The sequence below is a fragment of the Aurantimonas sp. NFXS3 genome, assembly GCF_049132005.1.
GTDB lineage: Bacteria > Pseudomonadota > Alphaproteobacteria > Rhizobiales > Rhizobiaceae > Aurantimonas > Aurantimonas coralicida.
The window spans coordinates 55,594-109,456 of the sequence record NZ_JAGDDZ010000008.1; the positions used below are offsets into that span (position 1 = coordinate 55,594).

General features: G+C 68.8%; 60 protein-coding genes (2 of these 60 running past the window's edge). 28 read left to right on the forward strand and 32 right to left on the reverse strand.

The window, feature by feature from the left end; all coding sequences use genetic code 11:
• Window positions 1–269 carry the 5' portion of an N-acetylmuramoyl-L-alanine amidase gene (locus J3367_RS19265; RefSeq protein ID WP_421462199.1) on the reverse strand. 520 nt of this gene lie to the left of the window's left edge, so only the first 269 of its 789 coding nucleotides appear in the window; its start codon is at window positions 267–269; its stop codon lies off the left edge, out of view.
• Window positions 266–979: a J domain-containing protein gene (locus J3367_RS19270; RefSeq protein WP_009210171.1), complete on the reverse strand. Its 714-nt coding sequence runs from the start codon at window positions 977–979 to the stop codon at window positions 266–268. Before J3367_RS19270 ends, J3367_RS19265 begins: the two co-directional genes overlap by 4 nt.
• A 314-nt stretch (window positions 980–1,293) precedes the next feature.
• Here J3367_RS19270 and J3367_RS19275 point away from each other — a divergent pair, with 314 nt between their 5' ends.
• The 3 genes from J3367_RS19275 (at window position 1,294) to J3367_RS19285 (ending at window position 4,720) form a co-directional block, all read left to right on the forward strand.
• The gene (locus J3367_RS19275; RefSeq protein WP_024352016.1) at window positions 1,294–2,097 is read left to right on the forward strand and encodes a GH25 family lysozyme; all 804 of its coding nucleotides are present in this window, start codon (window positions 1,294–1,296) and stop codon (window positions 2,095–2,097) included.
• Window positions 2,098–2,172: 75 nt separating this feature from the next.
• Window positions 2,173–3,360, forward strand: coding sequence for a lytic murein transglycosylase (locus tag J3367_RS19280; protein ID WP_421462201.1), 1,188 nt, complete (start codon window positions 2,173–2,175; stop codon window positions 3,358–3,360).
• A 256-nt stretch (window positions 3,361–3,616) separates the two neighbouring features.
• Window positions 3,617–4,720, forward strand: coding sequence for an AbrB family transcriptional regulator (locus tag J3367_RS19285; protein ID WP_421462203.1), 1,104 nt, complete (start codon window positions 3,617–3,619; stop codon window positions 4,718–4,720).
• A 21-nt stretch (window positions 4,721–4,741) separates the two neighbouring features.
• Here the strand turns inward: J3367_RS19285 and J3367_RS19290 are convergent, their stop codons facing one another.
• On the reverse strand, window positions 4,742–6,178 hold the full coding sequence (locus J3367_RS19290) for a cation:proton antiporter (RefSeq protein ID WP_421462205.1): 1,437 nt from the start codon (window positions 6,176–6,178) through the stop codon (window positions 4,742–4,744).
• Between the two features lie 214 nt (window positions 6,179–6,392).
• On the opposite strand from J3367_RS19290, the gene J3367_RS19295 reads away from it, so the two are divergent.
• The 3 genes from J3367_RS19295 (at window position 6,393) to J3367_RS19305 (ending at window position 9,444) form a co-directional block, all read left to right on the forward strand.
• Window positions 6,393–6,821 (forward strand): DUF4112 domain-containing protein, encoded by a 429-nt coding sequence (locus J3367_RS19295; RefSeq protein ID WP_024352020.1) that lies wholly within the window; start codon window positions 6,393–6,395, stop codon window positions 6,819–6,821.
• Between the two features lie 121 nt (window positions 6,822–6,942).
• On the forward strand, window positions 6,943–8,163 hold the full coding sequence (gene chrA / locus J3367_RS19300; RefSeq protein ID WP_421462246.1) for a chromate efflux transporter: 1,221 nt from the start codon (window positions 6,943–6,945) through the stop codon (window positions 8,161–8,163).
• Window positions 8,164–8,277: 114 nt separating this feature from the next.
• Window positions 8,278–9,444 (forward strand): GGDEF domain-containing protein, encoded by a 1,167-nt coding sequence (locus J3367_RS19305; protein WP_024352022.1) that lies wholly within the window; start codon window positions 8,278–8,280, stop codon window positions 9,442–9,444.
• 13 nt (window positions 9,445–9,457) lie between these two features.
• Here the strand turns inward: J3367_RS19305 and J3367_RS19310 are convergent, their stop codons facing one another.
• From J3367_RS19310 to J3367_RS19320, 3 genes are all read right to left on the reverse strand, one after another.
• Window positions 9,458–9,913 (reverse strand): methyltransferase family protein, encoded by a 456-nt coding sequence (locus tag J3367_RS19310; RefSeq protein WP_187390537.1) that lies wholly within the window; start codon window positions 9,911–9,913, stop codon window positions 9,458–9,460.
• A 162-nt stretch (window positions 9,914–10,075) separates the two neighbouring features.
• On the reverse strand, window positions 10,076–11,080 hold the full coding sequence (locus J3367_RS19315) for a diguanylate cyclase domain-containing protein (RefSeq protein WP_024352024.1): 1,005 nt from the start codon (window positions 11,078–11,080) through the stop codon (window positions 10,076–10,078).
• A gap of 204 nt (window positions 11,081–11,284) precedes the next feature.
• Window positions 11,285–12,505 (reverse strand): alanine racemase, encoded by a 1,221-nt coding sequence (locus tag J3367_RS19320; protein WP_024352025.1) that lies wholly within the window; start codon window positions 12,503–12,505, stop codon window positions 11,285–11,287.
• 270 nt (window positions 12,506–12,775) lie between these two features.
• Between J3367_RS19320 and J3367_RS19325 the strand changes: the two genes are divergently transcribed.
• Both J3367_RS19325 and J3367_RS19330 read left to right on the forward strand, forming a co-directional pair.
• Window positions 12,776–14,041 carry an amidase gene (locus J3367_RS19325; RefSeq protein ID WP_024352026.1) on the forward strand — a complete coding sequence of 422 codons (1,266 nt, stop codon included), beginning with the start codon at window positions 12,776–12,778 and terminating at the stop codon, window positions 14,039–14,041.
• Window positions 14,042–14,478: 437 nt separating this feature from the next.
• The gene (locus J3367_RS19330) at window positions 14,479–14,706 is read left to right on the forward strand and encodes a hypothetical protein (protein WP_024352027.1); all 228 of its coding nucleotides are present in this window, start codon (window positions 14,479–14,481) and stop codon (window positions 14,704–14,706) included.
• Window positions 14,707–14,809: 103 nt separating this feature from the next.
• Here J3367_RS19330 and metF read toward each other — a convergent pair whose 3' ends face one another.
• The gene (gene metF / locus J3367_RS19335) at window positions 14,810–15,721 is read right to left on the reverse strand and encodes a methylenetetrahydrofolate reductase [NAD(P)H] (protein ID WP_009210182.1); all 912 of its coding nucleotides are present in this window, start codon (window positions 15,719–15,721) and stop codon (window positions 14,810–14,812) included.
• Window positions 15,722–15,735: 14 nt separating this feature from the next.
• Window positions 15,736–16,749, reverse strand: coding sequence for an ArsR/SmtB family transcription factor (locus tag J3367_RS19340; RefSeq protein ID WP_024352028.1), 1,014 nt, complete (start codon window positions 16,747–16,749; stop codon window positions 15,736–15,738).
• A gap of 51 nt (window positions 16,750–16,800) precedes the next feature.
• Between J3367_RS19340 and tsaA the strand changes: the two genes are divergently transcribed.
• Window positions 16,801–17,385, forward strand: a complete 585-nt coding sequence (gene tsaA / locus J3367_RS19345; RefSeq protein WP_029703709.1) for a tRNA (N6-threonylcarbamoyladenosine(37)-N6)-methyltransferase TrmO — start codon at window positions 16,801–16,803, stop codon at window positions 17,383–17,385.
• Window positions 17,306–17,761 (forward strand): DUF2293 domain-containing protein, encoded by a 456-nt coding sequence (locus tag J3367_RS19350; RefSeq protein ID WP_081651993.1) that lies wholly within the window; start codon window positions 17,306–17,308, stop codon window positions 17,759–17,761. Before tsaA ends, J3367_RS19350 begins: the two co-directional genes overlap by 80 nt.
• 3 nt (window positions 17,762–17,764) lie before the next feature.
• On the opposite strand, the gene J3367_RS19355 is transcribed toward J3367_RS19350, so the two are convergent.
• Both J3367_RS19355 and J3367_RS19360 read right to left on the reverse strand, forming a co-directional pair.
• A complete protein-coding gene (locus tag J3367_RS19355) occupies window positions 17,765–18,346 on the reverse strand; it encodes an MOSC domain-containing protein (protein WP_024352031.1) in 582 nt (193 codons plus the stop codon).
• A gap of 42 nt (window positions 18,347–18,388) precedes the next feature.
• Complete coding sequence (locus tag J3367_RS19360; RefSeq protein ID WP_024352032.1) at window positions 18,389–19,021, reverse strand: DedA family protein; 633 nt, start codon at window positions 19,019–19,021, stop codon at window positions 18,389–18,391.
• Window positions 19,022–19,177: 156 nt separating this feature from the next.
• Here J3367_RS19360 and J3367_RS19365 point away from each other — a divergent pair, with 156 nt between their 5' ends.
• Window positions 19,178–19,579, forward strand: coding sequence for a hypothetical protein (locus J3367_RS19365; RefSeq protein WP_024352033.1), 402 nt, complete (start codon window positions 19,178–19,180; stop codon window positions 19,577–19,579).
• A 77-nt stretch (window positions 19,580–19,656) separates the two neighbouring features.
• Here the strand turns inward: J3367_RS19365 and J3367_RS19370 are convergent, their stop codons facing one another.
• Window positions 19,657–20,082 (reverse strand): MerR family transcriptional regulator, encoded by a 426-nt coding sequence (locus tag J3367_RS19370; RefSeq protein WP_024352034.1) that lies wholly within the window; start codon window positions 20,080–20,082, stop codon window positions 19,657–19,659.
• 73 nt (window positions 20,083–20,155) lie between these two features.
• Between J3367_RS19370 and J3367_RS19375 the strand changes: the two genes are divergently transcribed.
• Window positions 20,156–20,881 carry a cation transporter gene (locus tag J3367_RS19375; protein WP_024352035.1) on the forward strand — a complete coding sequence of 242 codons (726 nt, stop codon included), beginning with the start codon at window positions 20,156–20,158 and terminating at the stop codon, window positions 20,879–20,881.
• Window positions 20,882–20,953: 72 nt separating this feature from the next.
• On the opposite strand, the gene J3367_RS19380 is transcribed toward J3367_RS19375, so the two are convergent.
• The 4 genes from J3367_RS19380 to ettA form a co-directional block, all read right to left on the reverse strand.
• Window positions 20,954–21,340, reverse strand: coding sequence for a response regulator (locus J3367_RS19380; protein ID WP_024352036.1), 387 nt, complete (start codon window positions 21,338–21,340; stop codon window positions 20,954–20,956).
• Window positions 21,321–22,805: a sensor histidine kinase gene (locus J3367_RS19385; protein ID WP_024352037.1), complete on the reverse strand. Its 1,485-nt coding sequence runs from the start codon at window positions 22,803–22,805 to the stop codon at window positions 21,321–21,323. The genes J3367_RS19380 and J3367_RS19385 overlap by 20 nt, the downstream gene beginning before the upstream one ends.
• 338 nt (window positions 22,806–23,143) lie before the next feature.
• A complete protein-coding gene (locus tag J3367_RS19390; protein ID WP_228239829.1) occupies window positions 23,144–23,476 on the reverse strand; it encodes a hypothetical protein in 333 nt (110 codons plus the stop codon).
• Window positions 23,477–23,620: 144 nt separating this feature from the next.
• Entirely contained in the window at window positions 23,621–25,270 is a 1,650-nt protein-coding gene (gene ettA, locus J3367_RS19395; protein ID WP_024352039.1) for an energy-dependent translational throttle protein EttA, read from the reverse strand.
• Window positions 25,271–25,442: 172 nt separating this feature from the next.
• Between ettA and J3367_RS19400 the strand changes: the two genes are divergently transcribed.
• A complete protein-coding gene (locus J3367_RS19400) occupies window positions 25,443–26,129 on the forward strand; it encodes an SDR family NAD(P)-dependent oxidoreductase (protein WP_228239827.1) in 687 nt (228 codons plus the stop codon).
• A gap of 116 nt (window positions 26,130–26,245) precedes the next feature.
• Window positions 26,246–26,887: a glutathione S-transferase family protein gene (locus tag J3367_RS19405; RefSeq protein ID WP_187390526.1), complete on the forward strand. Its 642-nt coding sequence runs from the start codon at window positions 26,246–26,248 to the stop codon at window positions 26,885–26,887.
• Window positions 26,888–26,985: 98 nt separating this feature from the next.
• Here J3367_RS19405 and J3367_RS19410 read toward each other — a convergent pair whose 3' ends face one another.
• The 5 genes from J3367_RS19410 to J3367_RS19430 form a co-directional block, all read right to left on the reverse strand.
• Complete coding sequence (locus J3367_RS19410) at window positions 26,986–27,267, reverse strand: SH3 domain-containing protein (RefSeq protein WP_024352042.1); 282 nt, start codon at window positions 27,265–27,267, stop codon at window positions 26,986–26,988.
• 166 nt (window positions 27,268–27,433) lie between these two features.
• Window positions 27,434–30,637, reverse strand: coding sequence for a hybrid sensor histidine kinase/response regulator (locus tag J3367_RS19415; protein WP_024352043.1), 3,204 nt, complete (start codon window positions 30,635–30,637; stop codon window positions 27,434–27,436).
• A gap of 316 nt (window positions 30,638–30,953) precedes the next feature.
• Window positions 30,954–32,126 carry a GAF domain-containing sensor histidine kinase gene (locus J3367_RS19420; RefSeq protein ID WP_421462213.1) on the reverse strand — a complete coding sequence of 391 codons (1,173 nt, stop codon included), beginning with the start codon at window positions 32,124–32,126 and terminating at the stop codon, window positions 30,954–30,956.
• A gap of 112 nt (window positions 32,127–32,238) precedes the next feature.
• On the reverse strand, window positions 32,239–33,264 hold the full coding sequence (locus J3367_RS19425) for a ribonuclease T2 family protein (protein WP_024352045.1): 1,026 nt from the start codon (window positions 33,262–33,264) through the stop codon (window positions 32,239–32,241).
• Window positions 33,265–33,364: 100 nt separating this feature from the next.
• Entirely contained in the window at window positions 33,365–33,664 is a 300-nt protein-coding gene (locus J3367_RS19430; RefSeq protein WP_187390522.1) for a hypothetical protein, read from the reverse strand.
• A gap of 175 nt (window positions 33,665–33,839) precedes the next feature.
• Between J3367_RS19430 and J3367_RS19435 the strand changes: the two genes are divergently transcribed.
• On the forward strand, window positions 33,840–34,799 hold the full coding sequence (locus J3367_RS19435; protein ID WP_421462215.1) for an alpha/beta fold hydrolase: 960 nt from the start codon (window positions 33,840–33,842) through the stop codon (window positions 34,797–34,799).
• 130 nt (window positions 34,800–34,929) lie between these two features.
• Entirely contained in the window at window positions 34,930–35,373 is a 444-nt protein-coding gene (locus tag J3367_RS19440; protein ID WP_024352048.1) for an MgtC/SapB family protein, read from the forward strand.
• 18 nt (window positions 35,374–35,391) lie between these two features.
• On the opposite strand, the gene J3367_RS19445 is transcribed toward J3367_RS19440, so the two are convergent.
• The 4 genes from J3367_RS19445 to J3367_RS19460 all read right to left on the reverse strand — a co-directional run bounded on the left by J3367_RS19445 (window position 35,392) and on the right by J3367_RS19460 (window position 40,582).
• Complete coding sequence (locus J3367_RS19445; protein WP_024352049.1) at window positions 35,392–36,471, reverse strand: sensor histidine kinase; 1,080 nt, start codon at window positions 36,469–36,471, stop codon at window positions 35,392–35,394.
• Between the two features lie 145 nt (window positions 36,472–36,616).
• Window positions 36,617–37,558: a hypothetical protein gene (locus J3367_RS19450; RefSeq protein ID WP_421462217.1), complete on the reverse strand. Its 942-nt coding sequence runs from the start codon at window positions 37,556–37,558 to the stop codon at window positions 36,617–36,619.
• 6 nt (window positions 37,559–37,564) lie between these two features.
• On the reverse strand, window positions 37,565–38,887 hold the full coding sequence (locus J3367_RS19455) for a hypothetical protein (protein WP_024352051.1): 1,323 nt from the start codon (window positions 38,885–38,887) through the stop codon (window positions 37,565–37,567).
• A 489-nt stretch (window positions 38,888–39,376) separates the two neighbouring features.
• Complete coding sequence (locus tag J3367_RS19460; protein ID WP_024352052.1) at window positions 39,377–40,582, reverse strand: pyridoxal phosphate-dependent aminotransferase; 1,206 nt, start codon at window positions 40,580–40,582, stop codon at window positions 39,377–39,379.
• 307 nt (window positions 40,583–40,889) lie between these two features.
• Between J3367_RS19460 and J3367_RS19465 the strand changes: the two genes are divergently transcribed.
• From J3367_RS19465 to J3367_RS19480, 4 genes are all read left to right on the forward strand, one after another.
• On the forward strand, window positions 40,890–42,344 hold the full coding sequence (locus tag J3367_RS19465) for a pilus assembly protein TadG-related protein (protein WP_421462219.1): 1,455 nt from the start codon (window positions 40,890–40,892) through the stop codon (window positions 42,342–42,344).
• Window positions 42,341–42,871, forward strand: coding sequence for a TadE/TadG family type IV pilus assembly protein (locus J3367_RS19470; RefSeq protein WP_421462221.1), 531 nt, complete (start codon window positions 42,341–42,343; stop codon window positions 42,869–42,871). Before J3367_RS19465 ends, J3367_RS19470 begins: the two co-directional genes overlap by 4 nt.
• Window positions 42,871–43,434: a TadE/TadG family type IV pilus assembly protein gene (locus J3367_RS19475; RefSeq protein WP_421462223.1), complete on the forward strand. Its 564-nt coding sequence runs from the start codon at window positions 42,871–42,873 to the stop codon at window positions 43,432–43,434. The genes J3367_RS19470 and J3367_RS19475 overlap by 1 nt, the downstream gene beginning before the upstream one ends.
• A 122-nt stretch (window positions 43,435–43,556) precedes the next feature.
• Window positions 43,557–44,174 (forward strand): glutathione S-transferase family protein, encoded by a 618-nt coding sequence (locus J3367_RS19480; protein WP_228239820.1) that lies wholly within the window; start codon window positions 43,557–43,559, stop codon window positions 44,172–44,174.
• Window positions 44,175–44,238: 64 nt separating this feature from the next.
• Here J3367_RS19480 and J3367_RS19485 read toward each other — a convergent pair whose 3' ends face one another.
• Window positions 44,239–44,829: a superoxide dismutase family protein gene (locus tag J3367_RS19485; RefSeq protein WP_228239819.1), complete on the reverse strand. Its 591-nt coding sequence runs from the start codon at window positions 44,827–44,829 to the stop codon at window positions 44,239–44,241.
• Window positions 44,830–44,988: 159 nt separating this feature from the next.
• On the opposite strand from J3367_RS19485, the gene J3367_RS19490 reads away from it, so the two are divergent.
• Together J3367_RS19490 and J3367_RS19495 are read left to right on the forward strand one after the other, a co-directional pair.
• The gene (locus tag J3367_RS19490; protein ID WP_024352058.1) at window positions 44,989–45,432 is read left to right on the forward strand and encodes a DUF1499 domain-containing protein; all 444 of its coding nucleotides are present in this window, start codon (window positions 44,989–44,991) and stop codon (window positions 45,430–45,432) included.
• Between the two features lie 140 nt (window positions 45,433–45,572).
• Window positions 45,573–46,469, forward strand: a complete 897-nt coding sequence (locus J3367_RS19495; protein ID WP_421462225.1) for a DMT family transporter — start codon at window positions 45,573–45,575, stop codon at window positions 46,467–46,469.
• Window positions 46,470–46,551: 82 nt separating this feature from the next.
• Here the strand turns inward: J3367_RS19495 and J3367_RS19500 are convergent, their stop codons facing one another.
• Window positions 46,552–46,695 carry a hypothetical protein gene (locus J3367_RS19500; RefSeq protein WP_154653370.1) on the reverse strand — a complete coding sequence of 48 codons (144 nt, stop codon included), beginning with the start codon at window positions 46,693–46,695 and terminating at the stop codon, window positions 46,552–46,554.
• A 241-nt stretch (window positions 46,696–46,936) separates the two neighbouring features.
• On the opposite strand from J3367_RS19500, the gene J3367_RS19505 reads away from it, so the two are divergent.
• On the forward strand, window positions 46,937–47,983 hold the full coding sequence (locus tag J3367_RS19505) for an ion channel (RefSeq protein WP_421462227.1): 1,047 nt from the start codon (window positions 46,937–46,939) through the stop codon (window positions 47,981–47,983).
• A 3-nt stretch (window positions 47,984–47,986) separates the two neighbouring features.
• On the opposite strand, the gene J3367_RS19510 is transcribed toward J3367_RS19505, so the two are convergent.
• Window positions 47,987–48,409: a group III truncated hemoglobin gene (locus J3367_RS19510; protein WP_024352068.1), complete on the reverse strand. Its 423-nt coding sequence runs from the start codon at window positions 48,407–48,409 to the stop codon at window positions 47,987–47,989.
• A gap of 95 nt (window positions 48,410–48,504) precedes the next feature.
• Here J3367_RS19510 and J3367_RS19515 point away from each other — a divergent pair, with 95 nt between their 5' ends.
• From J3367_RS19515 to J3367_RS19525, 3 genes are all read left to right on the forward strand, one after another.
• A complete protein-coding gene (locus J3367_RS19515) occupies window positions 48,505–48,960 on the forward strand; it encodes an Rrf2 family transcriptional regulator (protein ID WP_421462229.1) in 456 nt (151 codons plus the stop codon).
• The gene (locus tag J3367_RS19520; RefSeq protein WP_421462231.1) at window positions 48,960–49,232 is read left to right on the forward strand and encodes a DUF6522 family protein; all 273 of its coding nucleotides are present in this window, start codon (window positions 48,960–48,962) and stop codon (window positions 49,230–49,232) included. The genes J3367_RS19515 and J3367_RS19520 overlap by 1 nt, the downstream gene beginning before the upstream one ends.
• Before the next feature lie 129 nt (window positions 49,233–49,361).
• A complete protein-coding gene (locus tag J3367_RS19525; RefSeq protein WP_009210213.1) occupies window positions 49,362–49,763 on the forward strand; it encodes an acyl-CoA thioesterase in 402 nt (133 codons plus the stop codon).
• Between the two features lie 10 nt (window positions 49,764–49,773).
• On the opposite strand, the gene J3367_RS19530 is transcribed toward J3367_RS19525, so the two are convergent.
• Window positions 49,774–50,109 (reverse strand): YnfA family protein, encoded by a 336-nt coding sequence (locus J3367_RS19530; protein ID WP_421462233.1) that lies wholly within the window; start codon window positions 50,107–50,109, stop codon window positions 49,774–49,776.
• A gap of 362 nt (window positions 50,110–50,471) precedes the next feature.
• Here J3367_RS19530 and J3367_RS19535 point away from each other — a divergent pair, with 362 nt between their 5' ends.
• Window positions 50,472–50,717: a YrhK family protein gene (locus J3367_RS19535; protein WP_421462234.1), complete on the forward strand. Its 246-nt coding sequence runs from the start codon at window positions 50,472–50,474 to the stop codon at window positions 50,715–50,717.
• A 52-nt stretch (window positions 50,718–50,769) separates the two neighbouring features.
• On the opposite strand, the gene J3367_RS19540 is transcribed toward J3367_RS19535, so the two are convergent.
• From J3367_RS19540 to J3367_RS19550, 3 genes are all read right to left on the reverse strand, one after another.
• Window positions 50,770–51,081, reverse strand: coding sequence for a YdeI/OmpD-associated family protein (locus tag J3367_RS19540; RefSeq protein ID WP_421462235.1), 312 nt, complete (start codon window positions 51,079–51,081; stop codon window positions 50,770–50,772).
• 92 nt (window positions 51,082–51,173) lie between these two features.
• Window positions 51,174–52,376, reverse strand: coding sequence for an extensin family protein (locus tag J3367_RS19545; protein ID WP_421462237.1), 1,203 nt, complete (start codon window positions 52,374–52,376; stop codon window positions 51,174–51,176).
• 138 nt (window positions 52,377–52,514) lie between these two features.
• Window positions 52,515–52,748, reverse strand: coding sequence for a hypothetical protein (locus J3367_RS19550; RefSeq protein WP_421462238.1), 234 nt, complete (start codon window positions 52,746–52,748; stop codon window positions 52,515–52,517).
• Between the two features lie 150 nt (window positions 52,749–52,898).
• Between J3367_RS19550 and J3367_RS19555 the strand changes: the two genes are divergently transcribed.
• Window positions 52,899–53,159, forward strand: coding sequence for a hypothetical protein (locus J3367_RS19555; protein ID WP_024352075.1), 261 nt, complete (start codon window positions 52,899–52,901; stop codon window positions 53,157–53,159).
• A 114-nt stretch (window positions 53,160–53,273) separates the two neighbouring features.
• On the opposite strand, the gene J3367_RS19560 is transcribed toward J3367_RS19555, so the two are convergent.
• A protein-coding gene (locus J3367_RS19560; RefSeq protein WP_421462240.1) for a YihY/virulence factor BrkB family protein crosses the window boundary here: on the reverse strand, window positions 53,274–53,863 show its 3' portion. 541 nt of this gene lie beyond the right edge of the window; 590 of the gene's 1,131 nt are visible here — the last part of the coding sequence; its start codon lies off the right edge, out of view; the stop codon is at window positions 53,274–53,276.

Sequence of the window (53,863 nt, forward strand, 5' to 3'; positions counted from 1 at the left end):
TTGATGTCGTCGCGGCCGCGCCAGCTCCCCGCCCCCGCATGCCAGGCGCGCCTTTCCTCCGGCACCATCTGCACGATCCGCCCGTCCTCGTGGACGAGATAGTGGCAGGACACCTCGCTCTCGGGGGCGCAGAGCCAGCGCATCGCCGCCTCCCCGGTGCCCATGCCGGTATAGTGCAGGATCAGCATGTCCGGCCGCAGCCCGTCGCGGCGTTCGGTATGGTTCGGCGACGGACAGATCTCGTCGACGCCGGCATGGTCTGGAATCACGCCGCGGTCTTTCCTGCAATCTGGCTGTAGGCGTTGTTGATCGCCTTCATCCGCTCGGTTGCGATGAACATGAACTCGTCGGGCACGCCGCGGGCGGCCAGCCGGTCGGGATGGTTCTCGCGCACCAGCGTCAGATAGCGGGCCCGGGTCTCCGACGGCGCCGCGTCCGGGTCGAGCCCGAGCACCGCATAGGGATTGCTGGGTCCCAGAATGTGCCGGTTCTTGACGTCGGTGAACTCGGTCTCGCTCAGGCCGAAGATGCGGGCGACCTCGGCCAGGAACTCCAGCTCGCGCTCATGCACCAGCCCGTCCGCCTTGGCGATGTGGAACAGCCCGTCGAGAACGTCGGTCAGAAGCTCGCAGGTCTCGCCTTCCTCGCGGCACAGCCCCTTCAGCCGCATCGCATAGGTGTCGAAGCCGGCAATGTCCTGCTTGGCGATGTCGTAGAGACGGAAGACGTTGCGCAGTTCCTCCGGCGGGATCTCGAGGATCTCCTGGAACGCTGTCACCTCGCGCGGCGAGACGATGCCGTCGGCCTTGGCCATCTTGGCGGACAGGGCGATCACGGCGACGCCGAAGGCCACGCGCTTGCGCGTGTCGCGATCGCCGCCGAAGATCGCACGGATGCTCTCGAAGATGGCGTCCAGCGTCGCGCGGCTGCCGGCGGGTATGCCCTGCAGCAGCGTGTTGAGGCTCGTCAGAATGTTCATCGCGCCGCCCCGCCGGCCATGTTGTCGAATCGAGATTATCTGCGATCGTTCGCTGCGACGCAAACCAACGGGCGCCGAACGCCTGCGAACAGCCCGTCACCGCCACAAAACAGCGCCGGCTCGTGCCAAACGACGCCATCGCCCGTTGGTTTCGTGCGCCTGCGCCGGAATTTCGCATCTCTTCGCCAGCCCCGTTCCAGCCAGCCGTGATCAATGGGAGAGCGGCGCAGACCGTCCGCCGTCGCCGATGCGGGACCCTTGCGTGCGATCCGGGCCGTGCGGCGACCTTCCTTCTTTTAAATTCGAGTGACCCGATGCGCGACCGCCACGAGACCAATTCCTCCCCCGCCGCGCGCCGCCGCACCGGACGCCACCTGGCCATGGCCGGCATGGCGCTGGTTCTGGCGCTCGCCGGCTGCCGCTCCACGGCGCTCAGCGTCGCCGAGCTCGGCCTGTCCGACATGACGGTCGAGGCCTCGCACGAATACCCGATCCACGGCATCGACGTGGCCAAGTACCAGGGCGACATCGACTGGACCGCGGCCCGCCAGGGCGGCGTCGCCTTTGCCTTCCTGAAGGCGACCGAGGGCGGCGACCGGCTCGACGACCGTTTCCACGAGAACTGGCGCGAGGCGCGCGCAGCCGGCGTGCCGCGTGGCGCCTATCACTTCTGGTACCATTGCCGGCCGGGCATCGAGCAGGCCCGCTGGTTCATCGACAATGTCCCGCGCGAAAAGGGCGCCCTGCCCCCGGTCATCGACGTCGAGTGGACGCCCTTCTCGCCGACCTGCACCAAGCGGCCGCCGCGCGAGGACCTGATCCGCGAGGTCATGGCGATGTCCGACGCGCTGGAGCGCCATTACGGCCAGCGCCCGATCCTCTACGTGCCGATCGACGTGCATCGCGAACGCCTGGTGGCCGCCTTCCCGCGCCACGAATTCTGGGTGCGCGCCGTCGCCGACCATCCCGACAATGTCTATGAGGACCGCAAATTCCGCTTCTGGCAGTACACCGCCACCGGATCGGTGCCGGGCATCCGCGGCGAGGTCGACCGCAACGCCTTTGCCGGATCGCGGGCCGACTGGGCGAAATGGCTGCAGGCGCGCATGCGGCGTTGAGCTTCTTCAAAGCGCCATGATGATCGCCTAGGCGCGGGTCAAATTCACTTTGCCCCATTCTGGAGGAATTCGCCGATGCCCGTTGCCAGCCGTCTCGCCCTGACCCTGTCGCTTCTCCTGTCCGGCAGCGGCCTCGCGGCGGCCCAGCAATGCGGCGGCGATTTCGGCGCCTTCCTCCAGGGCGTGCGCGCCGAGGCTGAGGCCAAGGGCCTGTCGGCCGGCGCCATCGAGGCGGCCGTAGCCGACATGCGGCAGGACCCGAAGGTGCTCGCCGCCGATCGCGCCCAGGGCGTCTTCGCCCAGGACTGGCAGCAATTCGCCACCCGCATGGTCAATGGCTACCGGCTGCAGCAGGGCAAGGAAAACCTGCAGAAATACGCCAGCGTCCTGTCGCGCATCGAAGCCGAGACGGGCGTACCCGGCCCGGTCATCGCCGCCTTCTGGGGGCTGGAAACCGATTACGGTGCCGTCCTCGGCAATTTCGACACGCTGGCGGCGCTGGCCACCCTCGCCCATGATTGCCGCCGTCCCGAACTCTTCCGCCCGCACCTCCTGGCGGCGATCGAGATCGTCGATCGCGGCTATCTGTCCCCGTCCGAGATGAAGGGCGCCTGGGCCGGCGAGATCGGCCAGACCCAGCTTCTGCCCGAGGAATATCTGGAATTCGGCACCGACGGCGACGGCAATGGCCGGATCGACCTGCGCCAGGACGCCGCCGATGTCCTGTTCACCACCGGCAAATACATCCAGTCGCTCGGCTGGCGCGGCGGCGAGCCGTGGCTCGAAGCCGTGCAGGTGCCGTCGGAATTCCCGTGGGATCGCGCCGCTTTGGTCAACAAGGAGCCGCGCGCCAATTTCGCCGAACTCGGCGTGACGAAGGCCGACGGATCGGCGCTGCCGTCCGACCAGCTGCCGGCCTCGCTGATCCTGCCGATGGGACGCGGCGGCCCGGCCTTCCTTGCCTATCCGAATTTCGACATGTACCTGAAGTGGAACAAGTCGCTCGTCTATTCCCTGACCGCGGCCTATTTCTCGACGCGCCTTGCCGGTGCCCCGCCGGTCGACATGGGCAATCCGCAGCCGGGCCTCGACCTCGAGGGAACCAAGCGGCTGCAGCAGCGCCTGACCGATCTCGGCTACGACACCGGCGGCATCGACGGCATCATCGGCGAGAACACCCGCGCCGCCGTCCGCAAGGAGCAGATGCGCCTCGGCCTGCCCGCCGATGGCTGGCCGACACCAGACCTCCTCCGCGCGCTCTGATAGCGACGACGCCCCGGCGAACGCTCCGCCGGGGCCCCGCCGGATCGCCGATGGGCGAGCTCGCCCTCGCCATCCGGCGCCTAAGACGCTAAGCACGGCTTATCTCCATCGATGCCCGCGCCGGGACCGACGACCGGCGGCGCGGGCGGCAGGATGCGCCCGTGACCCGACCCGATCTCCCCGCTCTTCCAGCCACCGCTCCCGCAGGGGCCGGTGCGGATCGGCAGCGCGCCCGGCAAGCCCGGCGGCCCCGCGCGTGAGGGACGACGCCGTTCCGCCTGTCGAGACGGCCGGCGCGGCGAGCCGGATGCCGGTGCCGCTGCAATGGCTGGCGCTGCTGGCGCTCTCGATCCTGATCGGCAGCCTGCTGGAACTCGTCGGCATGCCGGCCGCCATGCTTCTGGGGCCGATGATCGCCGCCATCGTCATCGCGGTGCTCGGCACCACCATCGCCGTGCCCAAGGCGCCCTATCACGGCGCCCAGGCGGCGATCGGCTGCCTCGTCGCCTCGTCCATCACGCTGGAAATCCTCGCCACCTTCCTGCGCGACTGGCCGCTCTATATCGGCGTCGTCCTCGCCGTGGTAACCGCCAGCGGCGTCCTCGGCGGCCTGATGAGCCGCTGGCACGTCCTGCCCGGCACGACGGCGGTCTGGGGTTCCTGGCCCGGTGCCGCCACCGCGATGATGGTCATGGCGGAGGCCTTCGGGGCCGATGCCCGGCTCGTCGGCTTCATGCAGTATCTGCGGGTGATCCTGGTCGCCTTCGCCGCCGCGCTGATGGCGGGGTTCTGGACCAATGGCGACGCCGCGGCCTCTGTCGGCACGGCGATCGTCTGGTTTCCGGCGCTCGACTGGTCGCATTTCGGCCCGACGCTGGGCTTTGTCGGCCTCGGCATCCTGGTCGGCCGCTTCCTGACGATTCCCGCCGGTCCGTTTCTGCTGCCCATGGCCATCGCCGTCGCGCTCACCCTCGGCGGCGTGGTCGAATTCCAGCTACCGGAATGGTTCCTGGTCATCGGCTACGGCATTCTCGGCTGGAAGATCGGCCTCGGCTTCACCCGCGCCGTCCTCGCCCATGCCTGGCAGGCCCTGCCCAAGATCGTCGGCTCGATCCTTCTCCTGATGGCGTTCTGCGGCGGCATCGCCGCGCTCCTGCACGTCTGGCTCGGCATCGAACCGGTCACCGCCTATCTGGCGACGAGCCCCGGCGGCATGGATTCCATCGCCATCATCGCGGCCTCGACCGATGTCGATCTGCCCTTCGTCATGGCGCTGCAGACGGTGCGCTTCGTCATCGTTCTGATCGCCGGCCCGCCCATCGCCCGCCTCGTCGCCCGCCGCATCGGCGCGCGCGACTGACCTTCGACCCGGGGCCTCGCGCTACTCGCGCGGCGCCGGCTCCCCGGTCTCGCCCTCGGCTTCCGCTTTGCCATTGCGGCGCGCGACCCGGCGGCGGGTCATCGCCCGGCGCAGGGCGCGGCCGCGCACCTTCAGCCAGACGCCCAAATCCTCGACGGTCTCGATCCGGTCGCCATAGAGCTCGGTCAGGGCAGCGCGAAACTCGGCGTAGCCGAAGCGCGCCTCGCCCTCCAGATGCCGGATCACCACCATCCAGGCCGGCGAGACCAGCAGCGACACGGCGGTCACCGCCAGCGCCAGCCGGTAGACGTCGCCGCCGATCGCACCCGACGCAAAGGCCGCCGCTGCCAGCACGAAGGAGAACTCGCCGATCTGCGCCATGGAGAGGCCGGCCTCGACCGCGGTCTTGTGCGGCAGGCCAGCGAGGCGGATCAGCAGGATATTGAGGACGGTCTTGGCCAGGATCACGAAGAGCGAGGCGACCAGCACCAGCACCCAGTTCTCGACGATGTAGTTGAGGTCGATCAGAAGGCCGATGGACAGGAAGAACACCACCAGCAGCAGCGCCTGGATCGGCTCGACCACGTGGATGACCGGCGAACGCAGGGTCGAGGCGCCGACCACCAGCCCGGCGATGAAGGCGCCATAGGCCGGCGACAGGCCGACAAGGCCCGAAAACGAGGCGGCGGCGAAGCAGAACGCCAGCGAGCCGAGGGCGAGGATCTCGACATTGTTCTCCACCGCCGGCGCGAAGGACGGCTTCAGCTTCGGTCGCCGGCCGAGGAACCACAGGAGCCCGCCGAGAACCGCGACGGCGACGGCGATCTTCAGCCCGACATCGACCCAGCTCACCGCTTCCTCGCCGCCCAGCGAGGTCGCGACGATCAGCATCGGCACCACCGCCAGGTCCTGGGCGATCAGCACCGCGACGGCGATCCGCCCCGGCTCCTGGCGCAGCTCGCCGATATCCTCCAGCATCTTCATCGCGACCACGGTCGAGGACAGCGCGATGATGAAGCCGAGGATGATCGCCTCGGCCAGTGTCGCCTCGGAGATCGCCATCAGGCCGAAGGAGATCGCCATGGCCGCGATGAGCTGGCCGCCGGCGATCTGCACCGCCGGCTTCAGCGAGGCGACGAAGGCCTTCAGCGACAATTCCATGCCGATGAAGAACAGGAGCATCAGCACGCCCATCTCGGCGAGCATGGTGACGTTCTCGTTGGAGGTGGAGATGACGCCCAGCGCCGAGGGGCCGAGCAGCACGCCGGCGAGGATGAAGCCGACCAGTGGCGGCTGCCGCAGCCGCATCAGCCCGAGGCCGGCGGTCACCGCGACGACGATCACGAAGGCGATGGCGGTCAGCCCGGTGTCGGCGCCATGGCCGCCCTGTGCGCCCTGGGCCACCTCCGCGACCGCGTGCTCGACCGTCGCCGTGGCCTCGGTGACCGCTTCCTCCATGTCGTCTCCCCTTGATCCGCCTGCCTGATTCGCGGTTGCGGCACGAAAGGCGAGAACCTTGGCCCGCATGTGTCCGGCGCCGGCGCGCGTCGTGGCTTTCTCGGCATCGGCCGGGCGGCGACGGTCGCGATCACGCTATCACCCTGCCCACGCATCTGTTTCGCCGCTCGGGCGTTCCCATATGGAAACCAGCCATCGAACCGGAGACCCGTCCATGAATGCCGCCGACCCTTCCCTTCACGCCGACCACCAGCGGCGCCTGACGCGCATCAGCCGGGTCGCGCGGCTGATGGACACGGCGATCCGCATTCCCGGCACCGGCATCCGCTTCGGCGGCGATTCCGTGCTGGGCCTGATTCCGGGGGTCGGCGACGCCGCAGGCAGCCTCGTCGGCATCTACATTCTCAACGAAGCCCGGCGCCTCGGCGTGCCCAAGCACAAGCTGGTCAAGATGGCCGGCAATCTCGGCATCGACTTCGCCGTCGGCGCCGTGCCGCTGCTCGGCGACGTCTTCGACGTCTTCTACAAGGCGCACCGGCGCAATCTCGACATCGTCCTCGACCATTTCGGCGAGGCCGGCACCGCCTATGGCGACGCCCTGCGCGATCCGCCGATGAAGGACATTACGCCGAAGCGCGCCTGACCGTTTTCGCGTCTTCGCGCCGACATTCATCCGTGCCACCCTTGGCCGCGACCACGAAGGCGGGGGACGACGGGTGAAGGATGCAGATGCGGCAGTGCGCGGGGACCGGGCAGCGGATGCAATCGCCGGATCGGACCGGCCCGCCCACGCTCCGCAGGGCTCGCCCGGCGAGGTGTTCCGCGCCTTCCTGAAACTCGGTGTCTCGGCCTTCGGCGGGCCGATCGCGCATCTGGGCTATTTCCGCGACGAGTTCGTCACCCGGCGACGCTGGGTGGACGAGGCCGGCTATGCCGATCTGGTGGCGCTGTGCCAGTTCCTGCCCGGCCCGGCCTCCAGCCAGGTCGGCTTCGCCTTGGGCCTGATGCGGGCCGGCCCGCTGGGCGGGCTGGCGGCCTGGACCGCCTTCACCCTGCCCTCGGCCATCCTGCTGATCCTCTTTGCGGCCGGCGCCTCCGCCTTCGACAGCGGCATCGGCGCGGCGATCGTCCATGGCCTGAAGATCGTCGCGGTCGCCGTGGTGGCGCAGGCGGTCTTCGGCATGGCGCGCAGCCTCTGTCCGGACCGCACGCGGGCGACCATCGCGGTCGTCGCTGTCGTGGCGGTGGTCGCGCTGGCCGGTTCGCTCGGCCAGATCGCGGCGATCGTCATGGGCGGGCTCGCCGGCCTCTGGTTCTGCCGCGCGGACGCGGCGGCGCCGCCGCCGATCCCCATGGTCCCCGTCTCGCGCACCGCCGGGCTCGTCGCCCTCGCCGTCTTCGCCGTTCTCCTGATCCTGCTGCCGATCTTCGCCGCCATGGACCCGGCGACGACCGGTGCCGGTCCCGTCGCGTTGTTCGACGCCTTCTACCGGGCCGGCGCGCTGGTCTTCGGCGGCGGCCATGTCGTCCTGCCCCTCCTGCAGGCCTTCGTCGTCGAGCCGGGATGGGCGAGCGACGACGCCTTTCTCGCCGGCTACGGCGCCGCCCAAGCCGTGCCCGGCCCGCTCTTCACCTTCGCCGCCTATCTCGGCGCCATCGCCTCGCCGCAGGGCTACGGCCTGCCGGGCGCGGTGATCGGACTGGTGGCGATCTCGCTGCCCGGCCTGCTGCTCGTCGTGGCGGCGCTGCCCTTCTGGGACGAATTTCGCCGCCGCGTCACGGCGCAGGCCGCCATGCGCGGCGCCAATGCCGCCGTCGTCGGCATTCTCGGTGCGGCGCTCTACGATCCGGTCTTCGTCAGCGCCGTGCGCGGACCCGCCGATTTCGCCCTGGCGCTGGCCGGCTTCGTGGCACTGGTCGTCTGGAAGGCGCCGCCCTGGATGGTCGTCCTCGCCTGCGCCCTCGCCAGCATCGCCATCGCCTAGTCACAGCAACGTCAACGAAGCCGTGATCGGATCATAGCAATCCCTTAAGCGACCCATGGCATCCTCATCGCCATCGAGAGCAGGCGTGGGCGCGATGCCGGTGGGGGGATGGGGATGAATTCGCGGGTCGACATGGATATCGGCGTCGATGTTCAGACGCTGTTCCTGACCAATGCCATGATCCTCATCGTCATGGGCCTCGCCTTCTACGCGGCCTGGCGCAAGCAGCCGGACGAAACCTACTGGCCGGCCTGGATCGGCGCGAACTTCGTCATCGCCGCCTCGCTGTTCTCCTACATGGCCTTTCCCGGCGAAGAGCCGAGCTTCGGCCTCGCGCTGCCCAACAGCCTGCTGGTCATCGGCTTCGGGCTGCGCTGGACGGCGGCCCGCCTGTTCGCCCGGCGTCGGGTCTACTGGTCCCTGCTCGTCCTGCCGCCACTGGTCGTTGCGACCATGTTCGCTCTTCCCGGCTGGTTCGACTATCCCGTGGCCTATTACACCGTAAATGCCATTCTGATGCTGTTCGCCGCCGCGACGGCTTGGGAGTTTTACACCGATCGCGAGACTGGCCTCCCTTCACGCTACGGCCTGCTCATCGCCTATGGCGTCATGGCGCTATCCTTCGCCGGTCGCATCGCGCAGGGCATCAACGCCCATACCGCAGAGACTGCACATCTGGTCTTCGACAGCGTGCTGCAGATCCATCTGCTGATCGCGGTGATCCACACCACCGCCAGCGGCGCCTTCGTCCTGTCGATCGCTTATGAGCGGATGGCGAGGGACCTGCGCCACGCGGCAATGCACGATGCCCTGACCGGACTGCCCAATCGCCGCGCCTTCGAGCAGCGGCTGGAGAAGGCGCTGCGGGACCGCAGCCATTTCGCGCTGGTCGTCTTTGATCTTGATCATTTCAAGAGCATCAACGACCGCTACGGCCATGCCGCCGGCGACGCGGGGCTGAAGCGCTGCGCCCACATCTGCCCCTCGGTGCTCCGCCAGCAGGACTTCGTCGCGCGGATCGGCGGCGAGGAATTCGCGGCCATCCTGCCTGGTGTCACCCCGACCGAGGCCTTCATGCTGACGGACCGGGTGCGGGCCACCGTCGCGGCTGCGCGGATTGCGGCGGATGACGGCAGCTTCGGGCTGACGCTCAGTGCCGGCATCGCCCATTCCGCCGAAGGCGAAGCCAGTTTCGACCGGCTGATGCGTGCGGCCGACGCCAACCTCTACCGGGCCAAGAACGGCGGCCGCAATCGCATCGCCGAGACCGCCGCTGCCTGACGCCGCACCGGTGTCACCACCGCCTGGTGCGAGCGATATAGGCCTCCGCCTCGGCGCCGAAGGCCGACCGCAGGGCCGCCTCCTCGCCGCGAATGAAGCGGGCGGTGATCACGAAGGGAAAGACGAGGGCGATCGCCACGGCGGACAGGGCGCCGATCCAGAACGCGAGCCCGACGAGCACCAGCGCCATGCCCGTATAGATCGGGTTGCGGTTGATCCTGAACGGGCCCTCGACGATCAGCGCCTTCGGCACGTCCCGCGGCTCGATCGAGGTGCGCTTGCGCCGGAACCACAGGGCCGACCATGCCGCGAGGAGGACGCCCGCCACGATCAGCGCGATGCCGATCAGCGTCGCGGGCGCCGACACGAAGACGGCGATCGGCAGCACCGATGCCGCCACGACCTCGGCGATGAGAAAGCCGGAGGCCCAGACCGGCGGAAGGTCCGGGAAATCGCGCTTCATCGACATGGTCGTCTCCGTTGGTTTCGTCGCCGGCTCTGCATATGGGGCGCCGCGCGGCCCGGCACGAGGCCCTGCGGCCGGGCTTCGGCCGGGCAGCACATGGCGGGCTGGCTCAGGCATGCGGTGGGATGTGATGGGGATGAGGCGCTCACGAGAGCGCCGGGCCGGTCAGGCCGCCCGCGAGCGCAGCGGGTTCTGCATGGTCTGGCTGAACATCCGGTAGGTCTTCCGGCCGGACGCCTTGGCGGCGTAAAGGGCCGAATCGGCGCGGCAGAACAGCGTGTCCGGCTCCATCCCGGCTTCGGCCATGGCAATGCCGACCGAGGCGCCGAGATCGGACGCCGTGGCGTCGGCGACAGGACCGTTGAGGAGGTCGACGATGGTCGCGGCGAGGGTTTCGGCGGCGGCCGCATCGAGATGGCTGCCGAGCAGCACGGCGAACTCGTCGCCGCCGACGCGGGCGACCAGTTCGGCATCGTCGCAGACCTGCCGCAGCCGGGCCGCCGTCGCCTTCAGGCACTCGTCCCCGAACGCGTGGCCATAGGTGTCGTTGATCGCCTTGAAGCCGTCGAGATCGATCAGCAGCAGCGCGCCGACGGCACGGTCGCCGGCCGTCGTGCCCGCCAGATCGACCAGCCGGCTCTGGAACTGGCTGCGATTGGCGAGCCCCGTCATCACGTCATATTCGGCCAGATAGCGCATCTTGTCGGCCAGCAGCTTCTCTTCGGTGATGTCCTGCTTGAAGCCGAAGATGCGGACCGGCTCGCCGTTCTCGCACTCCACCGAGGCGGTGATGCGGATCCAGCGGTGGCGACCGGTGGCGGTGGTGATCTCGACGTCGAGGCCGAAACCGCCGCGCGTGGCGATCGCCTCGCTGCGGATCTCCTCGAGGATCCGCAGGGACTTTTCCGGATAGCATTTGAGGATCGTGTCGCGGTCGAGCGGCGCGCCGCGCGGCAAGTCGTAGAGATCGTAGACGACGTCGGTCCAGCGCAGCGTGTTCTGCGGCAAGGCGCATTCCCACACGCCCATCCGCGCCGCCTCGGACGCCCGGTCGAAGATCTTGGTCATGTGCGCGAGCTGGGTGTTCTTCTGGCGCAACAGGCGCGAGGTGGCCTCGAGCGCCGAAGACAGGCGCGCGATGCGCGCGCTGCTGTTCCCGCGATAGATCATCGGGGCGCCTCCCCGCCCGGCATCGGGCGCCGCACCGTAGCACACGCCCCGCACGCCGCCGGATCTGTCGCGGCGGTTTCGACGCTGGGCAGGCTCGGCACGTCAGTCGGCATGGCGGGTCACGGTTCCTCGGTCGCGATCACGCCACATTTCTAGAGCGCGACACTTAAGAATTCCCTCGCGCCGCCCCTCTTGATTGATCAGTCAGTCAGCCATGGTCTCCAGGCTGGCGTAGCTCTCGGCCGCGTCGCCATGGTCGAAGGGCGTTTCCACCTCGACGAAGGTGTCGGGGTAAAAGCCGTTGAAGCGGGTGCGCAGGGAGAGGGAATAGGCCCCGATATGGCCGATCTCGATCCAGTCGCCGGTGTCGACGGTTTCCGGCAGCCAGAACGGCCGCGACAGGATGTCGACGCTGTCGCAGGTGGCGCCGCAGACCTTGAAGGCCTGGATGTTCGCCGGGTCGCCATTGCGGCTCTGGCGGGCCGGATCGGGGATGAAGCGCGCCGGCAGGGTGATCTTGCCGGTCCAGGAATCCGACAGCGACGCCCAGATGCCGTCATTGATGTAGAGCCGCTTGCCCTTGCGCAGCAGCACCCGCACGATGAGCGAGAAGGCCCGCGCGACGACCACCCGGCCCGGCTCGGCGACCATCGGCATGTCCGAAAAGCCCCATTCCTCCATGTCGGAGGTCAGGCGTGACATGATCTGACCGAAACCCGGCATCTCCTTCTTCTTGCGGCGCGGGTCGTGGCCGTATTCGGCCGGAAAGCCGCCGCCGACATCGATGCCGGCCAGCGGCACGTCGGCCCGGTTGCGCACCCAGTCGGCCGAGGCGAGCGCCCGCTCGTAGGTGTCCGGGTCCTCGATCTGCGAGCCGACATGGAAGCAGATGCCGACCTTGAAGCCGATCCGGTGGCAGCGCTGCAGGAGCTCCACCGCATGGGCCGGCGCCGCGCCGAACTTCTTCGACAGCTCGTAGGCGGCGCTGCCCTTGGTCTGGATGCGGATGAACAGGGTGATCTTGCCGGGATCGAGATCCAGCGCCCGCACGACGCGCAGGATCTTCACCACCTCGTCCTCGTGGTCGAGGGACATCACCCGGATACCGTAGGTCTCCAGCGCCAGGCGGATGTCGGACTGGGCCTTCACCGGATGCATGTAGAGCATCTCGGCATCCGGCTGGGCGGCGCGCACGGCCTCGAACTCGCCGGGCGAGGCGACGTCGAAGATGCGCACGCCGGCCCGGCTCAGCGTCTCCAGCACCATCGGCTCGCCATTGGTCTTCACCGCATAGGCGGTGTCGCCGGGAAACGCCGCCATGAAGCGCTCCGCATCGGCGGTCAGGACGGCGGGACGGAAGCAATAGACCGGCACGTCGGGCCGAAGCGTCAGGGCGGCATCCTTGGCGGACTTGAAGGTCTGCAACAGGCGGTTCTCCACGGGTGACGCTCGGGTCACGGGACGGGTCGGACGAACTGCGGATAAGGGAATCACCCGCACTGCCCGTCATCGCGGCGCAACTAGAGCATGGATCGGCGTTGTCAGCGCCCCTGCCCGTGGCCGGCCTGCGGACCGGCCCACAAGACCGGCCATTCCGGCGGCGGACAGCCGGCTCGCCCGCCCACTCACAGGGGCGCTTGTCCGACAGCCGGACAGCGCTCTAAACAGGGACACCCGCCAATAGGAACCATCGCCATGCCCGCCGCCCCGCTTCGCCTGACCGACATCGTCCGCGACATTGAGACCGGGCGCACGACGCCGCAGGCGGTGCTGGCCGCGACCAACGAGCGGATCGACGCGGGCGACGGCACGCTCGGGGTGTTCACCCACCGCGCACCCGAAGCCTCGCGCGCCGAGGCGGCGGCGACCAAAGGTCCGCTGGCCGGCGTGCCCTTCGGCGCCAAGGATGTCTTCGACAGTTTCGACATGCCGACCGAGCACGGCTCGGCGATCTATCGCGGCCACCAGCCGGCCGCCGATGCCCCGGTCATCGCGCTGGCGCGGGCCCAGGGCGCGGCCATCGTCGGCAAGACCGCGACCACCGAATTCGCCTCGCTCGATCCGACCCCGACCCGCAATCCGCACAATCAGGACCACACGCCGGGCGGCTCCTCCTCCGGCTCGGCGGCGGGGGTTGCCGCCGGCTACCTCGCCGGCGCCTGCGGCACCCAGACCGGCGGCTCGGTCATCCGCCCGGCCTCCTTCTGCGGCGTCGCCGGCTACAAGCCGAGCTTCCGCCTGTTCCCGACGGTCGGCGTGAAGACCTATTCCTGGTCGCTCGACACGGTCGGCTTCTTCGCCGCCACGGTGCCCGACGTCGCGCTGCTCGCCGCGCTGATCAGCGGCCGGCCGCTGGCCGACACGCCGCCCGCCGACGCCTTGGGGCTCACCATCGGCCTTTACCGCTCGGCCGTCGACGACCTGCTCGAGCCCGACATGGCCGCCGCCTGGGACACGGCCGCCCGCGTCATCGAGGCGGCCGGGGCGAAGCTGATCGAGATCGCCGAGCCGGCCTCGCTCTCGGCGGCCCGCGAGATCCACGCGCCGCTGCAGAATTTCGAGGCGGCGCAGGCGCTGTTCCACGAGCGCACCCGGCACCGCGCCCTGATGGGCCCGAAGGTGCTGGAACAGCTCGACCACGGCGCGAGCGTGACGCCGGAAGAATACGACAATGCGCGGCGCACGGCCCGGATCGGCCGCAAGGCCGCCACCACCCTGTTCGAGAATGCCGACGCCCTGCTGGTGCCCTCCGCGATCGGCGCGGCACCACACAGCCTCCGCTCGACCGGCGACGCGATGTTCAACAAGCTGTGGACCATCACCGGCAATCCCTGCGTCAACGTGCCGGGCCTGCACGCCGCCAACGGCTTGCCGGTGGGCCTAACCATCGTCACGCGTTTCGGGCGCGACGCGCGGGCGCTCGCCATCGCCGCCATGCTGGGCGAGCGGCTGGCGATCTGAGGATTCACCACGAACCCACCGACCGTCCGCAAATACGGGAACCGAAGTGCTGCAGTGCCGTTCACACCCCGCATATCAACGAGGGGAACCCCACATGCGGATCGAGACTCTGGTCACCATCTTCGGCACCGTCGTGTTCTTCGGAATGCTCGGCGGCATCACCACCGTCGGCGCGATCGTCCTCTTTCCCTGATCGTCGCGACGCCGCTGTCCCCCGGCGGCGTCTCCGATCGGGACTATTCCCAAATCTGGCAGCTTCGCCACATTCGCCCCGTTTGGGGGCCCGCGCGCCGCTTCGCTGTGCCGTGAGGCCACGACCGGCGCCAATCGCCTGATCACGCTGGCCTTCCTTTGGCTCAGACCCTCCCCGGAAGGCCCGACCCGGCTACACGCAGCGGCTCGCGCCTTCGCCACTGTCCCAAAAAAACACAGGCCGGATGGCGCAGTGCATCGCCGCGCCCATAGGGGCTGCGGGGATTTGGCGCGCCGCGCTGCCGCAGTGCAGCGACGAATTCGCATTTACCCACTGTGTCACGCCGTTACTCTTCGTGTTGTCCGTCAACGAGGAGGCAATGCAAATGGAACTGACGCGTCCGCTGAATTTGCTGATGATCTGTGCCGCGTTTGCATTCGTCGGAGCCATGGTGATCGGCGTCGTGCCCTGATCCCATCCGTCCGACGGGCGCGTGACGGTGCCCCATCGACAAAAAAGCCGGGGCCCTGCCCCGGCTTTTCTCGTTTCGGTCGATGTCTTTCGGCCGCGGCTGCTCAGGCCGCGGCGGCCTCGCTCTTGGGAGCGGCGGCCGTTCCGGCCCGCATGCCGAGGATGTGGCAGATCGAATAGACCAGGTCGGCCCGGTTCATCGTGTAGAAATGGAAGTCCGACAGGCCGCGCTTCTGCAGGTCCAGCACCTGCTCGGCACAGACCGCTGCCGCCACGTGGCTGCGGGTCTGCGGATCTTCCTCCAGCCCGTCGAAACGCTCGGCCAGCCAGGACGGGATCTTGGCGCCGGTGGCGTTGGAGAAGCGCGCGACCTTGACGAAGTCGTGGATCGGCACGATGCCCGGGACGATCGGAATGTAGATGCCGGCCCGGCGCACCCGCTCGACGTAGCGCTCGAAGACGTCGTTATCGAAGAAGAACTGGGTGATCGCACGGGTCGCGCCATTGTCGACCTTGCGCTTCAACAGGTCGATGTCGGTAGCGAAGTCCGGGCTTTCCGGATGCTTCTCCGGATAAGCCGCGACGGAGATCTCGAAATCGGCGAAGGCCTTCAGCCCGGCGACCAGCTCGACGGCGTTGCGATAGCCGTCCTCGCGCGGGACATATTTGCCGCCGACGCCGTTCTGCCCGTCGCCGCGCAGCGCCACGAAATGGCGCACGCCGGTCTCCCAGTACTGGCGCACCACCTCGTCGACCTCTTCCCGGGAGGCATCGACGCAGGTCAGATGCGCGGCCGGGGTCAGCGTGGTCTCCTTAAGGATCCGCTCGATCGTCTGGTGGGTGCGCTCGCGGGTCGAGCCGCCGGCACCGTAGGTCACCGAGACGAAGCTGGGGCCGAGCGGCGCGAGGCGCTCGATCGAACGCCAGAGATTCTCTTCCATCTTCTCGGTCTTCGGCGGGAAGAACTCGAAGGATACGCGAAGTCCGGAACCGGCAAGCGGCGGGGTCTGGCTCATGACGGGGCTCTCTATCAGCTGACGAGGGTTGTGCGGTTCGGGCCGTCGCCTGCCACGAGCAGGCGGGGGTCCCGGGCGATGCAGATGGTCACGGTGAGTTCGCCGGTCTCGCATCCGCTGGAGACGAGATGGTCGAGGGACACCAGTTCGAGGCCGGCATCGTCCAGATAGCCGGCCAGCGTGTCGTCGGAAAAGCCCAGGCGCAGATGCGCATGCTCGGCGCGCAGGAATTCCAGCTCGTGCGGCGCAAAGTCGATGATCGCCAGGCGGCCGCCCGGCGCGACGGCCCGGGCCGCCTCGGCCACGGCGGCCTGCGGGTCTTCCAGGTAATGCAGCACCTGGTGGATGGTGACGAGGTCGTAGGCCTGACGCTCGACCGGCAGGTGATAGGCCTCGCCCTGGCGCACGACGGCATTGCCGATCCCGGCACTGTCGAGCTTGGCCCGGGCGATCGCCAGCATCTCGCGCGAGGCGTCGATGCCGACCGCGCGCTCGCAGCGCGGCGCCAGCACCTCCAGCATGCGGCCGGTGCCGGTGCCGACATCGAGCAGCGTGCCGATGCGCTTGTTGCCGAGCGCGGCGAGAAGCGCCTGCTCGACTTCGGCGTCCGAGGCATGCAGCGCCCGGATCGTGTCCCAGCTTCCGGCATTGCGGGCGAAATAGTCCGCGGCGCGGCGGGCGCGCTCGACCCGGACGGCATCGAGCCGCTCGCTGTCGCGCTCCACCACCGGATCGGCCTCGTCGGCCCAGTTCAGAACGGCATGGACGAGACCGGAGACACTCGCCTCCTCCGACAGGCGGAAATAGGCCCAGGCGCCTTCCTGGTAGCGGGTCAGGACGCCGGATTCGACCAGGAGCTTCAGGTGCCGCGAGATGCGTGGCTGTGACTGGCCGAGAATCGCGGTAAGGTCGCTGACCGTCAGATCGCTTCGCGCCAGAAGCAGGACGAGCCGCAGGCGGGTCGGCTCGGCGACCGCCTTGAGGGCATCGACCAGTCGGCCGAAGGAGAGCTTCTGAATGTCCAGCATGTTCCGTCTCGATTTCGATATAAAGATATCTTTATGTGAAAATACGGACCGATGCAAGCGATACCATGCGCCGCTGACGAATGGTCGGAGCGCCCGCCCCGCCCCGATGGCCGTCGCAGCGCCATGACGCCGCCTCCCGTTTCCTCGGCCGCCCCGGACGCCACCGTCGCGCGGCCCGGCGAGCGCCGCTTCGAGGGGCCCACGCCGGCCTATGACGATGCCGGACTGGTCTTCATCGGCCGCATCTGCTCGCCCTGGACCGAGCGATCGCAATGCCCGAAGAATGTCGGCCGCGCCCGCGAGGCGGGCCAACCCGCCGAAATCCGGCTCGAACCGCGCTGGCGCGAGGGCCTTGCGGGTCTGGGCGCCGGGCAATGGGTGCTGCTCCTGACCTGGCTCGACCAGGCGGATCGCGATCTCGCCTTGCAGATGCCGCGCCATGCCGACGCGCCGCGCGGCACCTTCTCGCTGCGCTCGCCGGTCCGGCCCAATCCGGTCGGCCTGCATCTCGTGCAGATCGTCGCCCTCGACCGCGAGACCGGGATCATCGGCATCGATGCCATCGACGTCCTCGACGGCACGCCGCTCCTCGACATCAAGCCCTATCTCGCGTCGGTCGACGCGCCGCCGGCCTGACGGGACCGACCCTGCCTTGGCCACCGAACGCCAGAAGAGAGTTGCCCGCGCCCTCACCGCCCTGATCCCCCGCGCGCCCTTCATTGACGCCGAGGCGATCCGCGAGGCGGCGCGCGCCCGGCACATGCGCTCCCTGCCGCCCGAACGCGCCGTCTGGCTCGCCGCGGTCGCCCATATCCGCCACGCCCATACCGACTATGACGAACTCATGGACGACGGCTACGACAAGGACGCGGCACGCTTCTTCGTCCTCGACGACACCAATGCGGTGCTTGACGGCTGGGGCGCCACCCGCCATCTCGACCCCGACGCCATCGATGAAGAGCCTTATGCCGGCGCCGTGGCCGACGAAGCCGACGAGACGGACGACGAATGAAGTTCAGGCGTAGATCCACTGCTCGGGAATGCGCGCCTCGACGGCCTCGCCGACCGTGATGCGGCCGGGCTTTTCCACCCAGGCGACGAGGCCGCGGCGGTGCATGGCCGCCTTCACGAAACCCAGCTCTATGTCGCCGCGATCCGGGTAATGTGCCGCGATCGCCGCACCGGAGGACCGGCAGGGGCGGTTGTCGCCGTCGATCCGCAGGGTCACGCCGCCGGCGAACATCAAAAGCGTGCGCGGCGGCAGCCAGGTGAGACGCGCAATGCCGCCGACGAGCAGATTGCCGCCGATCCATTCCGGCCGGATCTTGGGAATGTCCAGCGCTGCGGCGGCCTCGGCCAGTTCGTCGGCAGCCAGCAGCGAGAGCTGGCGCTCGTTGCGCATCCGCGTGCCGCGCGGATACCAGGGCTCGCGTCCCCCTGAGCGCCGCGTCATCCCGCCATGGCGGTCGCCGTCGATGCCGTCGAAGCCGAGGTCGAGATGATCGACCGGCACGGTGGCGAACCCATCACCCTGTGTGCGGAAGAGACCGTCGATCGTGGCGGCGAGCTTGCGCGCCCGCGTGCGTTGCATCTGCATCCGTCGGTGTCGTCCGGCATCGTGTTGGCGGAGACGGCCCGCCTAGCGCGGCGAATCGTCGGTGGTCTCCGCCCGCGTGTGGCTGCGGTCGAAGGTGGCGACACGATAGATGTAGAAGCCGACAATGGCGATGAGCACGGCGTTGGAAACCGGCCCGACATAGGATTCCACCGCCTCGTAATTCTGGCCGAGCGCATAGCCCGCATAGGCAAGAAGCGTCGTCCAGGCGGCGCTGCCGATGGCGGAGAAGACCAGGAAGGTGAGGAAGGACATCTTCGCGATGCCGGCCGGCACCGAGATCAGCGTGCGCACCGCCGGAACCAGGCGACCGAACAGCACGGCGGCGATGCCGTATTTGCGGAACCAGCGGTCGGCGGCATCGACATCCTCCGGGGCCATGGTCAGCCAGCGGCCGTGGCGCTCGGTGAAGCGCTTCAGCCGGCGCTCGCCGACGAAGCGGCCGGCATAGTACCAGGGGATGACGCCGAGGAGCGACCCGACCGTGCCGGCGAGGATCACCGTGACCAGCGACATCTGCCCGCTCGCCGACTGGTAGCCAGCCAGTGGCATGATCAGTTCGGAGGGGATCGGCGGAAAGACGTTTTCCAGGAACATCAGGAGCGCGATGCCGAAGGGGCCGAGCGTTTCCATCATGCTGCGGACAAAGGCGTCCATGTCGTCTCCGTTCAGTCTCGCCGCGCAGGGCGCCGTTCACCGTGCAGAAAGCCCCGCATGGCGTTTCGGGTTCCGCCCCGCATGCGGCAGGCGGCCGTCTGCCGGGCGTAAGCCGCCGCGCTTGCCGGTACGCTAGGGGAGTGATCTCATGGCCGGATGACGACCGGTCTCGACACATTCGACGACTTCAGCTGGGCGAACCTCCTCGCCGGCCGGGACGTGCTTGTCCTCGACCCCGACGCGGCGCGGGGCCTTCGCACCGCCAATGCGCTCGACGCCGCCGGAGCCCGCGCAAGCCGCGTCGCCAGCGTGGAGGCGGCGCGCGACCGCATGCTGCGCCGCGCCTTCGTCCTCGCGGTGGTCGCCCTGCCCGGCGAGGCCAGCATCGACGAGGCCCTGCACGCGCAGTTCGCGGCCGCGGGCCTGCATCTGATGCTGCTGGCCGAGCCCGCACGGCACGCCGCGCTGCGGGCCCGCCATCCCGGCGCCCGCGTCGCCGGCCTCGACCTCGGCGAACGCCAGTTCGTCATGCTGCTGACCGGCACCGCCGACGAATAGGCCGCGCGCCTTCCCGCCAGAGGCCCCAAACAATCGCGGCGCCCTGCTGCCCGGCCCAGTTCCGCCAGCCGCCCGCGTCAGGGGGCCGGATGGCTGTCCGCCAGGCACTGGTCGTGATCGGCCAGCACCTCGATCACCCGGCATTGCTCGACCGTCTCGTTCCGGCAGCGGGTCATGCGCGCGACCTCGGCCCGCAGCGCGGTCAGCCGCGCGATCTTTCGGTCGATGTCGGCGAGGTGCTCGGTGGCGATCTCGTCCGCCTTGGCGCAGGGCCGCGTCGGATGACCGGCCAGGTCGAGAAGCTCGCGGATCGCCTCGATGTCGAAGCCGAGTTCGCGCGCATGGCGCACGAAGCCGAGGCGGCGCAGATGCGCCTCGCCATAAAGCCGCCGGTTGCCGGCACTGCGCGGCGGCGCCGGCAGCAGGTCGATCTCCTCGTAGTAGCGGATCGTCGGGATCTTCACCCCGGTGCGGCGCGACAAGTCGCCGATTGCGAGATTCATCGGATTTCACCCTTGCTTCTCTAGTCACTGGAGATTGTAGGGTCGCGCCGAACGCATGAAAAGGAGCCCCGCGATGGCCGACCATTGCTGCGCCAGCACCGCCACACCCGCCGCCCCGACCGAGCCCGCCGCGGCCGAACCGGCACCGACCGCCGCCTGCGGCTGCTCGGGCGGCGTGCCCGTCTTCGACGGCGTCGATCCGCGCTACAAGCGCATCCTGTGGACGGTCATCGCCATCAATGGCGCGATGTTCCTCGTCGAGATGGGCGCCGGCCGCATCGCCGGGTCGCAGGCGCTCATGGCCGATGCGCTGGACTTCCTCGGCGACACGCTGACCTACGGCCTCAGCCTGGCGGTCATCGGCGCGAGCCTGAAGATCCGCGCCTCGGCGGCCCTGTTCAAGGGCGTCTCGCTCAGCCTGATGGCGCTGTGGGTGTTCGGCTCGACGGCCTATCAGGTGCTGGTGCTCGGCGTTCCCAGCGCCCAGATCATGGGGCTGATCGGGCTGCTGGCGCTCGCCGCCAACCTGGCCTCGGTCGGCCTCCTGATGCGCTACAAGGACGGCGACGCCAATGTGCGCTCGGTCTGGCTGTGCTCGCGCAACGACGCGATCGGCAATGTAGTGGTGATGGTCGCCGCCCTCGGCGTCTGGGGTTCGGGCTCGGCCTGGCCCGACCTCGCGGTTGCCGCGGTCATGGCCGGCCTGTTCCTCACCTCGTCTGTCACGATCCTGCGCCAAGCCTTTGCGGAATATGGCGAAACGCCCACTGAGCTCGCAGGCTCGGGGAGCAGCTCCTGACAGGACACGGCACGGGAGCGCATGGCTCCCGCCTTCGCCCTTGGCGCCCGCCTGGACGCGAACCGGTTGTTTTCAGTCGGTGACGGCCAGGATGGAATGCTCGATCTGGCTGGCGCTGTAGGGCTTCTGCAGCACCGGGCAAACCCGCCATTCGGTCTCCAGCCCCTCGCGGCCGTAGCCGGTGGCGAAGACGATCGGAATGCCGGCCTCCCGCAGCCGCGTGGCGACCGGATAGATCTTCTCGCCGCCGATATTGACGTCGAGAATGGCCACGTCGATCGCCATGCCGGAATCCAGCATGTCATGGGCGCGCTTCAGCCGCATGGCCAGTCCGACAACCTTGCAGCCGAGGTCGAACAGCATGTCTTCCAGTTGCATGGCGACGAGGCTCTCGTCCTCGACCACGAACACCTTCAGTCCGGCGACGTCACGAGCAGTGTTATGCGGCTGTGCTTGCAAATTCCTCCACCTCGGACAGGGCCAGTTCGATACGGCAGATGAGGCCGCCGGAGGCAAGGTCAAGGGACAGCGTACCGGATAGTTCGCCTTCGACCACACGGTGCAGCATGCGCATGCCGAACCCCTCGACGAGCGGGTTCGCGGAAACCGGCGCTCCGGCCGTCTCCGTCCAGGCGATGGACAGATGGCGGCCGGCGCCTTCGCCGGCGACCTGCCAGCTCACCACCAGCTCGCCCTCGTCGCTGGACAGCGCGCCGTAGGCGGCCGCATTGGCGGCCAGCTCGTGGAACACCATGCTCAGCGCGATCGCCGAGCGGGCGGTCAGATGCACCTCCGGCCCGGACATGGTGACCTGGCTGCGCGGGAATGGCGACAGCTCCTGGCGCAGCAGCACGCGGAGCCCCGCGGCCTCCCAGCGCCGCTCGGCCAGTACATTGTGGGCGTGGCTCAGCGCCAGGATGCGCGCGTCGAAGGCGGCCCGCGCCTCCTGGGCCTGCGGCAGCTTGCGGAAGCTCTGGCGCGCCATGGACTGGACGGTGGAGAGCGTGTTCTTCACCCGGTGATTGAGCTCGTCGATCAAGAGCCGCTGGCGATCGGCGGCGCGGATCGCGTCGGTCCGGTCGGCACCCTGCACGAAGACGCCGGTCACGCGGCCTTCGGCATCGCGGATCGGATTGTAGGTGAAATCGATGAAGGTCTCGCTCAGCCCCTCGTCGCCCTCGCCGTGGATGAGCAGGCGCACGCCCTCGCCGGTGAAGGACTTGCCGTCGGCATAGACCGCGTCGAGCATCTCGAAGAAGCCCTGCCCCGCCACTTCGGGCAGCGCCTCCCGGATCGGCAGGCCGATCACGTCGCGATGGCCGACGAAGCGGGCATAGCTGTCATTGGCGAAGACGGCGACATGGTCGGGTCCCTGCAGCACCGCGATCATGCCCGGCGCCTGCCGGAACAGCCGGCGGAACTCCTCGCTCTCGGAGCGGGTCTCCTGATAGGCCTCCTCGACCTCGCGGGCATTGCGCAGCAGCGCCAGTTCGCCCGGCACGGCGGCGCTCGGCACGGTGCTCGCCTGTTTCAGCCGCACGATCTCGGTCACGTCGACGGTGTTCTGCACGATGAAGGCGACCGCGCCGTCATCGTCCAGGATCGGCGTGTGCGTGGCGGTCCAGTAGCGTTCCTCGACGCCGCCGCCTTCCGATTGCGGCCGCGGAATCTCGTAGGGAATGAAGGCGATCGTGTCGGGTTCGCCGGTCTCCAGGACCTCGGCGAAGGACGCCCGCAGCCGCCGGCCGCTCTCGCCCTCATTGGGAAACAGGTCGAACAGCTGCCGGCCGACGAGTTCCTCGCGCTGCTTCAGCACGGCCTGCTCATAGGCGCGGTTGACCGAGACGTATCGCAGCTCCCGGTCCAGCACCATGTAGGGGCTGGGAAGCACGTCGAAGATATGGGCGAAGACGAGATCGTTCATGCCAGCGCGGAGGACCTGCAATCCATGCCCGTCATCCCGTCGGGTCCGCGCCCCGGTCCGGCCGGATCGTGAGGAGATGTCGGACGGTATCGGGCGGACACCTTGGTGGGGTTCGGCTTGTCTGTCGGCACATCCGCGCCCTTGTTGACGGCAGGCGACCCGGGAGGCCGGCGCCGTGCGAATTCGTCTCGTCTTCAATGGAGGCCGGACGGACACCGGCGCCGCAATGCACCGTTATTCCACCCCTCGTCCCCCGTCATCCTAAAATGCCATCCCTGCCATTTGGTTGCTGATGCCATGATGAATCTTCACAGGGAAGCGACAGCGCGAACAAAACCTTACCAGGCGCAGATGCGCGTATCGGTCGCGGCGCTCGACCAGCAGGCCGGGTCGCCGCGCTCGCGCACATAGGTGCCCGGCAGGGGAACGTTGCGATGGCCCAGATTGACGAAGCCCGAGGCGTAGCCCGGGCTATCGATGACGAGGATATAGGTTACGTCCGGCCCGGTGATGGTGAAGCTGCCGGCCGAATCGGTCATCTGGAAGTCGCAGTCGAAATAGCCGTCGTCGGAGCTGTAGCAGTCGGCGGGCTTAGCCTGCGCACCCGCATGGCAGAGGATCAGAAGCCCCGCTCCGGCGAGGGTCGCGATCGTGGATAGACGTCTGTTCATCACGGCTGCCCTCCCTCGCGCCCATTGCGCGAGGACAAAATAGCAGGACACAACCGCGACCGATAGCCGGCTAACACCCTGTTAACCGTCCGGTCCCGTACGCCGGTCCGGCTCCCTTCCGAAAACCGGACCGGCGCGAACCCGTCAGCGCGTCAGGCGCTTGTAGGTCGGACGCTTCGGATTGACCGACTCGGGGCCGAGGCGGCGGATCTTGTCCTGCTCGTAATCCTCGAAATTGCCCTCGAACCATTCGACATGGCTGTCGCCCTCGAAGGCGAGGATGTGCGTCGCCAGCCGGTCGAGGAACATGCGGTCATGGCTGATGACCACGGCGCAGCCGGCGTATTCCTCCAGCGCATCTTCCAGCGCCGTCAGCGTCTCGGTGTCGAGATCGTTGGTCGGCTCGTCGAGCAGGATGACGTTGGAACCGGACTTCAGCATCTTGGCGAGGTGCACGCGGTTGCGCTGGCCGCCCGACAGGGTGCCGACCTTCTGCTGCTGGTTCGGGCCCTTGAAGTTGAAGTTGCCGACATAGGCGCGGCTGTTCATCTCGTATTTGCCGAGCTTCATGATGTCGACGCCGCCGGAGATTTCCTCCCAGACGGTGTTGTTCGGCGTCAGGTCGTCGCGGCTCTGATCGACATAGCCGAGATCGACGGTCTCGCCGATCTTGATCTCGCCGCTGTCGGGCTTCTCCTGGCCGGTGAGCATCTTGAACAGCGTCGACTTGCCGGCGCCGTTCGGGCCGATGATGCCGACGATGCCGCCGGCCGGCAGCTTGAAGGAGAGGTTCTCGATCAGCACCCGGTCGCCGTAGCTCTTGGTCAGGTTCTCGACCTCGATCACCCGGTTGCCGAGGCGCTCGCCGGTCGGGATGACGATCTTGCCGTCGGCCGGCTTGCGGTTCTCGGCGGCCTCGACCAGCTCGTTATAGGCGCGGATACGCGCCTTCGACTTGGTCTGGCGGGCCTTGGCGCCCTGCTGGATCCACTCGCGCTCGCGGGTGATGGCACGCATGCGGGCGTCGTCCTCGCGGCCCTCCTGCTGCATGCGCTTCTGCTTCTTCTCCAGATAGACCGAGTAGTTGCCCTCGTAGGGCACGCCATGGCCGCGATCGAGCTCGAGAATCCAGCCGGTGACGTTGTCGAGGAAGTAGCGATCATGGGTGATCATCAGCACCGAGCCCTCGTACTCGCGCAGGTGCTTTTCCAGCCACAGGATCGTCTCGGCATCGAGATGGTTGGTCGGCTCGTCGAGCAGCAGGATGTCGGGCTTCGATAGGAGCAGCTGGCACAGCGCGACGCGGCGCTTCTCACCGCCCGACAGCGGCGCGATCTCGGCGTCCGGCGGCGGGCAGCGCAGCGCGTCCATCGCCATCTCCACCTGGTTCTCCAGATCCCACAAATTCTGGGCGTCGATGACGTCCTGGAGCTTGGCGCCCTCCTCCGCGGTCTCCTCGGAGTAGTTCATCATCAGTTCGTTGTAGCGGTCGAGGATCGCCTGCTTGTCGGCGACGCCGAGCATGACGTTCTCGAACACCGTCTTCGACTCGTCGAGATGCGGCTCCTGCGGCAGGTAGCCGACGGTCGCGCCCTCGGCGGCCCAGGCCTCGCCGGTGAAGTCCTTGTCCTCGCCGGCCATGATCTTGAGCAGCGTCGACTTGCCGGCGCCGTTCGGGCCGAGAATGCCGATCTTGGCGTCGGGGTAGAAGGAGAGATGGATGTTCTCGAGGACCTTCTTGTTGCCGTAGGCCTTCGAAAGTCCGGACATGTGATAGATGAACTGGCGTGCCATTGCGCGCTGCCGCTCCGTATCGAGATGGAAAGAGAAGTTGCGCCGTACGTAAGCCATCGGAGCAGGCGGAGCAACGGCCGCGACGCGAAGAGGCGCGGCAGACGCTCCCTCGCAACAGCGCACCGCTCGCCTATCCTTGTCGCCAGCCGCAACGCTGCCGAGGAGCCAGCCCATGTCCATCGCCCTGATCGTGGGGGTCGGCGACGGCCTTTCCGCCTCGCTCGCCCGCCAGCTCGCCGCCCGCGGGCATCATCTGGTGCTGGCCGCCCGGAACACCGACAAGCTCGCCGATCTCGAAGCCGAGACGGGTGCGACGACCGCCACCTGCGACGCCGCCGATCCGGCCGCCGTGTCCCGGCTGTTCGAACAGGTGGACGGCATCGACGGCGACCTCGCGGTGGCGATCTACAATCCGTCGGCGCGGGTGCGCGGCCCGCTGGTCGATCTCGATCCCGCCGAGGTCCGCCGGGCGCTGGACGTCACCGCCTATGGCGCCTTCCTCGTCGCCCAGGCCGCTGCCCGGCGCATGCTCGCACAGGGCCACGGCACCATCCTGTTCACCGGCGCCTCGGCCGGCGTGAAGGGCTTTGCCCGGTCGGCCCCCTTCGCCATGGGCAAGTTCGCCCTGCGCGGTCTCGCCCAGTCCATGGCCCGCGAGCTGCATCCGCAGAACGTCCATGTCGGCCACGTCGTCATCGACGGCGCGATCCGTAATCCGGGTCGCAGCGAGCCGGCCGACCAGCCCGATTCCATGCTCGATCCCGACGCGATCGCCGGGACCTATCTGGCGCTCATCGACCAGCATCGCTCGGCCTGGAGCTGGGAGATCGAGCTGCGCCCCTTCGTCGAGCGCTTCTGACCGCGGCAGGCGCGCGCCGAGGCACCGGGCGCGCCGTCCCCGGCATCGCGGTTGCCAAGCGCGACGCCCTGCCGCATCACTGGCGCCACGAGGGATCGCAAGCGAGGGGAAGACACATGCTGACCGTATGGGGACGCCGGAATTCGTCGAATGTCCAGGTGGTGATGTGGGGCATCGCCGAACTCGGGCTCCAAGCCACGCGCCACGATGCCGGCCACAAATACGGCGGCACCGACACGCCGGAATACCGGGCGATGAACCCCAATGGTCTCGTGCCGGTGCTGAAGGATGGCGACGACGAGCCGCTGTTCGAATCCGCCGTGATCCTGCGCTATCTCGCCAGCCGCTACGGTGCCGCGCCGTTCTGGCCGGACGACGTCTCGGCCCGCGCCCAGATCGACAAATGGGCCGAATGGGCCAAGCTCAACATCTGGCTGAATTTCAGCGGCCCGGTGTTCTGGCAGATCGTCCGGGTTCCGGAGGCCGACCGCAACGCCGCCGCCATCGCCGCGGCGGTACAGGCGCTCAAGCCGCGCTTCGACATCGCCGAGGCGCGCATCGCCGAACACGGCTACATCGCCGGCAAGGACTTCACCCTCGCCGACCTGCAGTTCGGACACCTGCTCTACCGCTATTACGACCTGCCCATCGACCGGCCGTCGCACCCCGCCATCGAACGCTACTACGCCGGCCTCACCGAGCGCCCGGCCTATCGCGAGCACGTCATGGTGTCCTACGACGACCTGCGCGTGGTGTAATGCCCTGCCCCTGCAGCGCCCCTCTCGGCGGGCGCTGCTGGGCCGGCTTGTCGCGATCAATCCGACGGGCGCTTGTTGCTGAGCCCGGGAACCGGCGCCTACTGGCAGATATAGCCGGCATAGACCCAGCCGGTCGGCTCGCCATCGGCCTCGACGACGTACCAGGACCCGTCGTCATTTGAATCGATGATGTCGACATAGGTCCGCTGCCCCAGCCGGGTCAGTTCCGGATAGCGCGAGCCCGGGCCTTCGCGGACCGACAGGTAATAGTCGCCATTGGGATCGAGGCCGCACACTTCGGCGGCATTGGCAGGCGCGGTGCCCGCCCCGACGGCCAGCATGGCCAGCACCACTCCCGAGATCGTCGCGGATCGCAGCATCGCCCTGAACTCCTGTGCGTGACGCCGGATCAGTGCCGGCGCCCCGCCATGAGTGGCGCGTCCGGCAGGGCGTGACCATGCCCCGGCGTCCGGATTGCACGTCCGGGCGTCCGCACCCGATCACCCGGCGTCGCGCGGCGGGAAACATCGGCTCCGCCGCGCGGGCTCAGTCGTCGGCGATGATCGTCTGGATGCGCCGGGTCAGGTCGCCCATGTCGAAGGGCTTGGTCACCACCTGCATGCCGTGTTCCAGATGGCCGTGGTTGAGGACGGCGTTCTCGGCATAGCCGGTGATGAACAGCACCTTCAGGCCGGCGCGTACCTGCCGCGCCGCTTCGGCCACCTGCCGCCCGTTCATGCCGTTCGGCAGGCCGACATCGGTGATCAGCAGGTCGATGCGGGCCTCGGATTCGATCACCTTCATGCCCGAGGGACCGTCGCCGGCCTCCAGCGCGGTGTAGCCGAGTTCCTCCAGAACGTCGACGACCAGCATGCGCACCAGCGGCTCGTCGTCGATGACCAGCACCGTCCTGCCGGTCTCGGTCGGCGCGACCGCCGGCACCGGCAGCGCCGCGTCCTCGCTGTCGTCCTTGGTGCCGAGATAGCGCGGCAGGTAGATGCACACCATCGTGCCCTGGCCGAGCTCGGAATAGATCCGCACCTGGCCGCCCGACTGGCGGGCAAAACCGTAGATCATCGACAGGCCGAGGCCGGTGCCCATGCCGATCGGCTTGGTGGTGAAGAACGGGTCGAAGGCCTTTTCCACCACGTCCGGCGTCATGCCCGAGCCATTGTCGCTGACGCAGAGCGAGATGTACTGGCCGGGGGCGAGATCGCGCTCCCGCGCCGCGCGGCCGTCGAGCCAGCGGTTCGCCGTCTCGATGGTGATCTTGCCGCCGTCGGGCATGGCGTCGCGCGCATTGATGCACAGGTTCAGCAGCGCGTTTTCCAGCTGGTTGGGATCGACGAGAACACTCCACACGCCGCCGCCGACGACGCTCTCGACGCCGATCGCCGGGCCGACCGTGCGCCGGATCAGCTCCTCCATGCCGCTGATCAGCGTACCGGTGTTGGTCGGCTTGGGATCGAGCGTCTGGCGCCGCGAGAAGGCGAGCAGCCGGTGCGTCAGGGCTGCGGCGCGCTTGGCCGCCCCCTGGGCGGCGACGAGATAGCGGTCGGCTTCGCTCAGCCGCCCCTGCGCCAGGCGCGTTCCCATCAGGTCCAGCGAACCGGAAATGCCGGCCAGGAGATTGTTGAAATCATGGGCCAGCCCGCCGGTGAGCTGGCCGACGGCTTCCATCTTCTGCGACTGGCGCAGGGCTTCCTGCGCCCGCTCCAGTTCGGCGGCGGCGTCCTTCTCGGCGTTCACGTCGCGGGCGACCGCGTGGATGAACTGCTCGTCGGGCACCGCCGTCCAGGACAGCCAGACATAGCTGCCGTCGCGGGTCCGGTAGCGGTTCTCGAAGCGCAGGGTCGAAAGACCGTCGGAAAGCCGGCCGGCCTCGGCCTTCGTGGCTTCGGTATCGTCGGGATGGATCAGGTCGAGGAAGGAGGTGCCGACGAGGTCCGCCTCGTCCCAGCCGAGCAGCGTCGTCCAGGCCGGGTTGGTGGCAAGGATGGTGCCGTCGAACCGCGCCACCAGCATCAGGTCGGTCGACAGACGCCACATGCGGTCGCGGTCCGCCGTGCGCTCGGCCACCAGACGTTCCAGATCCTCGCTTTGCCGCGCCTTGGCATCGCGCGCCTCGACGATGTCCTGCATGTCGACGCAGGTGCCGATCCAGCGCAAGGCCGCCCCCGCCTGCGCGGCACGGGCCGGCACGCAGCGGCCGAGGAACCAGCGATAGACGCCGTCCTCGCGGCGCAGGCGATACTCGATCTCGAACGGCTCCTCGGCGGCGCGCCGCTCGGCCCAGACGGCCAGCGCCCGGGCGCTGTCGTCCGGATGCAGCGCCTCGCTCCAGCCGAAGCCCGCCAGCGCCTCGGCCGACATGCCGGTAAAGGCCTGCAGGAACGGGTTGGTGTAGTCGTAGCGCCCGTCGGCGTCCGTGGTGAACAGCACCAGCGGCAGCGCTTCGGCGAAGGTCCGGAACCGCGCCTCGCTCTCGCGGAGCGCCGCCTGGTTGCGGCGCTGCTCGGTCAGATCCAGCATCGCCCCGAGCATCCGCACCGCCTGGCCGGTCTCGTCGCGGATCACATGACCGCGGTCGAGCACATCCGCATAGCTGCCATCGGCGCGCAGGAAGCGGTATTCGTCGACCCAGCTGGTCTCCGTCCCGTCGATCGCCGCATGGATGCTGGCGTCGACCCGCGCACGGTCCTCCGGGTGAATATGGCCGATCCACCATTCGCCGGTCGGCTCGACATCGTCCGGCTTGTGACCGTAGGCGGTCTCCAGCGCCTCGTTCCAGAGCACGTGATTGGTGGCGAAGTGCCAGTCCCAGATCGCGTCGTTGGTGGCGCGGATCGCCAGGCGGTAGCGCTCGGCGGTTTCCCGCGCCACGGCCTCGGTCTGCTTCTGCTCGGTTACGTCGCGGAAGAACACGGCGAGCCCGTCCTCGACCGGATAGGCCCGCGCCTCGACCCAGATCGCCCGGCCGTCGGGCCAGACATAGCGATGCTCCAGCGCGACCGGGACCCGCTCGCTCATCGCCTTCTTGTAGAGCCGGCCGAGTTCGCCGTCCTCGGTCCCCGGATAGAGCTCCCAGTGCGAGCGCCCGATCAGTTCCTCGCGCGGGCGGCTTTCCAGACGCTCGGCCTCGACATTGAAGTCGATCACCCGGAACTCGCGGTCGAGCAGCGCGAAGCCCTCGCCCATTCCGTCGAGAACGCCCTTGGCGCGGGCCTCGCTCTCGCGCAGGCGGCGTTCAGCCAGCACCTGGCCGGTGATCTCGTTGCAGGGACAGAAAAAGCCGGCAATGGTGCCGGTCTCGTCGCGCACGGGGGTGTAGGAGAAGCTGAAATGCGTCTCCTCGAGATAGCCCCGGCGCTGCATGTGCAGCGTGATGTCGTCCATGTGGACCGGCTCGCCCGCATAGGCCTGGTCGACGATCGGCACGAGATCGGCGCGGATCTCCTGCCACACGTCAAGGAAATCGCGGCCGAGCGCTGCGGAGTGCTTCGATGCGAGGATCTCGGAATAGGCATCGTTGTAGAGCAGCGTGCGGTCCGGCCCCCAGGCGATGAACATGGCCTGGTTGGACGACAGCATGACGCCGACCAGCGTCTTCAGCGCCGGCGGCCAGTGGCGCGGCGGCCCGAGCGGCGTTTCGGCCCAAGGGAATGTGCGCAGGCATTCGCCCGTCGCGCCGCCGCCGGCCAGAAATGCCGGAATGGCCGAAGAGGCGTCGCCAACCTGCTGATCTGTCATGCTCTTAACATCGCCTCTGCTCACCCCGGCCACCAGTTAGTGCCCGTGGCCGAATCCGCCATCCCCGCCCCCCCCCTCACCGTCCTTGCCGAAGGGCGGGAGCGACGGCTGGGAGAGCCGAGAGGCGCGAATTGTCCGGATCGTGTGTTCCGCAGGCCGTCTCGAGCGGCCGCTTCGATCCCGCGTATCGGTCACAGAATGTCGGACGACGCAAGAGGCAGGCCGGGCGGGTTCCACACCCGGCTATCGATCAAATGCCGAGCGTGCTTTCGTCCCCGCGGACCGGCATCGCTGGCAGATTGCCCGAGGGGCGTTCTCAGATCGGCATGCGGAAGGTGAAGCGGGTCTCGTCCGGCGTCGAGGCGGCGTCCAGCGTGCCGTCATGGGCCTCGGCAATCTGCGAGGCGATGTAGAGGCCGAGGCCCAGTCCCTGCTGGCTCGGACGCGTGTCGGCGCGAAAGAACGGCTGGAACAGATTGCCCATCGCCGCGTCGGGGATCGGCGCGCCGTGATTGCGCACCGACAGCTCGAATCCGCCGTCGTCGGTGCGTGCCTCGACCATGATCGGCCGGTCCTCGGCGCCGTGGGTCAAGGCGTTGCCGAGAAGGTTCGACAGGAGCTGGCCGACCCGCGAGCGGTCGCAGGGCACCGGGCGGTCGATCGTCAGATCCAGCTCGACCCGGGCATCCGGCCGGATGGAGCGCAATTCGTCGACTACCTGGCGCAGCGTCTCCTCGATCGGCACATCGGCGTCGCGAGACAGGCTGAGGCCGCCGCCGAGCCGCGCCCGGGCGAGATCGAGCACGTTGTCGATGATGCCGCCCATGCGCACGACGCTGCCGCGCATCAGCCCGACGATGTTCCGGGCGCGCTCGTCCAGCGGCCGCTTCGCCAGCATGCTGACGCCGGCGTCGATGGAGGCGAGCGGGTTGCGCAGATCGTGGCCGAGAACCGCGATGAACTGCTCGCGCAGATGGGCCAGTTCCCGCGCATTGGCCAGTTCCGCCTCGCTCGTCGCCAGCTTCTCCTGGCCGTCGAGATGCGAGGCGATCAGGTCGGCAAACAGCGTGAACATGCCGGCGGTCGTCTCATCCTTGAGGGTCGCCGGCAGCGGATCGATGGCGCAGAGCGTGCCGAAGAACGCCCCGTCGGCGCGGATGATCGGCACCGAGATATAGCTGCGGAAGCCGTACATCTTCGGCGTCGGATGATTGCAGTAGATGCCGTCCTGCTCGACGTCGTCGATGATGACAGCCTGACGGCTTTCCTCGATCTCGTGGCAGATCGTGGTCTCCACCTGCAATTCGTCGCCGGGGGTGAGGCCGAAGCCGATCCGGTCGAGGGCGCTGCAGGTGACCCAGCGCTCGCCCGTGACCCGGGCCACGGCGACGAAGCGCATGCCCGTCACGCGCGCCAGGACCTCGAGAATCGTCGGGACCGCCGGAATCCTGCCGATCGCGTCGACGTCTTTCTGCAAATCAGTCTGCACGCTTCAAGCAACTTTCCTGCTGCGCCGGTATCCCGCTCCGCTCGCGATCATGGCGTCTCAGTAATAGTGACGCAAGCACACGGTCCGTTCCGGCGACGCGGTCGCGCGCCTCTCATTGCAGGCCGACGGGGTCGACGATCCCGGCGGCACAGCCGCCCCGCATGCGTGGCGCCGCCCGGATCAGCGCGCCGACATCCGCCTCCGGCGTGATCTCGCCCTTCAGGCCGACGATCAGTTCCCGCACGATCCGGCGGCCGCCGTCATTGACGCAGCCGACCCGCACCCGCTGGCCGGCGCCGCGGCCGAACGCCGCGTCGAAGGCGTCCCGGATCTCGGCCGCCCTCACCTCCCGCCCGATCGCCCCGGCAAACAGCCGGCGCACCGGCGAGGCGTTGATCGCGCCAAGCACGATGAGCGAGTCGGCGAAATATTCCTCGGCATCGGCCCGGTAGCAGGTGCCGTGGCGAAGCCATTCGTGGCGGTCGAGGGCGGAGCGGGCGCCGGGCATCGCCTCGGCCAGCGCCGCCGCGGTGTCGGGCTCCAGCGGCAACGGGGCGAGGTCGGACCAGCGCCCGGCCTTGTCGAGCCGCTGCTGCGCCGGTGCGACGCCGCAATATTCGGTGCCGCGCGGCTGCGGCCACAGGCCGTGCAGGGAGAAATTGTCGGCATCGAAGCGGCCCGGGCGTTGCGACCGGCATTCGGGCCGCCCCGGCCGGGTCTCGCAGAAGGCCGGCTGCCAGCTGATCGCCAGCACCAGATCGCGATGGGCATTGCGCCCGGCATCCGAATCCCGCCGGCGGGCCGGCGCGGCTCCTTCGCCCGCCGACTCGACGCGGCGCACACGCTCGCCGCAGGTCTTGGCAATCCAGCGCTGCGCCGGATCGGCGCCCGGAATTTCCACCTGATAATGGCTGCCGTCGCGGCGGTTCTCGCCGATCAGCTTGTAGGCCCGGTCGACGACCAGCCGCTCTCTCTGCCGGTCGGGACCACCGCGGATGGACAAGGTCGCGTCGCAGGCCTCGCGGGCGATGACGAAGCCCTCCAGCGGCTCCTGCGCGCGCGCGCCGCTCGTCCCGGGCCATGCCAGGATCAGCGCGAGCCCCATTGCGATCATGCCGTTCCGTGCGAAGCCGTTCATGCGGCGTCCTTCTCCCCTCCAGCCCGAGCCTGATTGTGCACGCCGGACGGCGATCGGCCAACCACCGCAGGGTCCGCGACACATGCCTGGCGGCTTGCGGTCAGGACGCCGCGTTGTCGGCGGCGGCCTCGATCCGGCCGCAGCCGACCGCGACCCAGCGCCGGTCCGGCTCGGCGCCCTGAATGCGGACGAGATAATGGGTCGCCGGCGCGCCGCTGCGCGCGATCAGCGCATAGGCCTTGCCGGGCTCGGTGGCGACGGTCCCGGGATTGGACGGATCGGTCAGCGAGGCCAGCGCCGGACAGCGCGCCTCGGCGATGAAGCGGCCGGTCACGGGCGTCTGCGCGACAACCGGCAAGGCCGCGAGAAGAAGGAGGGTGGCGAGAACCGTGCGTGTCATGGTCCCGGCGATAGAGCGGAACCGCGGCGGACGAAAGGCGAAACCCGCATCGTCGCCCGGCATCGCCCGCGCGCAACGGACCGGCCGCCCATTCCCGCCTCCATTGCGCCCCCGATCGCCGTGCGCGACCCGGCGAATCCGGCTATCGTCCGGCATTGCGACGCGGAGAGACGACATGTTCGACGGCAGCTACACACTCGACACCAAGACCGGCGCCGCGCTCCATGTCCATCATGCGCGGGCAACGGTCCCCGCCCGCGCCATCGTGCTCGTCCATCACGGCCTGTCCGAACATGCCGGCCGCTACGGCGCATTCGCTGCGGCGCTCGCCGCGACGGGCTGTCACGTCCTTGCCCATGATCATCGCGGCCATGGCTCGACCACGGCGGCGGATGCGCCGCTGCGCCGCTTCGCCCGCCGCAACGGCGCCGAGAAGGTGCTGACCGACTGCCGCGCCGTGCATCTGGACGCAATCGCCCGCCATCCGGGCCTGCCGGTGATCGTCTTCGGCCATTCCATGGGCGGCCTCATCGCCCTCAATTACGCCGAGCGCCATGGCCGCGACCTGGCCGGCGTCGCCGTCTGGAACCCCAATTTCACCGCCGGACTGGAGGAGCGCGTCGGCCGGCTGGCGCTCAAGGTGGAGAAGGCGCTGAAGGGTTCCGACGTGCCCAGCGGCATCCTGCAGCGCGCCACCTTCGAGGCCTGGGGCAAGGCGATCTCGCCCCGCCGCACCATGCAGGACTGGCTGTCCCACGATCCGGCGGCGGTCGACGCCTTCATCGCCGATCCGCTCTGCGGCTTTGCGCCGACCCTGTCGATGATGGAGGACGTCATGGCGCTGATCTTCCAGGGCGGGTCGGAGGCCGGGCTGGCGATGCTGCCGGCCGAGCTCCCCGTCCACTGCCTCGGCGGCACCGCCGACCCGGCGACGGACAAGGGCGAAGCGGTCACGGTGCTGGCCGGACGGTTGCGCCTCGCCGGCGTCAGGGACGTCACCCTTCAGATCGTCGAGGGGGCCCGCCACGAGACGCTGAACGAGGTGCCGCTCTATCGCGACCCGGCCCTGGCCGGGCTTTTCGCCTGGTTCGACCGGATCGTGCCGGCCGGCGACACCGCGCCCCGGCCCGCCTGAACGCACGCCGTCTGCGCGCTGCCCCTTGCCGGCGCGCATGCCCGTCGCATTCTCCTCTGCATGTAGGAATTCGTCATCGCGACCTCATGTCCGGCGCGCGCCGGGGGGTCGCGACAGCGGGGAGAATGCCATGACCGATCTCTTCAGCGAGCCGGCCCTTCGGGAGGTCCTCCAGCAGACCGCGCGACTTTTCGCGGCGGCGTTTCTCGGTGGCATCGTCGGCTACGAGCGCGAGAGCGGCGAACATGCCGCGGGCCTGCGCACCCACATGCTGGTGGCGATCGGCGCCTGCCTCTTCACCCTACTGATGGTCGTGCTGATCGACCGCTTCGACAGCGACTCGACCCGGGCCGACCCGATCCGCATCGTCGAGGCGGTGACCAGCGGCATCGCCTTCCTGGCGGCCGGCGTCATCATCCAGGCGCGCGGCCGGGTGAAGGGGCTGACCACCGGTGCCTCGCTCTGGCTGGCCGGTGCGGTGGGTCTCGCCTGCGGCCTCGGCGAATATCTCCTCGCGGTGATCGCCGTCGTCATGACGCTGATCATCCTGCGGGTCGTCAAGCATCTGGAATAGGCGTTCGCGACCCCGCCCTCAGGCGACGTTGCGCAGCGCTCCCGCGGCCACCGCCTCCTTGGGCAGCGCCACCACCACCCGGCAGCCGTCCCGATAGGCCGGATCGATGCTGATCCGCCCCTGATGCAGGCCGACGACGCGGCGGCAGAGCGCGAGGCCGATGCCGGTGCCGCCCTCGGCGCGCTCGCCCTGCTCGAACTCCTCGAAGACGCTCTCCATCTCGCCGGGCGCGATGCCGATGCCGTTGTCCTCCACCGAGATGATGTGCTCGGCCCCGGTCTCCTCGTGCCGCACGATCACCATGGGCAGCCGGTCGCCATGATGGGCGAGCGCGTTCTCGATGAGGTTCTGCAGCAATTGCCGGAACAGATGCGGCTCGACGTCGAGATTGGGCAGACGCGCGCTGTGCAGCGTCGCGCCGGCGGCCTCCAGCTGCGACGAGAGATTGAAACGGATCTCGTTCATCAGGAGGTTCAGGTCGGTCTCGCGGGTCGCCAGCTCCGCCCGGTTCTCTGCCTTGGCCGATTCCAGCAGCGAGGTGACCTGCCGGGCCAGGCCGTGGCCGCTCTTCATCATCAGGTCGACATAACTCTCGGCGCGCGGACTGAGCGTGGTCTCCCGGTCGTGGCGGATCATGTCCAGCGCGCTGACGATGCTGCTGATCGGCGAGCGCAGGTCATGCGCCGCGAAGGCCGAGAACTGGGCCAGCCGGTCGTTGGCCTCGGCCAGATGCCGCTCGCGCTCGGCCAGTTCGGTGATGTCGGTGGAGATCGCCAGAAGCCGCGGCGCGCCGGTGACGCAGGTAAAGGCGATCTTGCGGGTCAGAAGCACGCGCTTGCGCCCGGTATAGTCGCTCACGTCCTCGACGATCTCGCTGCGCCCGAGCGCCATGGCGCGGCGGTCCTCGGCGAGGAACAGCGCCGCCTCGTCGGGCTGGAAATCCTCGATGGTGGTGGTGCCGATGATGCCGGCCCGCTTTTGCGGGGGGAAGACTTCGAGAAAGGCGCGGTTCGCGTAGAGAATGACGCTGTTCTCGTCCTTCACGAAGACGAGGTTGGGATCGTGGTCCATGACCAGCGCAAAGAACTCCGAATCCATGCGTGCCCCGTCGCCGCTTCGTTTCGCGAATCACTGAACGCAAGAATTAACGGTTTCTTCACCGAATGCGAAGCGCAAACAGCAGCTTCCGCTGCATGTCACGGTCGCCGATTCGTCAGGTTAGCTGAGCGAAGACGCCGCCGCGTCAGCCGGAGCTGTCCGGTGCGGCCGGGTCCGCCGCCCCGTCACCCGCCACCGACAAGGTCGAAACCGGCAAGGCCGCCGGCGCCGGCGGGCCGATGAAGCTGGCGTCGTCGGGGAACGGACGCACCATGCGAAAGGCGATCAGCTCGTCCCGCGTCAGCACGTAGAGACTGTCCGCCGGGGTCTGCATCGCCTTGATCCACACCGCCGGATCGACGCCCATCGCCACCAGCAGCTCCTGGCACCGGGCAATGGTCTCCTGCACCCCGGCGATCGACCGGTCGATGTCGCGCGACACGTCCGAAAGCGGCAGCGCATAGACCTGGTGGACGCCCACCCAGGCACCCTGCCCCGCCTTGCGCGTCAGGCCGCCGGCCAGCACCAGCGGACAGGCCGAGGCGCAATAGCCGTCGGCCGGCACCATGGTGGACAGCCGCCGCTCGCGCAGCTCGCGCGCCATGAACATCGCATCGTCCACAGCGCCGCCCGGCGAATGCAGGTAGAGCGTGCGGGCTCCGGCCGCCTCGGGGCTCGCCAGGAAATCGCGGAAAACGCCCGCCGTGCCGATCTCGATCCGCCCGATCGCGCTGATCGCGCCGTCCGGCCCGGCCACGAAGCGCATGCGCTCGGCCATCGCCTCGCCGTCCACCGGACCGTCCCAGCCCGGCAGGCTCGGCACGCCCCGGTCGGGCGCCACAGGGATCGTCCTGGGCAGATAGGGGCGAACCTGGTCACCCGGCTCGGGACGCGCCAGCGGCATCGGTTCGGTGCGGCTGATCCGCTCGCGGTCGGCCGATGCCTCGGCCAGTTGCCGGTAGTCGAGGAAGGCGATCGAGCCGGCGATGACGAGCAGCGCCACGAAGACGCCGCGCAGGACCGAGCCCTCAGGGATCGCCCGGATCAGCCGTTCGACGCGTCCCGGTGATGCCTCCTCGCCGATCATCGCGGTTCAGCGCACCACGGTCTTGGGAAACGGCGTCGGCCCGCCGGCGGTGTTGGCCTGGACGATGTCGTCGTCCGGCACCTCCCGCGGATCGTGGGCCGCCATCTCGGCGCGCGCCGCCGCCGGCAGCGCCTCGTCGGTTTCGGCCGTGCGCAGCTTCTTCTGGATGCGGATCGCCCGCATCAGTTCCGCCGCGCTCATGTCGCCGGTCTCCATCTCCTCGCCGTCCTCGCGGCGGATCACGTCCTGGACGATGCACAGGATGAAGATCAGCACCGCCGGCAACAGGTCGATGGAGATCGCGCCGGCCCAGGACGGCAGGAAGTCGCGGGCGTAGCGGATGACAGCTTCGGGCGAGGACAGCGGCGTGAAGCGCACCGGCACCACCACCGGCCGCGCCAGGATCTCGTCGGCGGCCGCCGCCAGGGCCTGGCTCTGGGCCTGCACCGCGGTCTCGACCCGGCCCACGACCTCGCTCTGGCGGGTGCGCAGATCGTCGTCGGCGCCGTCGGCGATCGGCGCGATGAAGGTGCGGCCGAGATCCTCCGCCGCGCGGCGCACGGTTGGCGCCACCGAGGTCTGCTGCAAGGCGGTGATCAGCCCGGACAGGGCGACCGCCTGCTCGGCATAGGCATTCGCGCGGTCGGCGATCGGCCCCTGCGAGGACACCAGCTGGCGCATCGCCGACAGCCGCTCGCCGCCCTCCCCGAACAGCGTCTTGACGTCTTCGCGCGAGGCGGTGATCTCGCCCTGCAGGCCGGTGAGCTGGTTCGACATCTGGCGCAGCAGCTGCACCACCGTGCCCGAGCCCGACGTGCCGGTGAGGATGCCCGAGCGGGCCTCCTGTTCGGAGAGCCGGGCAAAGCGCTGCGAGGCGAGCTGGATGTCGGGCAGAAGGCTCTGGGCCGCCAGCGCGTTCTCATGCGCCTCGTTCAGCTTCCCCTGATACTCCTCGGTCGTGACCGCCAGATGCTGCTCCAGCGCCGCCGCGCCGGCCAGCGCCGCGGCGTTCAGCCAGGACGACATGGCGATGATCATCGCCGCGCCGAGGCCCATCGCGACATAGAGCATCCGCCGGCTGCCCGGCTGGCGCACATGCGGCATGAACCGCATCAGATAGGACCAGAAGGCGTAGATCGCGACGGAGACCGCCGAGGAATAGACGATGGCGCCGAGGAACACCGTCGTCGCGGTGCCGTCGAGCAGCTCGCGCACGCCGAGATAGGTGTAGACGCCGCTGGCCAGCGCCAGCACCGCCAGCGTGATGCGGGTTGTCGTGTCGAGGCGGGTCAACTGCCCGCGCAGCGTATAGGATTGCGATGCGCTCATCGGCCCCTGGCCCTTCAGACATTCGTCGATGCGGGTCGAGCCGCTCAGCGTTGTTAACCCGACATTAGGGCTATCGCATGTTGGCGGGTAGCCGGGTGCCGCCGAAAGCTGCGCATGCGGTTAACCGCCGCGCCGAGCTCCATCGGTTTTGCCGATCGACCGATCGGGTTTTGCTATGACGACCAAGCAGAGCGCCCGCGACAAGTCATGCATCAAACGCATGGCTCACATACCGAATTGGACGTGGTGCCGAATCCGCCGATGACTATGTTCCACCGCAGTCAGCCGCCGACGGCACCTCCTCCCGCCGTTTGGCACTGGCTGTTTCCTCCCAAGGGTTTTTCGGAATCCTTCCTAATTCAGCCGGGTTCTCGCGAACCCGGCTTTTTTCTGTCCGGGCTTTGCCCGCACCTGCGCTTCCGACCACCGCCCACGAAAAAAGGCGGCTCCGGGGAGCCGCCTTTCATCACGCAATCATGTCTCGGAATGTCAGGCCTTGAGGCTGGCGCAGAATCGCTGGATCCGCTTGCAGGCTTCCTCAAGCGCCTCTTCCGACGTCGCATAGGAGATGCGGAAGTTCGGGCCGAGGCCGAAGGCCGAGCCATGCACCACCGCCACGCCCTCGGCCTGCAGCAGTTCGGAGACGAAGGTCTCGTCGCTGTCGATCACCGTGCCGGCTTCGGTCTTGCGGCCGATCAGGCCCTGGCAGGACGGATAGACGTAGAAGGCGCCTTCCGGCGTCGGGCAGTCGATGCCGCTGGCCTGGTTCAGCATCGACACGACGAGGTCGCGCCGGCCCTGGAAGATCGCGCGGTTGGTGTCGATGAAGTCCTGCGGACCGTTCAGTGCCTCGACCGCCGCCCATTGCGAGATCGAGCAGGCGCCGGAGGTCTGCTGGCCCTGGATCATGTCCATGGCCTTGATCAGCTGCACCGGGCCGCCGGCATAGCCGATGCGCCAGCCGGTCATGGCATAGGCCTTCGACACGCCGTTCATGGTCAGCGTGCGCTCGTAGAGCGCCGGCTCGACCTGGGCGGGCGTGGTGAAGGTGAAGTCGCCATAGACCAGGTGCTCGTACATGTCGTCGGTCAGCACCCAGACATGCTCGTGGCGCATCAGGACGTCGGTCAGCGCCTTCAGCTCGTCGCGCGTATAGGCGGCGCCCGACGGGTTGGACGGCGAGTTGAACAGGAACCACTTGGTCTGCGGCGTGATCGCCGCTTCCAGCGCTTCCGGCGTCAGCTTGAAATTGGTCTCGATGCCGGCCGGCACGAAGACCGGCGTGCCGCCGCAGATCGCCACCATCTCCGGATAGCTGACCCAGTAGGGGGCCGGGATGATCACCTCGTCGCCCGGGTTCATCGTCGCCATGAAGGCGTTGAACAGGATCTGCTTGCCGCCGGTGCCGACGATCACCTGCTCGGGCTTGTAGTCGAGGCCGTTCTCGCGCTTGAACTTGGCCGCGATCGCCTGGCGCAGCTCGGGAATGCCCGAGACCGGCGTGTATTTGGTCTCGCCCCGGTTGATCGCCTCGATGGCCGCCTGCTTGATGTTGTCCGGCGTGTCGAAATCCGGCTCGCCGGCGCCCAGGCCGATGACGTCGCGCCCCTGCGCTTTCAGCTCGCGCGCCTTCTGGGTGACGGCGATGGTCGCTGACGGCTTTACGCGGTCGAGGGCGGCGGCAAGAAATGCCATGGGTGCTGAACTCCGATCGTAGCTGCGGGAAGGTCCCTGCGGGCGCGCGGACCCTAATGCCAGCGGCGTCGGCCTGCAAGCCGGGCCCCGCGCAAGGGCGGCGCTAGTCGTCGGCCACGACCGCCGCCGCGACGATGCCGGCGAGACCGCCCGCCGCCCGGCCTTCGCCAGCCGCACCGCGCCGATCCCGGACGTCATGGCTGCGGAATATTTTCCGATGCCTCGCTATAAGCGCTTCTTTTTAAGGCGTTTTAAATCTCATCGGCTCAATAATAAGACAGCCCTATAGTCTATGCATTGGCGCTCGATGAAACCCTCCGCCTTTCGGTCCAGATTCCTGCGCGCCAAAGCCGGCAGCATCCCCGTCATGACGGCCCTGATGCTGGTGCCGATGATCGTCATCTCCGGCGGCGCCATCGACCTCATCGCCCATGAACGGCTGCGTTCGGTGCTGCAGGACGGTCTCGATCGCGGCGTGCTGGCGGCGGCCTCCCTCACCCAGACGCGCCCGCCGCGCGAGACCATCGAGAGCTTCCTCAAGGCGGCCGTGACGAAGGGCAGCTACGCCCTCGACGTGAAGGCCGACGAGCTCAGCAACGCCAAGCGGGTCGAGGCCAGTGCCACCGCCGTCACCGACACGGCCTTCCTGCGGCTGATCGGCATCGACCAGCTCACCGTGGTGGCCCATGCGGAGGCCGAGGAGAAGCGCAAGAACATCGAGATCTCGCTGCTGCTCGACATGTCGGGCTCCATGCGCTTCGACAAGTCCGGCAGTTATCCGGGCCCCAGCGGGGCCATGCGCATCAACTACCTGCGCCCGGCCGCCAAATCCTTCATGGACATGGTGCTGGCCGACGGCGCCGAGGACTACACCACGGTCAGCATCGTGCCCTATGCCGGCCAGGTCAGCATCGGCCCGATCCTGTTCGACGCCCTGACCCGCAACCGCCGCCAGCACGACCGCTCCTCCTGCTTCCAGTTCGGGCGCAGCGACTTCACCCTTGGCGTGCCGGATTTCGCCAATCTTCCCCAGACCCAGCACTTCACCCAGGCGAACCATCACGACGCGCTGAAGAAGGCCGGCGAGGCGCAGATCACCGAACCCTGGTGGTGCCCGGACGATCCCCACGATCCGCGGCCGGGCACGACGCACGATTTCGTCGCGGGCGAAGGCAAGGACACCGACCGGACCAGCGTCTCGTTCCTCTCCAACGACCGCGAATATCTCAAGCGGCAGATCGACAACTACAAGCTCTATGACGGCACCGGCACGCCGATCGCGCTGAAATGGGGGCTGCTGCTGCTCGATCCGGCGATCCAGCCGATGCTGCGCGAGGCGGCGCGTTACCGCGCCCTGTCCGAGGAGCTCGACATCGACGCGCGCTTCAGCAACCGGCCGGCCAGCTTCACCGATCCCGACACGATGAAGTTCCTCGTGCTGATGACCGACGGCGCGATCAGCAGCCAGCGCATTCCCAAGGATACGAGCAAGCCGGTCCAGTACTACAACAATGGCAGTCTCAACACCGACCTCTATACCGTCGGCGACGCCGAACGCTTCGCCGCGGCCCTGTGCACCGCGGCCAAGCAGAAGAACGTCATCGTCTTCACCATCGGCTTCGACGTGAACGACACAGCGGCCAAGCAGATGTCGAACTGCGCCAGCGGCGCGGAGCGCTTCTACCGGGTCAACGCCCTCGACATCCAGGACGCGTTCAAGTCGATCGCCACGGCGATCCAGAAGATCAAGCTGATCGGATGACACGCCTCCTGCCGATCCTGAAGGCTCCGCTGCGCCTTGCCCGCGACCGGCGCGGCGCGACCGCCGTCGAGTTCGCGCTGGTGGTGCCGCTGTTCCTCGCCATGGTCTTCTCGATCTTCGAGGCCGGCTGGCTGATGACCCAGACGATCATGCAGGACGGCGCGCTGAACCGGATCGTGCGGCAGCTGCGCATCGCCGACAATGCGGCGATCTCGGCCGACGACCTCAAGCAACGGATCTGCGCCCAGGCGATGGTCTTTACCGATTGCGCGGCGAACACGACGGTCGAGCTGATTGCCCTCAGCAATGCCTCCGACACGATCCCGGAGACCGTCGCGCGCTGCGTCCATCGCGGCACCGTGCCGGCCTATCGGCCGGGCGAACGCTCGGAGCTGATGTTCGTCCGGGTCTGCACCTCGGTGCGGCCAATGACGCCAATGCTCGGCCTCGCCGTGGCACTGCCCGACGGCGACACCGGCGCCTACGGCATCAATTCCTACGCCGCCTTCGTCAACGAGCCGCAATGATGGCCGATTCTGCCCCCACGGATGGCGCACCGCCGCCCGCTCGCCATCGCCACCTCCTCGGCGACCGGTCCGGCGTCGCGGCGGTCGAGTTCGCGCTGATCGCGCCGCTACTCGTCCTCGTCCTGCTCGGCACGGTCACGCTCTTCGACTTCTACCGGGAAAGCCTGGCGCTCGAACGCGCCACCGCCTCGATGAGCGACTACATGTCCCGCCAGACCGAACTGCCGAGATCGGTGCTCGACAACCGCATCATCGCCACGCTGAAGGCGCTGGTGCCGCAACCCGACGGCGCGCTGGAAGTCCGGATCTCCAGCCTGACCCGCTCGTCGCGCGGCTTCGACACCGACTGGAGCTACCCGCCGGACGCCTCGCCCGCCTTCGCGGACCGCCCAATCCCCGTCGACCTCCTGCCGTCGGTTGCCATCGGCGACTCGATCCTCGTCACCGAGACGATGATCCCCCAGAACGCCATGTTCGACGTGGTCCGGCTGAAGGGCATGACCCACAGTTCGGTAGCAGCCGTCCGCCCCCGCTTCACCAAGCGCATTGCCGGGCCGAACTGAGCCCTCTCGATACGAGCGGACGATACGCCCGGCCCGTGCTCGACGGTCCGCACCACGCCTTCATTGCCGGCGGTGGCCAATGCTATGCTGCGCCTTCAGGCAAGCGGCACAGAAGGCACGCGATGTTGACGATCCACGGGATGGCCGATTCCGGCAATTGCTACAAACCCCGGCTGCTGATGGCGCTGCTCGGCCGCCCGTTTCGCCATGTCGAGGTGAGCACGCTCGACGGCGGCACCAAGCAGCCCGCGTTCCTCGCCGCCAATCCCAACGGCAAGGTGCCGCTGCTTGAACTGGAAGACGGCCGCACCCTGCCGGAATCCAACGCCATCCTCTGCTATCTCGGCGACGGCACACGCTTCGTGCCGGACGACCGCTTCGCGCGCGCCGAGATGCTTGGCTGGATGTTCTTCGAGCAATACAGCCACGAGCCGCACATCGCTGTGCGGCGCTCGCTGCTGGTCTATCCGCAGATGCGCGAGGCCGCGACGCCGCAGCGTCTGGCCGACACACTGGCCGGCGGTCACAAGGCCCTGGCGGTGATGGAGCAGCGCCTGTCCGGGGCGCAATGGCTGGTGGGCGACGCGCCGAGCCTCGCCGACATCGCGCTCTATGCCTATACCCACCGGGCCGGCGAAGGCGGATTCGAGCTGACGGATTATCCCGTCATCCGGGCCTGGCTCACGCGGATCGAAGCGCTTCCCGACTACCGGCCGATCGGCTGGCTGCCCGGCGCCTGAGCGCCGGACTCAATCTTCACCGGCTGCCGGCCCATGCCGGCAACCCGTTCTGTCAGCGGACGGCTTACTGGCCCGAATAGACGACGCCGCAGGCAATGCGGTCGCCGGCGTCGCCCGAGGGCTGCGAGGAATAATCGTCGGTGCCGCCATGCACGACGATCGCCGAGCCGTCGGCATCGTTCAGCGGCGCCTCGCCGCCGGTCAGCGTCAGCGCCGGCGCGAAGCTCTCGAAGCTGGCCGAGCCGTCGGTGGTGGTGAAGTTCGGCAGGTCGCCGGCATGATGGCCGCCCTCGACCTTGTAGCCATGCTCCTTGTCGGTCGGGTTGTAATGGCCGCCGGCCGAGGAGAAATCGCCTTCGCAGACGCCGGTCTCGTGGACGTGGAAGGCATGGTCGCCATCGGCGAGATTGGCGAGATCGGCCGACAGCAGGAGGCCGTGCGGCGTCGGGGTCACCGTGACCGTGCCGGCCGAGCCGCCATCGGCGCCCTTCATCTCGACGGTGATCGGCTCCATATCGTTCTGCATGCCGGCATTCATGCCGTCGGACGGCGCGTTGGCCGGCTTGTCGGTCGGGGTCGGCGTCGAATCCTGCGCCATCGCCGGAACGGCGAACAGGGCGGAGGTGGCAAGAGCGAGTGTCGCGATGCGAAGCATGGGACGGTTCCTTCCGGTTGCGCAGGCCCGCGCCAGATTTGGTCCGCAGGCCTTAGTGTCGTCCCCCCGCAACGACCGCCCGGCGGCGATCGTTCCGCTCTGATCAGCCAGGCGTGAGCGCGCCGGCTGCCCGCAGGCATTGGTACGGAAAGGCAAGGCATGGCCCATCTTCTCGAGGCGCTCTGGACACGGCTGGGCGGGCCCGCCGACCAGGGACCGGTCGATCTGGCGAAGCTGACGCGGCGCTCCGTGCCAAACGACAGCGTCGCGGCGTCGCCCGGCGCCACCGCGGCACGGGTCGATGTCGCCCTGCCGGTCTTCGCGATCCCGCCGCAGGCCCTCCTCGCCCGTCTCGACGCGGCCCTCGCCGAGGATGGCGACGTCGTGCGGGTCGATCACGGCCAGACGCCGAACTACCGCCGCTATGTCGCGCGCAGCGCCGTCCTGCGTTTTCCCGACACGATCGACGTGGATGCCTTCGGCGCACCGGAGGGCACGCTGATGCGGATCTATGCGCGCGCGCTGCTCGGCCGGTCCGATCTCGGCGCCAACACCAGGCGGCTGAGCCGCTGGGCGGAGCTTCTGGCAAACGCCGCCCGCTGATCCGACGCGCGCCGATCGCCGGTGCGGCGCACGGCGCCTGCCTTGCCTCGCCCCACCGGCTCCGATAGTCAGCAAGACGATCGGTTCGCGGCGCTCCATCGGCCTTCGCGAACCTCTCTCCCATCCTGCCTCCGGTCGCCATGACACGCCTTCGCGCCAATTGCCTGCTGCTTCTCGCCGGTGCCGTCTGGGGCATGGGCTTCGTCGCCCAGTCGACGGCGATGGCCGCGGTTGGCCCGTGGACCTTCACCGCGGCGAAGTTCGGCATCGCGGCGCTGACCCTCGTGCCCTTCGCCATCACCGAAGGCCGCCGCGCGGCGGTGCCGGTGCCGCCCGGCACAAGGATCGGCTTCGTCGGCATCGGCGCGCTGCTGTTTCTCGCCGCCATCACCCAGCAGATCGGCATGGTCACCACCACCGTGACCAATGCCGGCTTCCTGACCGGTCTCTATGTGGTGCTGACGCCGATCCTCGGCCTCGCCCTGCTGCGCAGCCGGCCGCACTGGGTGGTCTGGCCGGCGGCGCTCACCGCGCTGACCGGCATCGCCCTTCTGGGCGGCGGCAGCCTGGCGGCGCTGAATGTCGGGGATGTGTGGATGCTGGTCTGCGCCGTGTTCTGGGCGCTGCAGATCGTCTTCGTCGGGCTGTTCGCCGGTCCGAGCGGACGGCCCTACACGCTGTCCTTCGTGCAGTTCGCCGTCACCGCGATCCTCGCCGGCCTCGGCACGCTGGCCTTCGAGGCGCCGACCCTGGCCGGGCTGTGGCAGGCCTGGCCGGAAATCGTCTATGGCGGCGTCCTGTCGACCGGGCTTGCCTTCACCCTGCAGATCATCGGCCAGCGTCACACGACGGCGGCGCAGGCGGCGATCTTCCTGTCGTCGGAATCGCTGTTCGCGGCGCTGTTCGGCGCGATCATCCTCGGCGAGCGCATCGCGGCCATCGGCCTCGTCGGCTGCGCCCTGATCTTCACCGCCATGCTGGCGGTCGAACTGGTGCCGATGCGGCGCTGGGGCAAAGCGCGGCACGCCGAAGCCTGACGGCACGCGGCGCTGCATCGCGCGGCGTCGTCTCAGCCGCGATGTTCCGTCCGGCGCCAGACGGCGCCGGTGACGCTCCTGCCTACTCGATCATGCCGCGATGGTTGCGGCGGTACTCGTCGCGCATGCGGCGGGCATCCTCGATGACCGCGGCGGCCTCGACGAAGAAGCCGGCAACGCGCTGGTGGAAGCGGCGGGGACGGCTGGGAGAAGTCTGAGGGGCCATGATGGGTCTCCGGTCTGTTTCATGTTGCAATGCAACAGATAGGCCGCTCCGGGGACGCGTGGCACCGGGCTGGTTGCAAGGCAGCCATGCAGGATTGCCGCGATCGGCGCGGCGCACTGCCTCCCCGCCGCTGTCGCCTCCTCCCGCTTCACCTGTTCGGGATCGGATCGCAGCGTGCCGCGTTGGCGCAGGACGCTTTGTCTTCACCGCTCCCTCACGGCCCCGATCCGGAACACTCGCCATGATCCTTCTCTCGCTTCTCGGCGCGGCCCTCGTCGCCTGGACCATCATCGAAATCGGCCTGACCACCCTGACGGCCCGCGGCGCCGGCCCGCTCACCGCCTGGTCCATGCAGGGGGCGTGGCGGCTGGCGCTCCGGATTTCCGATGGCGGCGAGCGCGGCCATCGGCTCCTGTCGGCCGCCGGCCCGCTCATTCTCGCCGGCTCGGCGCTGGTCTGGTTTGTCGGCCTGTGGCTCGGCTGGTGGCTGATCTTCCTCGGCGGCGGCGACGGCATCGTCAACGCCCAGACCAAGGCGCCGGCCGATGCGGTGGAAATGCTCTATGTCGCCGGCTACACGCTGACGACCCTCGGCCTCGGCGATTTCCAGCCGTCGGGCGCGCTGTGGCAGCTGCTCACCGCGCTCTGCGCCGCCAACGGCCTTCTCGCCCTGACCCTGTCGGTCACCTATCTCGTGCCGGTGATCTCGGCGGCGGTCGCCAAGCGCCAGCTGGCGATCACCATTCACGGCCTCGGCAGCACGCCGGACGGAATTCTGAGCCAGTGCCGGGACGGCGACGGCTATGGGCGGCTCGCCAGCATCCTCGATACGCTGTCCCCGAACATCATCACCCTCGGCCAGCAGCATCTGGCCTATCCGGCGCTGCATTACTTCCACTCGGGCGAAGCGGCGGCGGCGCTGCCGCTGCGCCTCGCCGCGCTCAGCGAGGCCATCGACAGCATCGCCGCCACCGTGCCCGCCGACCGCCAGCCCGACCGGCTGTCGATGATCCGCTGCCAGTCGGCGATCACCTCGTTCCTTTGGTCGCTGCGCTCCGGCCACATCAAGCTGTCGCGTGAGGAGCCGCCGCGGCTGCATGGCGACGATGCCGCCCGCCCCGCGCCGGCCGCCGGCATGGACGGGGTGCCCGCCGGCCATGCCGGATCGGTCGATCGCCGCCTGCTCCTGTCGCTGGTCCAGAGCGATGGCTGGTACTGGCAGGCGATCAATCGCTGCGACAGCGACTACGACGCCCTGGAGCGGCAGACCCGTCAAAACACCGACTGACGGTCACTGGCTGCGCGGATGGGCCGGCCGCAGATCGGCGAGCTCCGGCCGGAAGAACAGCCCGGCCTTCAGGCTGTCAGCGATCCGCTCCGCCTTCTCGTGGAACACCGCGGCCGTCGCCGCCGGAAAGCGCCGGCTGGTCGTCTCGCGCCACAGGCCGAGCCAGCGGTCGAACATGGCGAGATCGATCTCGCCGCGATGGCGGTGGTGGACGGCGAAGGGATTGCCCTTGTAGCGGCCCGAGGTGAGCATCACCGACGACCAGAAGGCCGTCAGCCGCTCCAGATGCGCCGGCCAGTCCGTCACCGCCCCCTCGAACACCGGCCCCAGCACCGGGTCGGCGCGCACCCGGTCGTAGAAATCAGCGACCAGCAGGCGCAGCGAATCCTCGTCGACGATCGGCGAAACAATGCGGTCCTCGGACATGGGGCGACCTCGCGGCAGGCCGGCGGACGACGCCGCTGGCTAAACATGTATTTCTGATATATGTTTTATCTGCACAGCGAAAGGGAGCCCGACGCATGCGCCTTACCCGCTACACCGACTATGCGCTGCGCGTCGTGATCTACCTCGCCGCGCGGCCCGACGGCCTCTTCTCGGTGGCCGACATTTCCGAGGCCTACGGCATTTCGCGCAACCATTTGACCAAGGTGGTCCACGAACTGGGCAAGGCCGGCTATGTCACGACCCTGCGCGGGCGCGCCGGTGGCATCCGCCTTGCCCGTCCCGCGTCGCAGATCTCCGTCGGCGAGCTGGTGCGGGCGACCGAGGACGGGTTCGACCTCGCCGATTGCGGCTGCTGCATCATCCAGCCGGCCTGCGGCATGAGCGGCGTCCTCGCCGAAGCGGTCACCGCCTTCCTCGCCGTCCTCGACCGCTACAGCTTCGCCGACCTGCCGAAGCGCGAGATCGACATCCTGTCGCTGTTCCCGCTGGCCGAGCCCGGCAATGCGTCCCGCGTGGCGGCGCGCGCCTGATGGCCGATCACGCTCCCCAGGACGACTCTGGCGACGTCGAGGTCGACAGCACGGCAGTGGCCGCCGCCTTCGGCCTGCCGCTCGCATTCTTCCGGACCGAGCTGCGCCGCGGCAATGTCCGCGGCACGGTCGAGCGCGGCGTCGGCGCCGATGCCGGACGCCACCGGCTGGTCTTCCGCTATCGCGGCCAGCGCCGCGTGCTGATCCGCCAGCCCGACGGGCATCTCGTCCCGGAAGAGCCGGAGAGCGGCGCCCCGCCCTGCCAGAGCTGATCGCGGCCGAACGCCGCCGCAGGCTCGGCCGCGATGCCGCTTCACCCGCACCCCCGCGCGATCGCTCCGCCACCGCTGCCAAGTCCTGCCGCGTCTGCTATGCCATTCGGGCCAATGAGGAGACGCGCGATGGACGAGACCGACGAACAGCCCCGGGGCGAATTGACCATCCGGCTGCCGGCCATGCCGGCCGACGCCAATGCCAATGGCGACATTTTCGGCGGCTGGGTGATGTCGCAGATGGATCTGGCGGCCGGCATCCGCGCCGCCGAGCGGGCCCGCGGCCGCGTCGCCACCATCGCGGTCAACACGCTGATCTTCAAGAAGCCGGTGAAGATCGGCGACACGCTCTGCGTCTATTCGACCATCGACAAGGTCGGCCGCACCTCGATCACCCTGTCCATCGAGGCTTGGGCCAAGGGCCGCGCCCGCCACGAGCGCACCAAGGTCACCGAGGGCACCTTCGTCATGGTGGCCATCGACGACGAGGGCCGCCCCACCGCCGTGCCGGCCGAGACCATTGCCGACTGAGCATGAGGCATCAGGCGCCGCGCGGCGCCCACAGGATGATCGCTGCGCCGACGAGGCAGAGCCCGGCGCCGGCCATGTCCCAGCGGTCCGGCCGGCTGCCCTCCACCAGCCACAGCCAGCCGAGCGAGGCGGCGATATAGATGCCGCCATAGGCCGCAAAGGCCCGGCCCGCCGCCTCCACCGGCACCAGCGTCAGGAGAAAGGCGAACAGCGCCAGGCTGGCGAGGCCCGGCACCAGCCAGAGCCCCGACGCGCCCGAGCGCAGCCACGACCACATGGCGAAGCAGCCGGCAATCTCGGCCAGCGCGGCCGCGACATAGGTGACGGCGGTGAATGCAGGCGTCATCGGATTTCCCCTAGCGCGGAACGCGGCCCAGCTCGGCTCGGCGCTGCGCGACCCAGACGCATTGCATCAGTGGCAAGCCGCCCGCAACCGCGAGACCGCGACGGCTGCAGGGGTGTCACCGCCGCGTCGGTCGGCAAGCCGCATGCTCCGCACGGCGCAGCATTACCCGGACCAGCCGGAGGCCCATTCCCGGCGGTCGGATCCCGCAGCGAGGACACCGCCGCACGGTTGCCTTGTCGTATCGGGGCCCGTTATGCCGGACCGGCAGGGATCGGCCCGCCGTCCGCCGCAGACATGGGAACGCGGCGGGTGCCGCCCTGCCGTCGTCACCGCACAGACGCCACGCATTCCGAAGGTCCAATATGCTGCAAATTCTCGTTCGCGACTTCGGCTACATCCATCTCGGTATCGGCCTCATCGGCAATCTGCTCTTCGTCATCGGCTCGGTGCTGTTCTTCAAGGCCTTCGAGGAGTGGTACACTCTGGCCGTCTGGATGTTCGTCGCCGGCTCCACCGGCATGTTCCTCGGCTCGCTCGGCGAACTCGCCAAGACGATCTACGAGGGCAGGGAAAAGCGCCGCGACAAGCGCGCAGCGGACGCAGGCTAGCCCGAGGCGCACCCACCGCCAGACCGGCCTGCCGCAGCCCTTCGCCGCCCGATCACCCCTTGCGTGTCTTCCCGTCGATCAGCACCGCCTGCTGCCACGGGCTCGGCGCCTTGTCCGTGCGGTGGATGCAGCCGGCCCAGCAGCAGGGCCGCTTCCGGCCCTCGCGCAATTCGCCGATGGTGCGTTCGATGCGCCGCTGCCGCGTCTTTGCCTGCTTGGCATCCTCGACCCAGCAGATGAACTCGTTGCGCCCGAGCGGCGTCAGCTTCCGCCAGAGATCCAGCACCTCCGGCTCCGCCGTCAGCGCCGCCTGCATGTCCTCGCCGGCCTGGTGGACCGTCCCCTGCGGAAAATCGTCGGCCATGATGCCTCCCGGCATGTCTCGTCCGGTTGCAGGTGCATAAAGTCAGGCGACCCTACGATCCGGGCCGGCGCCGCCGCAACCCGTCCCGGCGCCTATTTGCAGACCACGCGGCGGCGGTTCTTGGCGTCGAGATGCAGATGGTCGCGGTGGTCGTAATTGTAGCCCGGCCCCAGCACCGTGCCGAAATAGCGGCAGGCCGAATGGCGCACGGCCTTCTGGAAGCTCTTCTCGCGGAAGGAAAAGAAGCCCTTCTTCTCCACGTCGAACACCGAGCCGTCGGAAAAGGCGAAGCCGCGCACATCGAGGGCGTTGCCCTTGGCGTGCTCGGAGACTGTGCGCGAGCCGGCGATGCGCGAGCAGCGATAGGAGGAGGCGTTGAGCACCGCCGTCGGGCGCTTCCACAATTTCCAGCGGGCGGCGGACTTCACTTCGTCCTCGACCCATTGCGAGATCCGCGCGGCAGCCGCGCAGTTCATCGTCGCAGCCGGCTTCATGGCGACGCCCTTGGCGATCGCCGTGATCTTCACCGGATGGGCAATGCCGCAGGACTTGCCGCTGCTGACCGGGTCGATGTCGACGAAGCTCACGCCCATCTTGCGCAGGGCCGTCCGGCACATGGCTTCCGAGCGCGGCATGGCGCGGTAGCCGCTCGGCGTCTGGTTCTCCAGCGCGCCCCGACCCGGCACCGGGCTCTGAGGTGCCGGCTTGCGCGCCTCCCCTAGAGAGGCGACGACGCTGCGCTGCGGTACGAACTTCGGGGTCGCGGGCACTTCCCGCCGCTGTGGCGGTGGCGCGGCGGTCACCGCCTTCAGGCCGGTCCAGGGATCGGCGGCCGGCGCGGCACTGCTCGTCTCGCCGCCGACGCTGCGCGGCGCGTCCAGCGGCGGCAAGGCGCCATTGCCGGCCGGCTGCAGCGGCGCGGCGGCAGGCACGCTGGCGCGGCGGCCGAGAAGATCCTGATAGAGCGAGCTCGTCGTCGACGCCGAAGACGCCGCGGCGGCGGCCGGTGCGGCGGGCGCGGCGCGGACGATCGGTTGGGTCGCGGCAAGCGGTTCGGGGGCCGCCGGCGGCGCGGCGTTGGCGCCATCCGGCCGGGCGACGCTCGGCCGGTAGCCCTCGCCGGCCGACGGAACGTGACCGCCCCAGACCATGCCGCCCGATTGCGGAATGTCGCCGGGCGGAACCGGGGGCGCGAAGCCTGTCTGGGCCGCGGCATGCTGCGAGGAAAGGCTCGCCGTCACGATACAGGCGACGGCGAGCGCAGCGAAGCGCCATTCGCGAATACGCGATACCATGCGATGGCCTTTCGTCTTCCGCGAAACTCGAGCGGACAGCCGAAAGCTAGCCGGGTTTGGTAAGCGAAGAATGAACAGGCGGCGCTTTGTGCCGGGATGAAACAGCGCGGTCCGTCCGCAAGCGGCCGGCCCGGCGCTTCAGGCGCGGCCGTCGTCGCGCAGCGCCGTGGCCAGCCAGCCGGCCTCGGCCTGCCGCAGCCGCCGGGCCGCACGGGCCATGGGCGGTTCGGCGGAGAGCGGCCCGGGCACGCCGCCGGCCGCCTCGCAGCGCTCACCGGAGGGCGGCGTGACCGGCCGGCCCGGCGCGATCCGCGAAGGGCGGAGCGACCGGCGGTCTGTGGCCGAAGCGGGGCGATGGCGAATGGTGATCATGGCCGCCACCATGGTGGCCGGCGGCTGAACCTCGGCTGAACGGCGCGTTGCCGGCCGGTCATTTGCAGGTCAATGCGAACCGGCGCCCTATATAAAAGGGAACGCAGCGCCCGACGGGCGCGCGCGGCGTCCAACCAACGGAGCTGACGTATGTCTTCCCTGAATTTCGATCTGCCCGCCGATTTCTTCTGGGCCAAGTCGGCGCGCCGCGTCAGCCCGCGCGGCGGCGTCTCGCACAAGCGCTTCGACACGCTGGCCGAGGCCATCTGCAGCGCGATGGAAGACCAGGACACGCCCCGCTACAGCGTCTCGATCGACACCGACGAGACCTCACTGACCATGGACGAGGTCGACGCGCTGTATCGCAGCGACGATTTCGCCGCCTATCGCAAGCGCTACAGCGCCGCCTGACACCCGCATCGCCGGCCACGGGCGCCAGGCCGGCGTCCGCGCAGGCCGGGGCGGAGCCGATCCCCTCCCCGCCGACCGACCTTCATCTGGCCGCACAATGGCGGCCGGCATGCCTCATGCGCGCTCGCGGTTGCGCATGATCCAGGTCAGGAACAGGGCGGTCGGCAGCGCCATCGCCACGATCTTCGCCGTGCCTCGGCGCCGGTGCAGAAAGTCTTCCAGCTCCTCGCGCCGGGTCGGCAGGTCCGGCTCCTCTACCGACACCGAGGCCCGGCCAACCGTGTCGGCCATGGTGGCGCCGCGCGAGCCCAGCGGCTGCGCCGGCGCGCGGGTCGTGTCGCGGGCGGTCTGGTGCTCCATCTCGGCATTCACCTCGCCGCCGACGATCAGGATCGTCGTGGAGATCCAGATCCAGGTCATGAAGCCGATCAAAGCCCCCAGCGAACCGTAGGTGGCGTTGTAGGAGCCGAAATTGGCGACGTACCAGGAGAACAGCAGCGAGACGACGACGATCACCACCACCGTCAGCACGGTGCCCGGGGTGATCCAGCGCCATTTGGCGCGCGTCCGGCTCGGACCCCAATGGTACAGCGCCGCAATGCCAAAGGAGACCAGCAGGAAGATGCCGGCATAGCTGGCGATGCTGACCAGCCATTTCGTGTCGGTGCCGATGCCCAGGAGGTCGAGCGCCAGCGGCAGGCCGA

Bases quoted from the DNA above. Each gene is read 5' to 3' on its own strand.
- J3367_RS19360 (WP_024352032.1), bottom strand. From the start codon at position 19,021: ATGGACGCCTTTGTCCGCAGCATGATGGAAACGCTCGGCCCCTTCGGC.
- J3367_RS19520 (WP_421462231.1), top strand. From the start codon at position 48,960: ATGGCCGATCACGCTCCCCAGGACGACTCTGGCGACGTCGAGGTCGAC.
- J3367_RS19315 (WP_024352024.1), bottom strand. From the start codon at position 11,080: ATGATCTATCGCGGGAACAGCAGCGCGCGCATCGCGCGCCTGTCTTCG.
- J3367_RS19485 (WP_228239819.1), bottom strand. From the start codon at position 44,829: ATGCTTCGCATCGCGACACTCGCTCTTGCCACCTCCGCCCTGTTCGCC.
- J3367_RS19390 (WP_228239829.1), bottom strand. From the start codon at position 23,476: ATGAACAGACGTCTATCCACGATCGCGACCCTCGCCGGAGCGGGGCTT.
- J3367_RS19325 (WP_024352026.1), top strand. From the start codon at position 12,776: ATGCCCGCCGCCCCGCTTCGCCTGACCGACATCGTCCGCGACATTGAG.
- J3367_RS19440 (WP_024352048.1), top strand. From the start codon at position 34,930: ATGACCGATCTCTTCAGCGAGCCGGCCCTTCGGGAGGTCCTCCAGCAG.
- J3367_RS19510 (WP_024352068.1), bottom strand. From the start codon at position 48,409: ATGTCCGAGGACCGCATTGTTTCGCCGATCGTCGACGAGGATTCGCTG.
- J3367_RS19365 (WP_024352033.1), top strand. From the start codon at position 19,178: ATGACGACCGGTCTCGACACATTCGACGACTTCAGCTGGGCGAACCTC.
- J3367_RS19425 (WP_024352045.1), bottom strand. From the start codon at position 33,264: ATGAACGGCTTCGCACGGAACGGCATGATCGCAATGGGGCTCGCGCTG.
- J3367_RS19290 (WP_421462205.1), bottom strand. From the start codon at position 6,178: ATGGAGGAAGCGGTCACCGAGGCCACGGCGACGGTCGAGCACGCGGTC.
- J3367_RS19465 (WP_421462219.1), top strand. From the start codon at position 40,890: ATGAAACCCTCCGCCTTTCGGTCCAGATTCCTGCGCGCCAAAGCCGGC.
- J3367_RS19460 (WP_024352052.1), bottom strand. From the start codon at position 40,582: ATGGCATTTCTTGCCGCCGCCCTCGACCGCGTAAAGCCGTCAGCGACC.
- J3367_RS19305 (WP_024352022.1), top strand. From the start codon at position 8,278: ATGAATTCGCGGGTCGACATGGATATCGGCGTCGATGTTCAGACGCTG.
- J3367_RS19350 (WP_081651993.1), top strand. From the start codon at position 17,306: ATGCCATCGACGTCCTCGACGGCACGCCGCTCCTCGACATCAAGCCCT.
- J3367_RS19535 (WP_421462234.1), top strand. From the start codon at position 50,472: ATGCTGCAAATTCTCGTTCGCGACTTCGGCTACATCCATCTCGGTATC.
- J3367_RS19545 (WP_421462237.1), bottom strand. From the start codon at position 52,376: ATGGTATCGCGTATTCGCGAATGGCGCTTCGCTGCGCTCGCCGTCGCC.
- J3367_RS19470 (WP_421462221.1), top strand. From the start codon at position 42,341: ATGACACGCCTCCTGCCGATCCTGAAGGCTCCGCTGCGCCTTGCCCGC.
- J3367_RS19445 (WP_024352049.1), bottom strand. From the start codon at position 36,471: ATGGATTCGGAGTTCTTTGCGCTGGTCATGGACCACGATCCCAACCTC.
- J3367_RS19270 (WP_009210171.1), bottom strand. From the start codon at position 979: ATGAACATTCTGACGAGCCTCAACACGCTGCTGCAGGGCATACCCGCC.
- J3367_RS19405 (WP_187390526.1), top strand. From the start codon at position 26,246: ATGCTGACCGTATGGGGACGCCGGAATTCGTCGAATGTCCAGGTGGTG.
- J3367_RS19515 (WP_421462229.1), top strand. From the start codon at position 48,505: ATGCGCCTTACCCGCTACACCGACTATGCGCTGCGCGTCGTGATCTAC.
- J3367_RS19490 (WP_024352058.1), top strand. From the start codon at position 44,989: ATGGCCCATCTTCTCGAGGCGCTCTGGACACGGCTGGGCGGGCCCGCC.
- J3367_RS19450 (WP_421462217.1), bottom strand. From the start codon at position 37,558: ATGATCGGCGAGGAGGCATCACCGGGACGCGTCGAACGGCTGATCCGG.
- J3367_RS19385 (WP_024352037.1), bottom strand. From the start codon at position 22,805: ATGAACGATCTCGTCTTCGCCCATATCTTCGACGTGCTTCCCAGCCCC.
- J3367_RS19530 (WP_421462233.1), bottom strand. From the start codon at position 50,109: ATGACGCCTGCATTCACCGCCGTCACCTATGTCGCGGCCGCGCTGGCC.
- J3367_RS19295 (WP_024352020.1), top strand. From the start codon at position 6,393: ATGAATGCCGCCGACCCTTCCCTTCACGCCGACCACCAGCGGCGCCTG.
- J3367_RS19415 (WP_024352043.1), bottom strand. From the start codon at position 30,637: ATGACAGATCAGCAGGTTGGCGACGCCTCTTCGGCCATTCCGGCATTT.
- J3367_RS19355 (WP_024352031.1), bottom strand. From the start codon at position 18,346: ATGCAGATGCAACGCACGCGGGCGCGCAAGCTCGCCGCCACGATCGAC.
- J3367_RS19340 (WP_024352028.1), bottom strand. From the start codon at position 16,749: ATGCTGGACATTCAGAAGCTCTCCTTCGGCCGACTGGTCGATGCCCTC.
- tsaA (WP_029703709.1), top strand. From the start codon at position 16,801: ATGCAAGCGATACCATGCGCCGCTGACGAATGGTCGGAGCGCCCGCCC.
- J3367_RS19430 (WP_187390522.1), bottom strand. From the start codon at position 33,664: ATGACACGCACGGTTCTCGCCACCCTCCTTCTTCTCGCGGCCTTGCCG.
- J3367_RS19550 (WP_421462238.1), bottom strand. From the start codon at position 52,748: ATGATCACCATTCGCCATCGCCCCGCTTCGGCCACAGACCGCCGGTCG.
- J3367_RS19375 (WP_024352035.1), top strand. From the start codon at position 20,156: ATGGCCGACCATTGCTGCGCCAGCACCGCCACACCCGCCGCCCCGACC.
- J3367_RS19370 (WP_024352034.1), bottom strand. From the start codon at position 20,082: ATGAATCTCGCAATCGGCGACTTGTCGCGCCGCACCGGGGTGAAGATC.
- J3367_RS19310 (WP_187390537.1), bottom strand. From the start codon at position 9,913: ATGTCGATGAAGCGCGATTTCCCGGACCTTCCGCCGGTCTGGGCCTCC.
- J3367_RS19525 (WP_009210213.1), top strand. From the start codon at position 49,362: ATGGACGAGACCGACGAACAGCCCCGGGGCGAATTGACCATCCGGCTG.
- metF (WP_009210182.1), bottom strand. From the start codon at position 15,721: ATGAGCCAGACCCCGCCGCTTGCCGGTTCCGGACTTCGCGTATCCTTC.
- J3367_RS19500 (WP_154653370.1), bottom strand. From the start codon at position 46,695: ATGGCCCCTCAGACTTCTCCCAGCCGTCCCCGCCGCTTCCACCAGCGC.
- J3367_RS19330 (WP_024352027.1), top strand. From the start codon at position 14,479: ATGGCGCAGTGCATCGCCGCGCCCATAGGGGCTGCGGGGATTTGGCGC.
- J3367_RS19455 (WP_024352051.1), bottom strand. From the start codon at position 38,887: ATGAGCGCATCGCAATCCTATACGCTGCGCGGGCAGTTGACCCGCCTC.
- J3367_RS19555 (WP_024352075.1), top strand. From the start codon at position 52,899: ATGTCTTCCCTGAATTTCGATCTGCCCGCCGATTTCTTCTGGGCCAAG.
- J3367_RS19495 (WP_421462225.1), top strand. From the start codon at position 45,573: ATGACACGCCTTCGCGCCAATTGCCTGCTGCTTCTCGCCGGTGCCGTC.
- J3367_RS19280 (WP_421462201.1), top strand. From the start codon at position 2,173: ATGCCCGTTGCCAGCCGTCTCGCCCTGACCCTGTCGCTTCTCCTGTCC.
- J3367_RS19400 (WP_228239827.1), top strand. From the start codon at position 25,443: ATGTCCATCGCCCTGATCGTGGGGGTCGGCGACGGCCTTTCCGCCTCG.
- J3367_RS19410 (WP_024352042.1), bottom strand. From the start codon at position 27,267: ATGCTGCGATCCGCGACGATCTCGGGAGTGGTGCTGGCCATGCTGGCC.
- J3367_RS19475 (WP_421462223.1), top strand. From the start codon at position 42,871: ATGGCCGATTCTGCCCCCACGGATGGCGCACCGCCGCCCGCTCGCCAT.
- J3367_RS19505 (WP_421462227.1), top strand. From the start codon at position 46,937: ATGATCCTTCTCTCGCTTCTCGGCGCGGCCCTCGTCGCCTGGACCATC.
- J3367_RS19275 (WP_024352016.1), top strand. From the start codon at position 1,294: ATGCGCGACCGCCACGAGACCAATTCCTCCCCCGCCGCGCGCCGCCGC.
- J3367_RS19435 (WP_421462215.1), top strand. From the start codon at position 33,840: ATGTTCGACGGCAGCTACACACTCGACACCAAGACCGGCGCCGCGCTC.
- ettA (WP_024352039.1), bottom strand. From the start codon at position 25,270: ATGGCACGCCAGTTCATCTATCACATGTCCGGACTTTCGAAGGCCTAC.
- J3367_RS19480 (WP_228239820.1), top strand. From the start codon at position 43,557: ATGTTGACGATCCACGGGATGGCCGATTCCGGCAATTGCTACAAACCC.
- J3367_RS19540 (WP_421462235.1), bottom strand. From the start codon at position 51,081: ATGGCCGACGATTTTCCGCAGGGGACGGTCCACCAGGCCGGCGAGGAC.